Source organism: Vreelandella sedimenti (assembly GCF_013416325.1).
GTDB lineage: Bacteria > Pseudomonadota > Gammaproteobacteria > Pseudomonadales > Halomonadaceae > Vreelandella > Vreelandella sedimenti.
On record NZ_JACCGK010000024.1, the window covers coordinates 1 to 57,671 of the forward strand.

Consider the following 57,671-nt stretch of genomic DNA (forward strand, 5'->3'; position numbering starts at 1 on the left):
GACGCGTTTCACCGCGACGAGTACTTTCATATGGCGTGCTCCTGGCGATTAAAAATATTTAATCTTGCTTAAATTTTGCATAGCGGAATATTATTTCACTTTATAACAAGAACAATAAAAAAGCACAGCACAAAGGTCAAGCGCTTCCGCATTCTTGCCAGATCTAGTGCAGTTGGTCACTACCTTTACAAATATCCGATAACGCGTGAGAGGGTAGGTAGAAGCGAGGGTCTTTTGCCATGGATGGCAAAAGTAGCTCCCAAGGACGGGTTTACAGCGCCCTCGCGTAGACCTAGCCTCACTACTAAGGCGTGCGATATTTAAAAGGGTGACCATACAAACCACGCTGCCAATAGCGGAATCGAGGCGACCAGAAATCTGCCGTTCCAGCGGTAACCGATACGTGTGGCGGGTACACCAGTAAATCGGGATAAAATCAACATAGATGCGGTCATGGGTGACGACATTAGCGCCAGCGCCCAGCCCACCATCAGCGATGCACCTACCAGAGCCGGTGTTAGCCCCTCAATGGCTAACTGCGGTAGCAGCCCCACCAGCAGCGTTACCGTCACGATAGGATTAACGCCTACCTGGGCCAGCCCCACCACCATCAGCATCGCCAGTACGGCATTGAAGGCGCCCCACTGGTTCAACACCGTTAATAGCGGCGCCAGTTGCTGAGTGTCAACCAGCCCAACGCATAAGTGCCCCAAGTAGCCCGCCGCCCCTAGCACCACGATTTCATTAGCACTGGGCGAAAGCAGCCATGGCAACTGACGATGCACCGCGCTAACCGCGGCGGGCAGCCCACAGAAGCCAAGCCTGCGCCGCTGCCAGGCAAGCCAAATCAGCGCCCCTGTGGGTGCACCTAACAACGCGGCAATGGGTAAGCGCAGCTCTAATAGCCAGGCAAGGCTAAACACCAGCGCTACAATCCCAAGCAGCAACACACTGAACTGGGCCAACGGGCGTAACGAAGGAGCATTTACCTGGGCTTTATTGGCAGGGGGATGTGGCCCGGTGAGAAAATCCACTGCCCAACCCGCCAGAAAAATTAGCACTGCGGCACCCAAAATATACGGCGCAAGCGCCAGCCAGGTAACCTGAGGAAGGCTCGACAGCACCACCGCCACTCCAATACCCATAGGGGAGATCAGCGGCGCCAGGGAAAACCCGCGTAGCAACGCCAACATCATGCGCCGTTGACGAGCCTCTTGCACCCAGGCACGCCCTTGGGCCGCCCCTAGGGTGTTACTCTTCTCAATCATGGCGGCAAATAAGTTAAGCACGCCGATATTAAGAATAATGCCAAACAACGCTGAACCGAGCGATAAAATCGGGTAGCGGCGACTAGGCGGTTGAAGCAGCATGCTTTGCCCACAGCGGCGCACCAAGCGTGAACGGTAGGCAGGCAAACGCAGCATGCTCAACGCCACCACAAAGGTAGCAAAAAACGCAAAACGTCCACTGGCGTCAAACAGTAGCTGGCCTGGGTTCGACGAGTGCCAGAGCGCTAACAGCGACACTATTCCCGCGACTAGCAGTAACCCTTTGGCCATCCGCGTTAGCTTGCCAGCAAGCGTTAATAGATAGAGTAGCAGCGCGGCAATGCCGACAGCCTGCCAAAACAGGCTGCCGACCACCAGATGAAACAGCGTTGCCAAGGTGACCAGCAGCAACAGAGAAACCCGCAGGCGGGCTGGGCTCACTCAGCCTTCTCCCTGGGTATTTTTGTCTGGGAAGCCTTCGGACGATTCACTGCCACTGCGGCGCCGAAAGGAGCCTTCTCCTATGGCCACTAAATTGCCTTTCTCATCGACGATCTCACCGCTGCTCATATAGGTTTTCTGTCCGCCGCCGCGCACCGTGCCTATTGCCTTCAGCACACCTTCCCGTGCGGGGCCCACAAAGGTCGTGGTTAATGAGAGCGTCATTCCCCGGCGAATATTGCCCTGTACGTCGCAGTGCAAACCGGCAAGGCTTAAAGCGCTATCCAGCATCGAAGCCAATACACCACCGTGAACATTACCGCTGCGGTTTAGGTGTTTAGGCTCGATAGTGAGCTCAACCACGACACGGTCTTGCTGCCACTCAGCCACCTGCATACCTAACAATTCGTGATAGCCCATGAGCGCTTTTTGAGGCGTATCGGGTGTAGGTATTTTCGCAGAACTCATGAGGCACTCTCCTGCTGGGCTAAATCCCGCAGCCGCCCTTTTAGTATTTTCCCGCTGGCGGTGGAAGGTAGCGTATCCATTAAAACAATTTGAGTAGGGCGTTTGTAAGGTGCCAAGCGTTCGGCGATAAACGCCTTTAGCTCCGCCACATCAACGTCAACGCCCGGCTCACACTGCACAAACGCCACGATTTCTTCATTACCGGCGATTTGACGCCCAACGACGGCGGCTAGCGTTACCGCTGGGTGTTCATTAATCACCGCTTCCACATCCGGCGGGTAGATATTAAACCCCGAGCGAATAATTAGCTCTTTGCTACGCCCTACAATATAGAGTTGATCCTGGTGATCGAGTTTGGCGATATCGCCGGTATTTAGCCACCCCTCTTCGGTTAGCGTGGCGCGGGTAGCTTCCGGCTGGCGGAAGTAGCCGTTCATAACATTAGGCCCGCGCACCCATAGCTCCCCCACTTCGTCTCCAGGCTGCTCGGCAGTTCCGCTGTCGCTAAGCGGCTCCAGACGGTACTCAAGCAAAGGTAATACCCGGCCAACGGTGCTAGTTGCATGGCGGTCATCGATACGGGTCTGGCTGATGGTAGGGCTGGCCTCTGTTAAACCGTAGCCGTTATGCAGCGTCAGCCCAAAGGCTGCCTCTACACGCACTTTGGTGTCGCTATCTAACGGCGAACCACCCGCCGAAATATAAATTAGGTCAGGCGCTTCTAAAGGGCGCTGCTCGCGTTTTAAAAACTCTAACGCCCGGGCATACATCGCCGGCACGCCCTGGAGAACGGTAATTCGCTCCTGCTTTAGCGTCGCCAGCATATGGGCAGCATCGAAGCGCGGCACGGTATAGAGACAGGCGCCGTTATAGAGCGACCCCATGCATACTGACGAGAGGCCAAACACATGAGACATGGGTAGCACGCCGTACACCCGCTGGCCTTCGCTTAAATGGCGCATGCCGCCTGAAATCGAGGCGATATAGAGAATGCCACGATGGGTCAGCATGACGCCTTTAGGTGTGCCAGTGGTGCCTGAGGTGTAGATCATCGCCGCCACCTGCTCGGCGCCGCTCGCGCAGACAGGCTCGGGCTCACTGTCATACAGCGGCGAAATGGCCAGCCCACCCAACTGAGGGTGCTGGTAGCGGTCAGCCGCGTGGCGCTCAGCGTGCTGACACGCCTCTGGGGATGCTTCACAGGTATAAAAGACTCGCCGGGGCAGGCAGTTGCCCTGAACCAGATCAACTTCCTGTGCTGAGAGGCGTGAGTTCACAATCGCTACCCAGACATCCAATTCGCTGGCGGCCAGCAGCAGCACGACCAGAGCGCGACAGTTTTCACTCACCGTCATAATCCGGTCACCAGGGCGAATGCCCAAGGCACTTAACCAGTCACAAGCGGCATGTATTTCGTGGCCGAGCTCGGCATAACTCCAGCGCAGATTGCCATCCACGATAGCCGTGTGCTCGCCAAGCAGCTTGGCATTTTCAAGCACGCGGGTACTGAGGCGCTCGGGAAGCTCGGCCACCAGCTCGCTGGCAAGGCGGCCAAAAATAGGCTCGTCCGGCGCTTGGTAGGAAACCGATAAAGCCATTAGGACGCCTCCCGCACCATGTTGCGAGCAATGACGATTTGTTGAATCTGGGTAGTCCCTTCGTAGATACGAAATAGCCGCACATCACGGTAGAAACGCTCAACTGCGTATTCCGACATGTAGCCTGCCCCACCGTGAACCTGCACTGCGCGGTCTGCGACACGGCCAACCATTTCGGCGCAGAACAATTTGCAGCAGGAAGCCAGTGTCGAAACGTTTTCACCATCGTCTTTGCGCCGTGCGGCATCCATCACCATGGTTTTGCCTGCATAGGCTTCGGTTTTACTATCCGCCAGCATGGCTTGGATCAGTTGGTGCTCGGCAAGCGCCGCGCCAAACTGCTTACGCTCCATGGTGTAGTGCAGCGACTCTTCCACTAAGCGCTCGGCCACGCCTACACAGACCGCCGAAATATGCAGTCGCCCGCGGTCTAGCACCTTCATGGCCGTTTTAAAGCCTTGCCCCTCTTTTCCGCCAATAATATTTTCAGCGGGCACCCGGCAGTTGTCGAAAATAATATCGCAGGTGTGGGCGCCCTTCTGGCCCATCTTGTTATCCGCAGGCCCGCGTACTAACCCTGGCGTGTTGCCTTCGACGATAAAGGCTGAAATACCGCCTGCGCCCTTATTCTCCGGATTGGTGCGCGCCATTACGGTGAACAGATCGGCTTCTGGGCCGTTGGTGATATAGCGTTTGGTGCCGTTCAAGATATAGTGATCGCCATCCCGCACCGCCGTAGTGCGCAGGCTGGCGGCGTCGGAGCCGGAATCGGGTTCGGTGAGGCAGAACGAGCTAAGAATCTCGCCCGTGGCCAAGCGTGGCACATACTTGGCTTTCTGCTCATCGGTGCCATCAATCAAAATACCCTGGGCGCCAATGCCATTATTGGTGCCAAACACCGAGCGAAAGGCAGGCGATGTTTTACCAATTTCCATCGCCACCAGCGCTTCCTCCTCCATCGTCAGGCCTAGACCGCCGTACTCTTCAGGGATCGATAGCCCGAAAAGCCCCATATCTTTCATTTCCGCAAGAATTTCCGGGGGAACTGCATCTTCCTCGGCTAGGCGTGCCTCATTAGGAATTAAGCGCTCACGGACAAAGCGGGCGATGGTATCGACAAGCTGGTTAATCAATTCGGGATCGCGAATCATGACGGCTCCTGGTGGCAACGGGTTTTATAGTTAGCGTTATCATTCGAAGTAGCGCTGGCGTGGACAGCGTATGCGTTTTGCATAGCAAAACTATTGTCCACTATTCTTGTCAGGCACTTTTGCATAGCCTAGGATGGCAGTCAATAATTGAAACACTATTTTGCAATGCAGAATCATAATACTAAAAAGCCTCTGATTAACGTAATGAGCGAAGGCCAGACAAGGCAAAAATCGACGAAAAAGCGGAGTTTACGGGTTATAAATGAGCATTTTGATCGGACTCGCGCACGAGGCGATTTTTAACGCCGTATGGTCAAGCGCAATAGTTAATCAGAGGTTTCTTANGGTCAAGCGCAATAGTTAATCAGAGGTTTCTTAAATAAGTACCCATTTGCAGAGAGGATTTAGCGTATGGCTAGCGAATCAACACCTCCCCCCTTTACCACGCTTGGCATCGTCGGCACCGGCGCCATGGGGCGTGGCATCGCACAGTTGGCTGCCCAGGCCGGTCTAGACGTCATGCTCTACGACGTTAAAGAGGGTGCCGTACACGAAGCTAAAGCTTTTATTAATGGTTTATGGCAGAGAAGTGTCGAAAAGCAGCGCATTACCGCAGAGCAGGCGCAGCACTATAGTAAACGGTTGATTGAAGCCCGCGAGCTTGCCGCGCTCGATCCCTGCGATATTGTGGTAGAAGCCATTGTCGAGAAGCTGGAGGCCAAGCAGGGGCTGTTTAGCGATTTAGAAGCAATCCTCAGCCAGCAGGCTGTGTTGGCGACCAATACCTCTTCACTCTCCGTCACGGCCATTGCCGCCGCCTGCCAGCACCCTGAACGGGTTATTGGCTTTCACTTCTTTAATCCCGTGCCGCTGATGAAGATTGCCGAGGTCATCCCTGGCCTGCGAACCACCGATGAGGTGACTCAGCGGGTCAATGCTCTAGGTCAAGCCATGGGCCACTTTACGGCCCAGGCCACCGATACACCTGGATTTCTGGTTAACCATGCCGGGCGTGCCTTCGGTACTGAAGCGCTGCGACTGTTAGGTGAAAGCGTGGCAGACCCGGCGACCATTGATCGTATTATGGTTGATCAGGGCGGATTCCGGATGGGGCCCTTTACCCTGCTTGACCTTACCGGGCTAGATGTTTCCCACGCTGTGATGGAGTCGGTATATCACCAGTACTATGAAGAAGCACGTTTTCGCCCTTCCCCGTTAACCCGACAACGCTTGGCCGCGGGCTTGCTGGGGCGTAAAACCGGAGAAGGTTTTTACCGCTATGTGGAAGGCAAACAGCAGATGCCGGATGAGCCTGCCATCGCTACTGTTTCTCCATGCCCGGTATGGATTAGCCAGGATGACCCCGAAAGCGCTAAAGCGCTCACGGCGCTGGTGACTGCGGCTGGCTGGTCGTTAGAAACCGGCACGCAGCCCACTGAACAGGCGCTCTGTCTGCTTACCCCTTTCGGTGAAGATGCCACCAGCTGTTCGCTGCGCCAGGGTCTAGACGCCAAGCAGTGCGTGGCGGTGGATATGCTCGCAGGGCTTGATAAACGCCGTAGCCTGATGGCCACGCCCATTACCCGCTCCGCTTTCATTCAAGCAGCGCAAAGCCTGCTCAATCAAGACGGTACGCCGGTAAGCACGCTTCAAGACAGCAACGGCTTTGTTCTTCAGCGCATTATTGCCTGCATCGTCAACGTCGGTGCCGATATTGCCCAGCAAGGCGTGGCAGAACCCACGACTATCGACCGAGCGGTTGAGCTGGGTTTGGGCTACCCATTCGGCCCATTGCGCATGGGTGACCATTACGGCGCCACGCGCATCATGACGATATTGACCAACCTGCTTGAGGCCACCGGCGACCCACGCTATCGGCCAAGCCCCTGGCTGCGCCGCCGCGCCGCGCTGCAAATGTCGTTAACCGCCGCTTAACGGCCCTACCAACAACAAGGAGCACCACCATGCAAGACGCCTATATTTACGACGGTTTACGCACCCCTTTTGGTCGCCACGGTGGCAGCTTAGCGGCTATTCGCCCAGATGAGCTGCTGGGGCTGACGCTTAAAACACTGGTTGCCCGCAATCCATTCGCGCCAGAAAGCTATGAAGAGGTGCTGGCAGGCTGCACCAACCAGGCGGGGGAAGACTCCCGAAACGTGGCCCGTCACGGCGCATTACTGGCAGGCCTGCCTATTGAAGTGGCGGGACAAACCGTCAACCGGCTTTGCGGCAGTGGCTTGGCAGCGATGATGGATGCCGCCCGGGCGGCACGGCTAGGCGAAGGCGAGCTGTTTTTAGCGGGCGGCGTTGAGTCCATGTCCCGTGCACCTTATGTTTTGGGTAAAGCGGACTCCCCCTATGCGCGCAACCAGCCGCTGTACGACACGGTGATTGGCTCACGCTTTCCCAACCCCTGGATTGCTAAAGAGTACGGCAGCCACAGCATGCCGGAAACTGCTGACAACATTGCCCACGACCTGAATATTGGCCGCGATGAAAGCGATGCCTTTGCCGCCCGCTCTCAGGCCCGCTACGCCCAAGCGCTGGCCTCAGGTTTCTACGACGGCGAGATGTTTGGCGTAGAGGTGCCCCAAGGACGTAAACAGCCGCCACTGTTGGTGGAGAAAGACGAACACCCCCGCCCTCAAAGCACCCAAGACAAACTGGCCCAACTGGGTGCGCTATTCGAGGGTGGCGTTGTCACCGCCGGAAATGCCTCGGGTCTGAATGACGGCGCCGCTGCCATGATTGTCGGCACCAAGGTCGCCGGTGAACGTGTGGGTCTAGCACCACGCGCGCGCATTGTCGCCAGCGCCATTGCCGGTGTGGCTCCGCGGGTTATGGGGTTAGGGCCAGTACCCGCTTCACAAAAGGCATTGGCGCGTGCAGGGTTTACCCTTGAGCAGATGGATGTGATTGAAATTAACGAAGCGTTTGCCGTTCAGGTGCTTGGCTGCGTGCAGCAGTTGGGGCTCTCCGTTGATGATCCGCGTTTGAACGCCAACGGAGGCGCTATCGCCATTGGTCATCCCCTGGGGGCTTCCGGAGCACGCTTGGCGCTTACGGCTCTCCGCCAGCTTGAAGTGACCGGTGGGCGCTATGCGTTGGTTACCATGTGCATCGGCGTCGGTCAGGGCATTGCTACGATTATCGAGCGTCTGGACGGCTGATTTAGTGTCAAACAGCCGCTTTTTCGTTGATGGGTATGAACGCTGCGTCTAAGTAGATATGCGATACTGGGCGCCATAAGCCACCTATTGTTGGGATATTGAATGCACCCCACCGACACTGATGCTGACGACTCGCAGCTGCCTGGAAAAGATCGTAACTTTGTGACCGCCCTCGCGCGCGGTTTAGAGTTGCTGCGCGCCTTTGGCGCAGGTGAAGAGTATTTAGGCAATGCTGAGCTCTCCAACCGTACGAGTATCCCTCGCCCGACGGTGTCACGTTTAACCTATACCCTGACGCAGTTGGGCTATCTCCAACACAATACCCACCTGGAAAAGTACCGCCTTGGGCCAGGTGTCTTAGCCTTGGGGTATCGCTTTCTCGCCAATATGGGCATTCGCGAAATTGCCCGTCCGCATCTGCAGAAATTTGCTGATGCCACCGACTGCAACGTTAGCCTGGGCGGAGCCGACCGCAGTGACATGGTCTATCTGGAAACCTGCCACGGCCATGGGCCGCTAATCATTCGCCTGGACACGGGCTCCCGCCTGCCCATAGCCACTTCCGCCATTGGTCGTGCCTGGCTATGCGGTTTAACAGACGAACGGCGCCAGCCGGTGCTCCAAGAGTTGGCCAGCGAGTATGGTAGCGACTGGCCGCGTTATGAAGCGGGCATACAACAGAGCTTTAAAGACTATGCGCAGTACGGTTTTTGCCTCTCTGAGCAGGATTGGCAGCGCGATATTAGTGCGGTGGCGATGCCGCTGATTTTGGAAGATGGCGCCGAGGTCATGGCGATTAACTGCGGTGGCTCCAGCCTGCGCTTGGATCACGACCGCTTGGTTAATAACTTAGGCCCACGTCTCAAAGAAGTCGCTAATCAGATTAAGCAGGAACTAGCGCCAAGAAACCGCTCGGCAAGGTAAATTCAAGCTTAGGGAGACTTTAACTAACGCTCGTTTGAATGCATCATAGACTTCTAAACAAGCGCATCGATACCAAGAGCGCCAAGGAGTGGAGATGCCAAGCGAGTGGATAGCGCGTCATGATCAAACAGTCGCCCTTAAAGGCGAGTGGACGCTTGCCAATTACCGCCATATCAAAGCGGCGCTTAATCACAATGAAACTCGAGCCGAGCTTGGCAAGCCAACGGATGCGACGGTTTCACTAGACGCAATAACTCGCCTTGATACCGCCGGCGCCATACTCATTGTGGAACTGATTGGCGTTGAGAAAGCGCAGGCGGTAGCGGATTGGGCAGGAGAACTGCCGAAAGAGCAGCAGGCGCTGCTGGTGCGTATTGCCGAAGCCATGGAAGCGCCGCTTGACGTTGACCCCCCTTCCTATTCACGTATTAGCCAAGCGCTTGCCAGCGTGGGCCAGCACATGGCGGGGCTTTGCTCTCAGCAGCGCCAGCTGCTGGCCTTTATTGGTCTCGTCATGGCCACCCTCTTCCATCTGGTATTGCAGCCACGCCACTGGCGCCCAACGGCGACCGTTGCCCATATTCAGCAGAGCGGTCTTAATGCCGTACCCATCGTCGCGCTACTCACCTTTATGGTGGGTGCCGTCGTGGCTTTCCTTGGCGCTACCGTTTTGCAGGATTTTGGCGCCACGATTTATACCATTGACCTTGTTGCGTTCTCATTCTTGCGAGAGTTCGGCGTTCTGCTGGCAGCAATTTTATTAGCGGGACGAACCGCCAGCGCCTTTACCGCCCAAATTGGCGCGATGAAATCCAATGAAGAGATTGATGCCCTGCAGGCCCAAGGGCTAGATCCTATCGAGCTTTTGGTGCTTCCACGGGTAATGGCGATGTTAATTAGCCTGCCCATGCTCGCCTTTGTGGGTATGCTCAGCGGCTTAGCGGGTGGCGCTATGGTCGCCCACCTGTCACTGGATATTTCACTCACCCAGTTTTTGACCACGCTGCAAAAAGACGTGTCGGTAATGCACTTTTTGGTAGGGCTCAGCAAAGCACCGGTGTTTGCCTTTGTGATCGCCGTTATCGGCTGCCTGGAAGGCTTTAAGGTCAGCGGCAGCGCGCAGTCGGTAGGAGAACACACCACGTCAAGTGTCGTTCAGTCGATTTTTATGGTGATTCTGATTGATGCCGTCGCCGCGCTATTCTTTATGGAGATGGGCTGGTGATCGCTTCAGATAAACCGACAGGGCAAAGTAACCAACCGGTCATTAAGGTTCGAGGCTTAGTGAATCGCTTTGGCGCTCATGTGGTTCACGAAAACTTAGACCTAACCCTTGAACGTGGAGAAATCCTCGGCGTTGTAGGCGGTTCTGGTACCGGTAAATCAGTGCTGTTACGCAGCATCGTCGGTTTAAAGCGCCCCAATGACGGCACGGTTGAAGTCCTAGGTACAACCCTTAACGAGCTTAACGAAACACAGCGCAGCCAAATAGAGCGGCGCTTTGGCGTACTGTTTCAGCGCGGCGCATTATTTAGCTCGTTGAACCTGCAAGAGAATATTGCCTTACCGCTAATTGAACACGCCAAGCTACCCCGTGAAGACGCCGAGCATCTTGCCAGGGTCAAGCTATCGTTGGTCGGGCTTCCGCCACAGGCCGCACTGCAGTTTCCTGAGTCGCTGTCTGGCGGCATGGTCAAGCGCGCCGCCCTTGCCCGTGCCTTAGCGCTTGACCCTGACATCCTGTTTCTTGATGAGCCCACGGCGGGGCTTGACCCTATCGGCGCTGCGGCCTTCGATCAGTTGCTGGTCACCCTTCGCGATGCGCTGGGTTTCAGTGTATTCCTGGTCACCCATGACTTGGATACGCTCTACGCCGCCTGCGACCGGGTAGCGGTGCTCTCACAAAAACGCGTATTAGTCGTAGATATCATTGATAAAGTGGCGGGCACTGACGACGAGTGGATTCAAGACTACTTTCACGGCCCGCGTGGTCGAGCCGCACAGCGTGCTCATACCGGCTCTTCAAATAACGCTAACGTCCAGGAGTGACTGCACATGGAAACACGGGCGCATCACGTTTTAATCGGTCTCTTCACGCTGGCCACTGCCGCTGGCGCGTTGCTGTTTGCACTATGGATGAGCTATGCAGCAGGCGAGCGTAGCTACCAACCTTACCGCATTCTATTTGAGCGCAGCGTTAGCGGCTTATCGGTCAGCAGCCGAGTGCAATATAACGGCATTGAGGTGGGGGATGTCACCGAGCTCAACCTTAATCCTGATGACCCTCGGCAAGTGATTGCCCATATCCGCGTCTACGATGACACACCAATTAAGACAGACACCCGGGCAAAACTTGCCTTTGCCAGCATCACCGGCAGCATGTCCGTGCAACTCCACGGCGGCACCCCCGAAGCCCCGCTGCTGATTGATCAAACCGATATCGACGCGCCGTTTATACGAGCAGACCCTTCGCCCATCGCTACACTGTTCGATGAAGGCGAAGATGTGATCGAGAACATCAACTCAATCCTGAAAAACGTTAACGAACTGTTTGACGATAATAACCGTGATCAGGCAGGCAATATTTTAACCAACATTGCTCAGATTACCGAAATGATTGCCGCCCAGCAGAATGCCCTAGATCAAAATATGGCGCTTTTCGGCGAAGCCACTCGCCAGGCAACTAACACGCTTAGCAGCATCGACGAACTTAGCCAGGAAGCGACACAGCTGCTGCGTCAAGATGGCCGGCTGGTAATGGAGAGCGCCGCCGATGCGAGTCACGATGTCGCCCGGGCAGCTCAACGCATAGAGCAATTAGTGGAGACTAACGCTGGCGCCATCGAAGGCAGCCTGCAGGGCGCGCAAGATATTGCTCCGGCACTCTCTTCGCTACGCTCCACACTCGATACACTGGATCGTATTACCCGCCAGCTAGAGGAGAGCCCAACAGACTTTTTCCTGGGCCGTGATCAGGTAGAGGAGTTCCGCCCATGACGTTACGCCCCACTGCTATCGTTTCAGTTTGCGCTGCGCTGCTACTCAGCAGTGGCTGCTCGATTCTGCCCGAAAGTAAGCCAGCGACGCTGTATCGTTTGCCCAGTGCCGATGTACAGCCCGTTACCCCCTCATCCAATTCGCTGACGACCAGACAACGCCTCGCGGTGGCTGCCCCACAAGCGGGCCATTTACTCAGCAGCAACCGCATTGTGGTCTACCCAGAGGGCAATACCGTTAATGTATATGAAGGCGCCCGCTGGCAGGAGAATGCTCCCGACTTACTCCAGACGCGTTTGATCACAGGGATACAGCAGAGTCGCCTCTTTGCCAGTGTGGGAAGCGACAGCCTGCCTTCCGAGCTTCTGCTACTCAGCGAACTACGCCACTTCCAGAGCGATTATGTGACCCAGCCGCCCACGGTGAAAGTACAGCTCGATGTACAGCTCGTCAGCGCTCAAAACCGCACGTCTATTGACACTCAGAGCTTCACCACCAGTGTTCAAGCGAGCAGCGTCGCTATTACCAACGTGGTGGATGCGTTTGGCAGCGCCAGCGACGAGCTCACTGAACAGCTGACAGCGTGGTTGGCGGATGCAATTAACAGCTCAGAGCAGAAATAGAGGGTGCTTTTACTGTTCTGTTAATTTTTTCGCATACTCTCTTGGGTCGCGGGGGTAATAGCGCTCTGGCTGGCTTTCCAGGTGGGCAAAGTAGCGAGTGTCCTTGTACGGCATTTTCATGTAGCCCGAGACGCCTAGGCCCTCGATTTGGTCTACCGAGGCGAGAATGCGCGCCAGCAGCGTGCGGAACTCGCCCTCTCGAGCCGGATCCAGTAGACGGTAATAGCTATGTATTTTGAGGTGCTGTGGCAGCGCTTCAAAAATGATCATGCCAGTATGGTGAATGTCATTGAGCTGCTGCAGCGCATGCATAATCGCCTCGGGCAGCACCAATAGCTCTTCTGGGTCGGGGCCATCTTCGAAGTAGCTGTGCTGACGGGTACGATCCTCGAGCTCCGGTACTGCGCTCAACTCGTAGCCTATCGCCATGCTGGGTTCGCTAACGAAAGTTTCATCCACGGAAGTACGTTCTAAGTGCAGTGTTTGGCGGGCATTAAACAAGCAGCTTTTAAACACGCCCTGACGATGAATCGCCCGCGCCAAATGCACCATATTATTGACCGCTTCAATAAAGGCAGGCTTCAGCGTAGGGTCGTGTAAATTTAACGACGAATCGATATACACACCCTCACGCTCCCAGCGCACCGCCAATCCCCCTACCACCGGATACTTGCCCAGGCGGCTCACCGACGCCAAAAAGGCCTTTTCGGTTTCACCCATACCCTGCATAAACTGCTTGTAGTAGCGATCTAACTGCACATCATTGACATCATTCAGGGTTTCTTGAGCATGCTCTTCCTGTGAAAAGACTTCGCGTAGAAAGGCTTTGCGCGAGCTGTACACCACGGTATCGATCTCCTGATGCGCAGGGCGCGCCCATACCGGTACCAGCGGTACATTGAGCGATGTGGGCAGATCGATCATTACTACCCTGGCCATTCGCGGCATGTTGTTTAAAAAGTAGTCGCCCGCTTTGCGCCGCACCTGAGGGTCAGGGTCGAGCATGCCATCCAGGGTACGTGCAAACTCCATCGGCAAACCCAGCGAACTGGCGGGAATCGCCCGATGGCCAAATCGACACGACTGCGCTGACGCCAGCGCATATAGGGTTCCCGCCGCTCCCTGCTCATCGAACCGCGGCGATGACAGTGCGCCGTTTAACTGCTCTTCGCCAATAAAGTAAACATCGCCCAGGCGGGCATTGGTTTGCTGCAGATTGTCCGACATCAGCTCCATGACGTTGGCGCCTACAAACTGCAGCTGTGCGTCTAGTTGGGCAAATACCGATGAGCCCCAGTCGATTAGCGCAATAGACTCCTGCTCGGCGTCATACACCAAGTTAGAGGGCTTAATATCGCCATGCACCACCGACCGTGCCTGGGGCCCTGACTCCCGCCGCAGGGCAAGCAGGATGTCGGCCAACTGCGCCGCAATGCGCACAATCAAGCGTGGAGAGAGGCGCCCCTGCTTAAGCGATACCTGCTCTAAATTCCAGCCGGGTGCGCGCTCCATTACCAAAATGGACTGCCCCCGGGAGCGCTGGTAAGCAATAAGACCTGGAATGCGTGGATGGGACACCTGTTCCAGCATAAACGCCTCTTCTTCGAGGCGCTCCTGCAAGCGCGCGGGTAGGGTAATGCGGGAGAATTTAAACACATAATGCGCTTTAGCGCCTTGGTGAACAGTGCTGCCAGCAAATACAAAACCGTAGGCGCCCTTGCCAATGAGCTCAATGCCCTGATAGCCCAACTGGGAGAGCTGCGCCTGGCACAGCGCCACCCAGTCTTTAAGCTTACGGGCATCGTGATGGCTCAGCAGATAGACCGACTGCTCTTCAGGTATATAAAACTGCTGAAGCGGTGCCTGGGACATAAGTCGCCTTGCTAGCCCAAGTGAAGCAGCATGGTTTCAGGGGCTTCGAGAAAGCCCTTCCAGGCATTACAGAAACGCGCAATGGTACCACCGTCAATAAAACGGTGATCGCCCGCCCAGGTGATGGTCATGATCGCCCGGCGCTGCACCGCACCCTGCTCATCAAAGCGCGGTAACCATTGGGTTTTACCAATTGCCACAATGGCGGCCTCTGGCGCGTTAATGATAGGTGCTGCGTAGGTGCCTCCCAACGCCCCAATATTGGAAATACTAATGGTACCGCCTTTTAGATCCGCCTGATCAACCCGCCCATCCCGCGCCGAGGTGGTTAGCCGCCCGACTTCCCGGGCAACTTCCAACAGAGTTAAGCGTTCAACGTTTTTAACATTGGGCACCATCAGGCCCGTCTTGCTATCCACCGCCATACCGATGTTGCACTGAGGGTAGTAATACAGCTCATCTCCAGCCGCATTTAACTGGGCATTAACGATGGGCTCTTCAGCGACGGCTAACGCCATGGCTTTCATAAAAAATGGCATTAGCGTCAGCCGTTCGCCCTGGGCCTCGGCCAGCGGCTTTAAGCGCTCCCGCAGCGCCAGCAGAGCAGTAACGTCGATCTCTTCACCGTAGTGAAAATGGGGAATCGTGCTGGCTGCCTCGACCATGCGCTTGGCCATGACCGCCCGCACGCCGCGGAGAGGTTCCACTCTGGGCGCCTGAGTTTCAGCTTGGTTCTTATAAGTTTGGTTGTTAACAACAGTTTGGCTAGATGAAGCTGAAGCTGGGGGGGCTTGATCCAGATGCGCCAACACGTCCTCTTTTAGCACCCGACCATCTTTGCCGCTGCCCGCGATCTCCGTGAGCTGTAGAGAGTGTTCACGCACTAGACGTCTAACGGCGGGGCTGGCTGGCACCTTGCCATATAAGCGGCCAGCAGCCGGAATACCTGTAGGGTTGGACGGTTCTGTCGTCTGTGCCATTGGCTTTTCACTGGCGGCCGATTGCGCACCGTCTAGCTCGGCCTCACTATTATTGTTACTAGCCCCATCCACTTGATAGGCATACAGCGGCGCATGCACTTTGGCAATTTGGCCCTGGGCCACATACAGTTTGGTCACGACACCGGCTTCGGGGGCGGTAATCTCCACCAGCGCCTTGTCGGTCATGACTTCAACGATAGGCTGGTCTTCTTCAATTTGATCGCCTTCAGCGACACGCCATTCGACGACTTCGCACTCGACGATACCTTCGCCAATATCAGGCAGTAAAAAATCGCTCATTGTTTTTCTCCCCATGCGTACTTAGGCATTAATAGCCACTAAAAGTTGACGCTTTCGCGAATCGCTTCAAAAATCTTCAGATGATCAGGCAGATACTCTTTTTCCAGCACCAGTGGAAAAGGCGTATCCAGACCTGTCACCCGGGCAATGGGCGATTCCAGGTAGAGAAAACAACGCTCTTGAATAGTGGCAGCGATTTCACCGGCAAAGCCGCCAGTTAAGGGGGCTTCATGGCTCACCACCAGTCGGCCGGTTTTTAACACCGACTCAGCCACCGTATCCGCATCCCAGGGCAGCAGTGAGCGCAGGTCGATCACTTCACAGGCAATGCCCTGCTCTTCGGCTAACTCAACCGCTTTGCCGATTACCTCCATCTGCGCGCCCCAGCCCACCACGGTAATATCCGTGCCCTCTTTGGTGATTTCGGCTTCGCCAATGGGAAGCTGGTAATCCTCTTCGGGCACTTCACCGACTGAAGCGCGATAAAGACGCTTAGGCTCCAGAAAAAGCACCGGATCCGGGTCGCGAATAGCGGCGAGCAGTAGCCCTTTGGCCTGATAGGGGTTGCGCGGCAGCACCACCTTCAATCCAGGTGTATGAGTGAAATAAGCTTCCGGTGATTGAGAGTGATAGAGGCCACCGGCGATGCCGCCGCCGTAAGGGGTGCGAATGGTCAAACCACCAACGTTAAACAGATCGCCTGAGCGATAACGGAACTTGGCAGTTTCGTTGACAATCTGGTCAAACGCCGGAAAGATATAATCGGCAAACTGTATTTCTGCCACAGGCACCGAGCCCTGGGCCGCCAAGCCATTGGCAAAGCCGATAATGCCCTGTTCGACAAGTGGCGTGTTGAAGCAGCGCGCTTTACCGTACTTCTCCTGAAGGTGACTGGTGGCCCGAAATACACCGCCAAAAATACCCACGTCTTCACCAAAGCAGATGACTTTTTCATCCTCTGCCATGGCGATATCCAGTGCATTATTAATTGCCTGGAGCATGTTCATGGTAGCCATGTTACGCCTCTCCCTGAGTATCAGTCTCGGTGCCCACGTCTAAATCCAACGACTGCGCCCCGCGGGGATAAGTCTCTGGGTAGCGACGAATATGGCGTTTTAACTGATCGAATTGGCGCTGCAGCGATGGGGTTATATCGGCATACACATCGCTGATCAGGCTCTCTAGCGGCGGTGATGAGCGCTTCTCAGCCCGTTTCATGGTTTCCAGCACTTCACGGCGCAGGGTTTCCTGCTGGGAAGTCTCCTCCTCTTCGCTCCACCAATGCTTCTTCAAGAGCCATTTTTGCAGCCGCAGCAGTGGGTCTTTGGCGCGCCACACCTCCTCCTCATCTTTCGAGCGATAGCCAGAGGGGTCGTCGGAAGAGGAGTGCGCGGCAAGTCGATAGCTCATGGCCTCGATCAATACCGGCTGATTTTTCTCAACGGCGATCTTGCGTGCCTGCCGCGTCGCTTCATAGACCGCCAGCACATCGTTACCATCTACCCGGATTACATGCATATGGTAGCCAAAGGCACGCGGGGCGATACCGTCGGCAGCAAACTGCTCGACGGCAGGAGTGGAAATGGCATAGCCATTGTTACGGCAGAAGAATATCACCGGCACCTGATGCACTGAGGCCATATTCAGCGCGGCGTGGAAGTCTCCCTCGGAGGCGGCGCCTTCACCAAAAAACGTTAACGTGCAGTGACCGTTACCAGCCAGTTTTTGGCCGTAAGCGTAGCCCGTGGCCTGAGGAATCTGAGTCGCTAAGGGAGATGAGATGGTCATGTAGTGTAGCTTGCGCGACCCATAGTGAATCGGCATTTGGCGGCCTTTGCCGTAGTCCAGCTCGTTGCCGAACAGCTGATTCATGAATTCTTCGATCGAGAAGCCGCGATACATTAAAGCGCCCTGCTCGCGGTACTGCGCCATAATCATATCGGCGTCATTTAGCGCAGCAGTGGCACCCACTACGGCGGCCTCTTCCCCGGTACACTGCATATAAAAGCTCAACCGCCCCTGGCGCTGAGCCGCCATCATGCGTTCATCGAGAATACGCGTGGCTAGCATTGCCTGATAGATACGCCGGGCGTGATCACGTTCAAGTGCGGGCTCATCAGCGTCGCTATGCAGCTCACCTTCTGGGTTAAGCAGGCTGAAAGTAGGAATTGAAAATTCGTCGCCGGTCATGAAGTCCGGCTGGTGTACGTACTGTGTCATCATTTTTGTCCTTGTTTTACCCCTTTTGAGGGCAGTGTTGTTGGTATTAACCGTTTATGCCAGTGGATTTATCTGTCATAGGTTAACGCAACATCTAGCTACCACAACGTTTAGGACAATAACGCAGCGCAAGGACTTTAGGGATGCTACTTAAGACGCAGAGAGGTTAAAACGCAGACAAATTAGGCACTAGAGATACGCGCACGTAGTTGACGCTGAAGCACTTCGAACAAGCTATCAATCGTCAGGGCTAACAATGCAATGGTCAGCGCCCCTTGAACCACATAGGCCATATTGCCGTTCACGATGCCGGAGATAATCGGGTCGCCAAGGTTACTGGCTCCCACGGTAGCCCCTAACGCGGCAGTGGCAATATTGATGGTCACCGAGGTTCGGATGCCCGCCAGAATGACCGGGGCTGCCAGAGGCAGCTCAACTTGACACAAGATTTGCGTTGGCTTCATGCCCATAGCGTGAGCAGCCGTTTTAATATCGCCTTCGACGCCCTGCAAACCAGCAAGGGTATTGCGCACGATAGGCAATAGCCCGTAGAGCATTAAAGCGACAATAATGGGCAAGGTACCAAACCCCAGAACGGGTACCGCTAGCGCCAGAACCGCCACTGGAGGAAACGTTTGCCCTAGCGATGCCAATTGGGCCACCAGCGGTAGAAAATCACACCCCCACCTGCGGGTAACGGCGATGCCCGCCGCGACTCCCACGATAATGGTCACCACCGCTGCAATGCCGACTACAAAGAGGTGGCGGCCTAGCAAAGTGACAAAACCAGCGCGATCGTAGATGACTTGCCGGGCATCGGGCTCAATCCAGCGAAATAAAGACTCGGCAGCCGACATGGCAAAGACGCTCATCATCAGCAGCGCCCCCCAAAGCAGTGGCCATAGCCATTGCGGGGCTTTTTTGTGGGTCTGGGCGGCGCTTAGCGAGTTACTCACGCGGGTTTCCATTGTCCAGTTGGGCCTCCTTGATAATTCTCCGCAACGATAGCTCACCGACAGGCACATCATGTTGGTCAACAACGGTCAACCGGTCGCTATGATCGCGCAGCATCATGGAAAGCGCCTGACGTAGCGAGAAAGTCCCTGGGATGCGCGACTGAGCGGGCAAGGTAGGCCCCATAGAGGTCATGTGATCTTTCACACGGGTTAACGCGGCTTGTTTAAGGCCTCTTTCCAGCCCACCTAAAAGCGACTCGACAAAAGGGTCGGCAGGGCTTTGTAATAGCGCCAGCGGTGAACCTTGCTGCACGATTCGACCTTCGCGCATTACCACTAAGTGATCCGCCAGTTTAAGCGCTTCATCCATATCATGGGTCACAAACACCACGGTTTTATGCAGCCGCGCTTGGAGCTTGGCCAGCTCATCCTGTAGCTTTTCACGAGTAATAGGATCAAGCGCGCCGAAGGGTTCATCCATCAACAAAATATCTGGGTCTGCCGCCAGGGCACGTGCAACACCCACTCGCTGCGCCTGCCCCCCTGAAAGCTGATGGGGATATTTATGCCCAAACTCATCGACCGGCAAACCGAGCAAATGCATTAGCTCGGCCACCCGTGACTGGACGTCCGTTGCTGACCACTTCAATAAACGTGGCACCAGGCCGATGTTGCGCGCAACGTTCCAGTGGGGAAACAGCCCGGTGTGCTGTATCACATAGCCAATCCGGCGACGTAGTTTTACAGGGTCATACGCGTCTATCGCCTGTCCATCGAGGATGATGTCGCCTTCGCTGTGCTCAATTAAGCGATTGATCATGCGCAAGGTGGTCGATTTACCACAGCCCGAGGTACCCACTAACGCACAGAATTTACCCTTCGGCACCCGTAGAGAAATATCGTCCACCGCGGTTTCATCCCCAAACCGCTTGGATACGTGGGATAGCTCGATCATCTTGTTCCTCCGGGGCGCAGCGCTTCTGCCAAGGCACCTAAGCCCGCATCCACCACCAGAGCCAGCATTAAAATAGGCAGCGCGCCAAGCAGCACCATATCCATGGCGGCCTGACCTAAGCCTTGAAAAATAAAAGTACCTAACCCGCCCGCACCAATCAGAGCGGCAACGGCGGTAAGCCCAATGGCCTGAACAGTGGTAATCCTCACCCCTTCCAGCAGCACCGGCAGCGCCAGCGGTAACCGCACCTGCCAAAAACGCTGCCCGGCACGCATGCCCATGCCTTTGGCGGCTTCTAATGTATCGAAACTGACTTGTTCAAGCGCGGTATAGGTGTTGCGCACAATAGGCAGCAGGCTGTAGCCAATCAGTGCAATTAAGGCGGGCGTAGTGCCAATACCGCTAACGCCAAGCTGGGCTAAAAAAGGCACGTTGGCGGCAAGCCAGGCTAGCGGCGCCAGCAGTAGACCGAATAGTGCCAAACTGGGAATGGTTTGAAGAAAGTTGAGTACAGCAAACGCGCCCTTCTGCAGCCGGGCATAGCGTCGCATCAGCATGGCGAGCGCTAGCCCAAGTATAATGCTGACACTGACGGCGATACCAACCAGCTTAATGTGCTGCGCGACGGCGCTGAGAAACTGTTGATCACGGGCTTTAAATTCTTGAACAAGGGCAAGCGTTTCCAGCCCAAAAGCTGCACAGAGCCACCACACCAGCGCGACACCACATAGCCATAGCGTGGGCCATATCCGGGTGAGATTTAAACGCAAGCGTAGTTCTACTAAACACAGCAGCAGTACAAACAGAACAACCCAATACGCCGCTCCCATGCCTAAACGCGCTTGAGGCATCTCAGGGTCAATCAGTAAATAGCTGCTCGCCATCAACCCCACTGGCATTAGCGCCATGATCACTATCACCGCCGCAAACAGCGCTCGGTAGTGGCGATGGGTTGGCTGGCACGCGAGAATACCGATAAAGGAGAGCAATAGCGTTGCTAATAGCGCACCTGGCCAGCCAAAAGCCTCCAGTGCGCCATGCCCCGTCCCTAACACAATCCGGTTGGGGGCCATGCTCACCACATCAAGTAACCAGAATGCAGCCAGCATAATAAGGCTCAGGCTAACGAGCACAACGTTAGGGTGCCACCCTTCCCAACGAAGCCGTGGGGTGGGCAGTGCATCCATCAACGACATTAATTAGTTATCCCGAGCATTAGCATTAAATTATAAGATTACCAGGCATTAATTATTAAGCGTATCGAGATAGTCGCTAGCCACTTGGGATGGAGACAGCCCGTTAACGGCGACATCGGCATTGAGCGTTTGCAGAGTGACCAGATCAAGGCTAGTGAAAACCTCATTGAGCAGCGCTTCTATTTCTGGATAGGCTTCAAGTACACTTTCACGCACCACGGGGGCAGGCTGATAGACCGGTTGCACACCCTTGGTATCTTCCAGCACGACCAGCCCCAGCGCACTTAAGCCACCGTCCGTGCCATAGGTCATCGCGCCATTAACACCGCTGGTCTGTTGGGCGGCCGCACGCATGGTAGCGGCGGTATTACCACCAGAGAGCACCAACAGTTGATCGTCACTTAACTCAAAACCGTAGGCTTCCTGAAATGCGGGCAGTGCTTGTGAAGACTCGACAAACTCAGCGCTTGCAGCAAATTTGAACTCGCCACCGTCAGCCAAATAGGCGGCTAGATCTTCTAGACTCACCAGCTCATTTTCCTCGGCGACATCCTCGCGGACGCTCATTGCCCAAGTGTTATTAGCGCTGGCAGGCTGCAGCCATATTAGGCCTTGCTGCGCATCACGCTCACGCACTGTTTCATAAGCCTGATCTGCATTATTCCATACTGAACTGTCGGTCATATCGAAAAAGAATGCGCCATTACCCGTGTATTCCGGATAAAGGTCAATCTCGCCCGCTTCAAGCGCAGTGCGGACAACGCTAGTGCCGCCCAGCTGCAAACGGTTTTCAGTGGCAATATCGTGGCGTTCCAGCGTTTGAATAATCAGTTCGCCCAGAACCGAGCCTTCTGTATCGATTTTGGACGATACCACCACGGGCTCGTTAGCGCTGACTTGAGAGAATGCCGCGAGGGATACGGTGCAAGCAGCGATTAAGGGCATAGCAATGAAAGGATTTGCTGAAAAGCGCATCTTTGAATTCCTTTTGAAGTGGGCATTTAAACGACTGAGGCTCTTATAGTCATTATAAGAGCCATCAGCGTTTAAGTTAGCGCATAAGCCACCAACGAGAGATAAAGGTTTTGGGTTAAGGTGCTTCTAATACCCAAGACGTGCCTTCTCGGGAGTCCTTAAGAATAATCCCTAAAGCGGCAAGCTCATCGCGGATCGCATCCGCTTGGGCGAAGTCTTTATTCGCCTTAGCCTCAATGCGCTGAGCAATTTTCGCTTCGATCTCGCTCTCGCTGAGCGGCATACCCTGCTGCTGCGTGCCTTTTAAGAACATTTGTGGTACTTGCTGAAGAAGCCCCAAAATAGACCCAAGCTGCTTTAACTCGCCCCCCAGTTTGGCAGCTTTATTAGGCTGCTCCTGCTTGGCGCGATTGACCTCGCGAGCCAGCTCAAACATCACCGCCAGGGCTTCGGGGGTATTGAAGTCATCGTCCATTACCTGAGTGAAGCGCTCACGATGAGCTGAAGCGTCATCGCTTGCATCACTATTTGCCTCGCCTGGCTCCAGACCTTCCAGCGCGGTGTACAAGCGCGTTAGCGATTTACGCGCCTCAGTCAGTGAATCAACCGAGTAGTTGATCGGGCTACGATAGTGACTCGCCACCAGCAGAAAACGCACCACTTCTGGGTCGTGCTCGGCCAGCACGTCGCGAATGGTAAAGAAGTTGCCCAGGGATTTGGACATCTTTTCCTGGTTCACCCGCACAGCCCCGGCGTGCATCCAGGTATTGACGTAGGTTTTGCCAGTGGCCGCCTCGGATTGAGCGATCTCATTTTCATGGTGCGGAAAGGTTAAATCCGGCCCGCCGCCATGAATGTCGAAAGTGTCACCCAGGCAGCAGGTCGACATCGCCGAGCACTCGATGTGCCAGCCAGGCCGGCCGTTACCCCAGGGCGACGCCCAGTGCGCCTCCCCTGGTTTGGCTGCCTTCCAGAGCACGAAATCGAGCGGGTCTTCTTTATGGATATCCACATCAACCCGGCTGCCTGCACGCATATCGTCTAACTGGCGGTTATTGAGTTTGCCGTAATCAGCAAATTTTCGCACCCGATAGTAGACATCACCGTTATCGGCCGCGTAGGCAAAGCCTTTTTCAATCAGCGTTTCAATCATTGCCACAATATCGGCGATATGGCCGGTGGCACGGGGTTCATGGCTGGGCGGCAATACAAATAGACGCGCCTCGTCTTCGTGCATGGCATCAATCATGCGCTCTGTCAGCGCAGTGATGCTTTCGCCATTTTCGTCGGCGCGCTTGAGGATCTTGTCGTCAATGTCGGTAATATTGCGCACGTAGTTAACGTCATAGCCGCGCTCTCGAAGATAACGGGTGATGACATCAAAGGCGACCATGACGCGAGCGTGCCCTAGGTGGCAGTAGTCATACACCGTCATGCCGCAGACATACATGCTCACTTTACCCGCTTCCAGCGGGGTGAAAGGTTCTTTGCGACGCGTCAGCGTATTGTAAATATGCATATGGCTATCCATGTTTGTTTTAGCCCTTCTGCTTGATTTTAGCCCAGCTATCTTTCAACCCCACGGTACGGTTAAACACCAAATGCTCTGGCGTAGAGTCATGGCGGTCAGCGCAGAAATAGCCGACGCGCTCGAACTGGAAGCGTGACTCGGGCGTTGCGAAGGCTAAGCTTGGCTCTCCGATGGCTTGGCAAACGACCAGCGACTCCGGATTAAGATGCTCTAGAAAATCGACATCCTTATCGCGATCCGGCTGTTCAACGGTGAACAGGTTGTCGTAAAGACGGACTTCCATTGGCACGCCATGGGCAGCGCTGACCCAGTGAATAACGCCTTTGACCTTACGCCCTTCGGGATTTTTACCCAGCGTATCGAAGTCGACCGAGCAGTGCAGTTCGCTGATCTCACCGGAGGCGTCTTTGATCACTTCGTCACAGCGAATCACATAGCTATTGCGCAGGCGTACTTCTTTACCTGGTGCCAAGCGGAAGAACTTTTTAGGCGCATCTTCCATAAAGTCGTCTTGGTCGATATACAGTTCGCGGCTAAACGGCACCTTACGCGCCGTCATATCTTCACGGGCGGGGTGACCAGGGACTTCGTACACCTCCTGGTGATCTTCCGGCACGTTGGTGAGCACGACTTTCAGCGGCTTTAACACACACATGGCGCGCGGGGCATTGTCTTCAAGATCCGAGCGAATGGCGTGGGTCAACATGGCGATATCCACCAGGCCACCGTCGGAACGAGTAACGCCAATCATCTCGCAGAATTTACGAATTGACGCTGGCGTATAGCCACGGCGACGCATGCCGGAGATCGTCGGCATACGCGGATCGTCCCAGCCATCGACAATTTTTTCGTCAACCAGCAGTTTCAGTTTGCGCTTGGAGGTCAGGGTGTAGTCGAGATTCAGCCGTGCAAACTCAATCTGGCGCGGTTTCGCGGGAACCGGCAGATTATTTAAAAACCACTCGTACAGCGGGCGGTGATCTTCGAATTCCAGGGTGCAGATCGAGTGGGTAATACCTTCAATAGCATCCGACTGACCATGGGTGAAGTCGTAAGAGGGATAGATTTTCCACTTGTCGCCAGTCTGGTGATGGCTGGCATGACGAATACGGTAAATAATCGGGTCACGTAGATTGATATTGGGTGAGGCCATATCAATCTTGGCGCGCACGACCTTTTCACTTTCGCCAAACTCACCTTCACGCATGCGCGCGAGCAAATCCAGGTTCTCCTCGACGCTGCGTTCGCGATAAGGGCTGGGCTTACCCGGCGTTGTTAAAGTACCGCGATACTCGCGGATTTCATCCGGCGACAGGTCGTCAACGTAGGCTTTGCCTTCACGCATTAAGTGCTGCGCCCAGGCATAGAGCTGATCGAAATAGTCAGACGCAAAACGCACCGGGCCTGCCCATTCAAAGCCTAGCCAACTGACGTCCTCTTTGATCGCATCGATGTAGGCCTGCTCTTCCTTGGCAGGGTTGGTGTCGTCAAAACGTAGATGACACTCGCCACCCAGTTGCTCCGCCAACCCGAAATTTAGACAGATCGACTTCGCATGGCCGATATGCAGGAAGCCATTGGGCTCCGGGGGGAAGCGCGTCACGATTTTAGTGACCTGGCCGCCCTCGATTTCGTCGCGTACTTGGTTGCGAATGAAGTTCGGCGCTGGGGTGGTCTCGTTGGTCATGATGGTGTTGATAACCTCGTGGTGAATGGCGTGCTGAGCCGTGAGGACATAGGATACTCCTATGGCCCTTCGCGGTGCAGGGCAAAACCGCTATTATAACGTGACGCCGATGCACAGCGCCAAGGCGAACGCCTTTATTGAACAGGAATTTATCTATGATCGTATTACAAACGAACCACGGTGACATCACCATCGCTCTTAACCACGAAAAAGCGCCAATTAGTGCGGCGAATTTTGAACAGTATGTGCACGACGGGTTTTATGATGGCACCCTGTTCCATCGCGTCATTGACGGCTTCATGGTGCAAGGGGGTGGTTTCGATAAGGAGTTCAACCAAAAGCCGACCCGCGACCCTATCGACAACGAAGCAGACAACGGCTTGAAAAATACCGTTGGCACCCTGGCCATGGCACGCACCCAGGATCCCCACTCTGCCACTGCGCAGTTTTTTATCAATGTGGGCGATAACAGTTTTCTTGATCACAGCGGTAAAAGCCTTCAAGGCTGGGGCTATGCGGTATTTGGTGAAGTCGTTGACGGGATGGATGTGGTCAATGAGATTAAAAACGTAGCCACGTCTCGCCGCGGCATGCACGCCGACGTCCCCTCTGAAGATGTCATTATTGAGCGCGCGTACGTCAAAGACGCGGAATAACGCCGGGAGCCTTATGCGCACACTGCTTGTTGCCGACCTTCATCTAAGTAGCGATACCCCCGAGATCAATCAGGGGTTTTACCGCTACTTAGAGCACACTGCTCCTGGAGCCGACGCGCTTTATATTCTTGGGGATCTTTTCGATGCCTGGATTGGCGATGATCTACTTGACGCCAATACACATCCGCTTAGCGTTGTTGCACATGAAGTAATTCGCCATTTGCGCAGACTTAGCAGCGACGGTACTGCGGTGTACCTAATGCACGGCAATCGAGACTTTCTGCTGGGCGAACGCTTTATAAATGCGTGCCAGGCATTTCTGCTACCGGATATTGAGGAAGTGGAAATCCAAGGCATTCCCGTTTTACTGCTACACGGCGATAGTTTGTGTACTCAGGATGAAGCGTATATGGCTTTCCGCAAGCAGTCGCGCAATCCAGAGTGGCAGGCGCAGATGCTTGCGCTACCTTTGGAACAACGTGTAGCACTTGCTCAGAGCTTGCGTACTCAATCTGGCGAAGCCAATGCTAATAAAGCTGAAGCGATTATGGATGTGACGCCACAAGAAGTCATTGCGCTGATGGAGCACCACGGCTTGACTACCATGATCCACGGTCACACCCACCGCCCCAAAGTACATGACTTGACTGTTGAAGACGTGCCTGCCAAGCGCTATGTACTAGGTGACTGGGATGCCCAGCACGGCTGGGATATTATCATTGAGCGGGCCGACCATACGGTACCTCGACTACGTCAGTTCTCTTTAACGGAACTACCTGATTCCTGACCGCGGTTTACGGGTATAAAAAAAGCCGATCATGTGATCGGCTTTTTTGCTCTTGCTGCTTTTAACTTGACCTTAAGCGACTCTAGCGCTCTATATCGGCATCGCTGCGCAGGTCATCAATCAATCCCTGCAACACCGATTGGGCACGCAACTGCTCTGCCATTTGCGAAACAAATGTCTCCATCTGCTCATCGACCTCACCTACACTGACGCTATCAAGCGCTACCACAGCCACTCCTTGCGGCAGTTCAACCGTGCGATAGACGTTCTCACCCTCTTCAGGGCGTTCCATGCGGAAGACTTCCTGTACAATCAGTTGAGGCACAGTGCTATCGGCTTGGCGGCTTACGCTGTTGGCTTCGAGCCAATCAACATCTGCCGACTGACCGTCTCGCAAACTTGCAACCAACGCTTGCGCCTCTTCACTCAGCGCCTCTTGCTGCTGTTCTGCGGCCACTGACATTTCAACATCTTCGCGCACTTCATCAAGCGGCAGCAGAGTCGCATCACGCTGCTCAGCAACCCGCAGTACCAAGCGACGATCCTGATCCAGCTCAATCACTTCGCTGTTGTAGCCCTCTTCAAATACGTCGTTGCTAAAGGCCGCCGACATTACGCCAGGTTCAGATAGCACCCCGTCAGCCTCATCATCACGAGCAAGCCAATCACTCTCCTGCAGCGTTAGGTCGAGTTCATCGGCAACGCTCTGCAAGTCGTCGGCAGCGAAGCTTTCATCGATCAGTTGTTGAACCCGCTGGTTAAACTCATCATCTATGTCACGCAGCGCCACTTCCCGCGCTAGCTCATCGCGCTGCTCTTCAAAAGTAGGGCCCTGAATGTCCGTCACCTGGATAATGTGGAAAGCGTTATCCAACTCAACAGGTTGGGATACATCGCCCTCTTCGAGACCAAAGGCCGCTTCGTCAAAGGCGTCGCCAAAGAAGCCACGGCTGATCACACCAAGATCACCGCCCTCTTCTGCGCTAGCCGTGTCGTCAGAATAGCGCAAGGCGGTATCTGTAAACGAATCACCGCTGTCCAGCGCTTCCCGAGCGGTCTCGGCTAATTGCTGCGCTTCATCGCGAGTGCGCTCATTGCCAAAGGTGATCATGATATGAGACACACGGCGGTCAGCATCGCGATTTTGCTCGCGCCAGGCGTCACGCAAAGCCTCTTCATCCACGTCACGGCCTTCTGCCATGGCCTGGCGATCAATCAGCACATACTCAAGACGCACCTGCTCTGGGCGCTCATAACGCTCCTGGTGGGCATCGTAATATGCTTGGAGATCGTCATCGCTAACGCTGATATCGGCGTCCACATCGTCACCATCCAGCACTATATAGCGGAAACTACGCTGCTGGCGCTGTAATTTGGCTAGGCGATCTTGCTCGTTCGGCAGGCTAAAATCACTGAAGGCTAAGCCTTGCTGTAAATGCTGTCGCTGTATATCGACGCGTAACTCTTCACGAAAGGAGATCGGTGTATAGCCAGCACCGGCGAGACGATTTCGGAACACCTCTGCAGAAAAACGGCCATCCTGATCATGAAATTCCGGCAGGCTGACAATTAACTGATCCAATTGCTGTTCAGAAACGGCAAAACCACCCTCTTCTGCATACTGGGACAGCAGTTGCTGAGTGATAAGCTGATCAAGCATATCGTTGCGCAAGGCACGCTCTTGCTCAGGCGGCACTTGCCCTGAACGCAGCGCGCGCTGAACCTCTAGCTCAACTTGCTGACGCATAATCGGCTGTCCGTTGACGCTCGCCACTTCGTCCGGATCGCTGCCAAAAAGCCCAAACAGTGACTCAATCCCGAAAAGTGCCATGGCCGCGACCATGACACCGATAATAATTTTGGCACCCCAGCTCCTGGAGCCATCTCGAATACTTTGCAGCATGCTAGCCTCAGATAGTCACAGCCAAACAGATCGGCCCGCTAAACCCAAATAAAAAGTGGGCCAGAAAATAACATGGGCGCATCGCCAATGCGATGCGCCCATTAGGTTACAGCAAACGCGGTCAAATTAGTTGACGGCGTCTTTCAGCGCTTTACCTGCTTTGAAGCTGGGTACTTTGGCGGCACTGATCTGGATTGGCTGACCCGTTTGTGGGTTACGGCCAGTACGAGCAGCACGCTCTTTGATCGCGAAGGTACCAAAACCTACCAGAGATACGCTTTCGCCTTTCTTAAGGCTATCGGTGACAGACTCCACCATGGCATCCAATGCGCGGGTTGCCGCTGCTTTCGGAATATCTGCAGACGCGGCAATGGCTTCAATCAGCTCGGACTTATTCACTCTTCACCCCTTGACTGTTTCAAAAAATGGCTCTGAACGGCATGGTCACCGATGGATACGACGATCAAAGCATAGCTGCGTTTTATAGCAATGCCTTGAAACATCTGTCAAGCAACCATGCCGCGAGATACCCGCTACCCAAAGCAGCGGGCAAATATTAAGTAAAATTAAAGACCAGCGAGGACTTTAACAGCTTAATGGGTACTAGCAACAACGGTATTACTAAACGATGCTTCGGTACTTTTCAATGGTGCACCGTCTTCTACCTTATCAGCTAGCGCTACGGCTAAGACATCATCTATCCAGCGTACCGGACGAATATCCAATGCGCCTTTGATATTGTCAGGTACTTCCTTGAGATCACGGCGGTTTTCTTCAGGAATTAGCACTGTCTTTATACCACCGCGACGGGCTGCCAGCAATTTCTCCTTCAACCCGCCTATCGGTAATACCTCACCGCGCAGATTGACTTCACCGGTCATTGCCACGTCGCAGCGTACCGCACGCTGGGTGTATGCGGAAACAATCGCCGTCACCATGGCAATACCTGCGCTGGGTCCATCTTTAGGCGTTGCCCCTTCAGGAACGTGGATATGCAGATCCTCTTTTTCGAACCGCTCGGGATCAATGCCATACGCTTCTGCCCTGGCGCGCACCACCGTATGAGCGGCACTCACCGACTCTTTCATTACATCGCCAAGTGAACCGGTCTTGTTAATTCGCCCTTTACCCGGCGTCACAACAGACTCGATGTTAAGTAATTCGCCGCCCACCGATGTCCAGGCAAGCCCTGTCACTCGGCCGATCTGATCGTCTTGTTCCGCTAAGCCGTAGCTGTAGCGGCGAACGCCTGCATAGTGCTCAATTTGCTCAGCCGTTAAGCTCTGCCCTGTCTGGTCAACTTGCGGCTCACGCTCTTTTTCAAGCCGTTCTCGCAGCACTTTACGCGACACTTTGGCAATCTGCCTTTCTAGCTCACGCACACCCGCCTCTCGCGTGTAGTAACGAATAAGCTCTAAAAGTGCGCTATCTTCCAGCGTTAACTCATCGCTTTTCAAGCCGTTTGCGGCTAATTGCTTAGGTAATAAGTAACGTTTAGCGATCGCCAGCTTCTCATCTTCGGTGTAACCCGGCAGACGAATAATCTCCATGCGATCAAGCAATGCACTGGGAATATTCATCGAGTTAGCAGTGCAGATGAACAGCGTCTCAGAGAGATCGTAATCAAGCTCCAGGTAGTGATCGCTAAAGCTGTTGTTCTGTTCAGGATCGAGCACTTCGAGCAGCGCAGAGGCAGGGTCACCGCGGTGATCCATGCCCAGCTTGTCGACCTCATCCAAAAGAAATAACGGGTTTTTAACCCCTGCTCTGCTCATCCGCTGCATCAACTTGCCTGGCAATGAGCCAATATAGGTACGCCGATGGCCGCGAATTTCCGACTCATCGCGGACGCCCCCCAGGGCTAAGCGTACATATTTACGATTGGTGGCACGGGCAATGGACTGGCCAAGCGAGGTCTTACCCACCCCAGGCGGCCCGACGAGACATAGCACTGGGCCTTTCATCTTGCGCACGCGCTTCTGTACGGCAAGATATTCCAGGATGCGCGCCTTGACCTCCTCCAGGCCGTAATGATCTTCATCAAGCACCTGCTGCGCTTTGACGAGATCATGCTTTACCCGGGTACGCTTTTTCCATGGAACAGCGACTAACCAATCCAGGTAGGAACGCACTACGGTCGCTTCAGCGGAGTTTGAGGCCATCATTTTAAGCTTATTAAGCTCTTGAGTGGCTTTCTCAGACGCCTCTTTCGGCATACCGGACTCTTTAATCGCCAGCTCGTACTTCTCAGTCTCGTTGGGCACATTATCCAGCTCACCCATCTCTTTCTGGATAGCTTTCATCTGCTCATTGAGGTAGTACTCGCGCTGGGTCTTTTCCATCTGCTCTTTGACACGCGAGCGGATGCGCTTCTCTACTTGCAGTAGGTCGATTTCAGACTCGATCAGCGCCATCAGATGCTCAATACGATCGCGCACCCGATCCATCTCAAGCAGCTCTTGCTTGTCGCCAATTTTAAGCGACAGGTGGGCACAAATGGTGTCCACCAAGCGGCTTGGATCTTCAATCCCCGACAGCGAATTAAGCACTTCGTTGGGGACTTTTTTGGAGAGTTTGACGTACTGCTCGAACTGATTGAGCAACACTCGTACCAGCGCTTCCTGTTCACGACTGGTCAGCGGTTCACTCTCTCGGGGCGTTAAATGCGCCTGGGTGTAGCCTGCGGCATTCTCTTCGACATTGAGAACATCCGCTCGGAAATTCCCCTCAATGAGTACCTTGACCGTGCCATCGGGCAACTTAAGCAGTTGCATGATATCGGCCACGGTGCCCATAGCGTAAAGATCCGCATTGTCAGGCTCATCTTGAGACGCTTCACGCTGAGCCACCAGTAGCACACGTTTATCAGCCTCCATCGCCGCTTCGAGCGCCTGGATAGACTTTTCACGACCTACAAAAAGGGGTATGACCATTTGCGGATAAACAACCACATCGCGCAATGGCAAAAGGGGTAGACATTGTGTCTGTTCGGCGTTCTGCTGCATCGCAGACGTTCCTCGACAAATCGGATGAGTACTTAAAAGAGTACTTAGAAAAGTACTGCACACTTTTCAAAATGCTGGCGTCTAGACGTTAGCATTGAATAGGCTAGGCAGTAACACTTCACGAATTAGGCTTTATAGCTCTCTAGCTAGAGAACCAGGCTTCACAACACGCTTTATAAGGGCTCTCTCTACAGCAGAGCTCTACAAGAACACCCTACAACAACAAGGGGTCGCCTTGGCGACCCCTTGATTTAGCGCAAGCGGTTGAAGCTGGGCCGCGATACTCGACTAGCCACTAACCATCAGTGCCGTCGACACGTGCATCTTCCTGCTGAGAGTAGATCAACAGAGGTTCGCTTTCTCCGGCTATCACAGATCCGTCGATGACGACCTTGCTAACACCTTCAAGCGAAGGAATTTCGTACATGGTATCCAACAGTACCGACTCTAGAATAGAGCGCAGTCCGCGAGCACCTGTCTTACGCTCCATGGCTTTTTCAGCCACTGCACGTAACGCTTCATCTCTGAATTCTAGCGTTACATCTTCCATTTCAAACAGTTTGGCGTACTGCTTAACCAGCGAATTCTTCGGTTCTGTAAGAATCTGCACCAGGGCGTCTTCCGTGAGCTCCATCAGTGTTGCGATGATGGGCAGACGCCCCACAAACTCTGGAATCAAGCCAAATTTAACCAGATCATCAGGCTCTACGTCGGCCAGCAGTTCACCCACCCCACGGGAGGACTCTTTGCTTTTCACCGCCGCATTGAAGCCGATGCCGCCTTTCTCAGCGCGGTCACGAATAACTTTATCCAGCCCTGCAAAAGCACCGCCTACGATAAACAGAATGTTGCCCGTATTGACTTGAACAAACTCCTGCTGGGGGTGTTTGCGTCCGCCTTGAGGCGGCACGGAAGCTGTCGTTCCTTCAATAAGCTTCAGCAGTGCTTGCTGAACGCCTTCACCCGAGACATCACGGGTAATAGAAGGGTTATCCGACTTACGTGAAATCTTGTCGATTTCATCGATATAAACAATGCCACGCTCGGCTTTCTCGACGTCGTAATCGCACTTCTGCAATAGCTTCTGGATGATGTTTTCGACATCTTCACCAACATAGCCGGCTTCCGTCAGCGTGGTTGCATCCGCAATGGTAAAAGGTACATTCAGTAACCGTGCCATGGTTTCCGCAAGCAGCGTTTTACCGCTACCGGTGGGGCCAATCAACAGAATGTTTGATTTACCCAGCTCTACGTCGCCGTCGCGTACATCTGTTTTCAAACGCTTATAGTGGTTATATACCGCTACGGAAAGCACCATTTTGGCGCGATCCTGTCCGATAACGTAGTCATCAAGCGTATGACGTATTTCGCGTGGCGTAGGTAAACGCTCCTCATCGCTCTCGGCATCGGCTTCGAGAACTTCTTCGCGAATGATGTCATTACACAAGTCGACACACTCATCGCAGATATAGACGGATGGGCCCGCAATCAGCTTACGTACTTCGTTTTGGTTTTTGCCACAAAACGAGCAGTAGAGCAGTTTGCCACCTTCGTCTTTGCCTTTGCCGTCGGCCATTCGCATACCTCTATCACTGCGGCGGCTTTCGCCGCCGGAAAAGCTCGTTAGATAAAGCAGAATCCTATCACGCTATCAGGATGTAGGCCGCTTATCCAGCACTGCATCAATCAGGCCATACTCTTTGGCTTGATTGGCGCTCATGAAATTATCCCGATCGGTATCACGTGAGACAGCGTCAATTTCCTGGCCCGTGTGGTGGGCAAGAATTTGGTTCAACTTCTCGCGAATACCCAGAATTTCACGGGTATGAATTTCAATGTCAGACGCTTGGCCTTGGTAACCACCCAGCGGCTGGTGAATCATGACGCGTGAGTTGGGCAGGCAGAAACGCTTGCCAGCAGCACCCGCTGTCAATAACAGTGCACCCATGCTGGCCGCCTGACCAATACACACCGTAGAGACATCCGGCTTCACAAACTGCATAGTGTCATAAATCGACATACCCGCGGTGACCGAACCACCTGGTGAGTTAATATACAGGTGAATATCTTTATCGGGGTTTTCCGATTCCAGGAACAGCAGTTGGGCAACAACCAGATTAGCCATGTAGTCTTCTACAGGGCCTACCAAAAAGATCACACGCTCTTTTAACAGGCGTGAGTAAATGTCGTAGGCTCTTTCCCCTTTGGCGCTCTGCTCAACCACCATGGGCACTAAACCGCCGGCGTTTTGAATATCAAACTCACTCATTCAGGTGATTCCTTGCGTCCGGGAAGGGAAAGGCGCACCGACATATAGGTGCGCCACGTTCCAGGGTGTTAGGCGCTCGCTTGCTCGCCCTCTTCAGCACCCTCATCTTGCTCTGCCTGCTGCTGCGCAGCGGCAAGGGCTTGCTGATAAGACATTTCAACGTCTTTAATGTTCGTTTGCTCAAGCAGCTTAGCCACCGCTTTCTCTTCGAGAATGGCAGATTTCACTTGGGTTTTCATCTGCTCGTTACCCATGTAGTAGCTAACCACTTCATCAGGATCTTGGTACTGCTCAGCAAGCTCGGTTACTTTTGCTTTGATAGCGTCATCATCGGCATCGAGTTCGTTAGCTTTGATCACTTCAGCCAGCAACAAGCCAACCTGAACGCGGCCTTTGGCCTGCTCTTCAAATAGTTCGTTGGGCAACTGGCTGACATCAAAATCTTCGCCTAAACCAAACTGCTGCGCCGCTTGGCGCTTCATGCCGTCAGTCTCTTGCTGAACGAGTGCGCTAGGCACAGGAATTTCGTTAACCTTTTTCAGCGCATCGAGCACTTGCTGCTTAACCCGGTTATCAACGGCTTGCGACGCTTCACGGGTCATGTTCTTCTTGATTTCAGCGCGGAATTTTTCCTGATCGCCGCCCTCAACGCCAAAACGCTCAATAAACTCAGCGTCTACTTCGGGCAATTTCTGGCTGCTGACTTTATGTACGGTTACCTTGAAGGTGGCTTCTTTACCGGCTAAATGCTCGGCCTGGTAATCCTCAGGGAAGGTGACGTTAAGGGTCTTCTCTTCGCCCGCTTTAGCGCCAATTAACTGCTCTTCAAAGCCAGGAATAAAGCTATTGGAACCAATGACTAGCGTGTGGCCTTCGGCGCTACCGCCTTCAAACGGCTCATCACCAATATAACCCTGGAAGTCGATAGTGACTTGATCGCCGTCAGCTGCAGCGGCGTCCACTTCTTCCCAGGCTGCATTTTGCTTACGCAGCGTATCGATCATCTCATCGACATCCGCATCACTAACCGAAACCACCGGACGCTCAATCTCTGTACCTTCGATAGAGTTAAGCTCAACCTGCGGGTAGATCTCCATAACCGCAACGAACTCTAGATCTTTACCTGACTCATTGACCGATGGCTCAATTTGCGGGAAGCCAGCAGGGTTCAGCCCCTCTTCGGTAATAGCACGCACATAACGCTCGCGCATTACTTCGCTGACAACCTCGTTACGTACGTCTTGGCCGTAGCGCTGCTGAACTACTGCCATTGGCACCCGGCCCTGGCGAAAACCATTCAAGCGAACGTTCTTCGCAGTGTCTTTCAAGCGAGCGCTAACGGCCCCGTCAATTTCGGCCGCCGGCACTTGAATGGTAATGCGGCGTTCGATCTGGGAGGTCGTCTCGACAGAAACTTGCATGAATTGTCCTCTAACGGCTGGGCGTTGTGTTGATTGCATATAATAAGTTCAAGGGGGCAATTTTAAGAACCCCAACGCATAGTGGCAAGCGCCATGCTCGCAACATGGGGGCAGTGATTTTAAAAACAAGGGAATAAGCGAGCAATTAACCACTTTAAGGCGTGTTTAGCTTCATTATTCGCCCCACGCTGCGTAATTTCTACCATTCTACTGCTTTGTGCGTCTTGCAGCGACTTTTTCAATCACTACCGCAAAAAAGCTAACTTGCATGACGCTCACCCGACCACCATAAGCTTAGCGCATGGAGAAGCACCCCAAGCGTAGCACCATGAGAAATGAACACCTGCCAACTGATCCAGTCCGTAAACAGCGCATGCCAGCCACCCATCACCACCATTCCCAGCAGCAGCATAACGACTAACCGTTTACATAGTTGTGGCAGACGGCGACGCGCTTCCACGGCCAGTAAGCGCCACTGAACAATCGCCGCAAAAGCCACCAGTGCTAAGGCGAAGATAATCAGCGTCTGGCGGGTTTCATGCCCTCCCGCCATGTAGCGAGGCAGAGTTGCCAGCATAACGACACATAAGCCCAGCGCAACGCTGATGCGCTCAGGCGAGGTGGGCGCTCGCTGCATCGCTCAAGCTACCTCTAATTGCTGGGCAACGATCCACTCTTCCACCCAGGGCACAGCAGCATCGTCGGCCATAAATGTCTCCATGGCGTCGATCTCTAGGCGCTCCCCTAAACGCGTCGCGCCATGATCCGCCAGCAATTCATCAAGCGCGCGGCCAGCACCACAAAATGTATCACCATACGAGCTATCACCGAGTGCAATGAGTCCATAGCGAAGTGTAGTAAGTGCGGGACTTTGGTCACGCAACTGTCGGACAAAGGGCACAAAACTGCCGGGAAAATCACCACTACCAGTGGTCGATACACAAAAAAGCGCCAAATCGGCGTCACCGTTGGCAATATCATCGACAGATGGCTGTTCAACAATCTCCACAGCGTAACCTGCCTGTTCAAATAGGGGCTTCACCTGCTCTGCCACATCAAGGGCACCGCCATACATGGTACCCACCAAAATATTTAGCTTCGGCATCGTCACTCCCCTGTCAAAGTGTCACAGTGCCAACCGTCAAGTCGACAAATACCTGATGAATTTGCTCAAATATTAACATGGCTGGCTAGAATGAGACACATCGCCCAAACGGGTGACTTACACGCAGCGCACAGGAGTGGCTATGCAGCAAACCTTCGAGGCTTGGATCACCCCGCTAATGATTAGCGGCCTGATCATATTTATGTGTTTTATTATCTGGGATTTGGCCAAAAAATCGAACGCAGGCAAATTTGGCACCATCATGCTGTTTGTGGTGCTCGGCGCAGGCATGCTGGGTTACGTCATTAAGGTGGTGATTACCTGGCTAATCGAAGGTGGCGGCATGCAGGGGTAACAAAAGCCATCATTCCACAGGCGCGCTTATCACTACACTCATCACAACAACGCCCATCATAAAAGAGAAAAGGAGCGCCCGAAGGCACTCCTTTTTTATGAAGGGGAGTCTTGCATGAAACGAGAGCAGCTACTGACCTGTGAGTAACAGCATTTCTCAAACCAAAAGACTATTCACCGCCTTCATAGTGCTCGACCTGCTGCTTAAGCTTCTGCCCTGGGCGAAACGTCACGACTCTTCGAGCAGAAATGGGAATTTCTTCACCGGTTTTGGGGTTACGCCCTGGCCGCTCGCGTTTATCTCGCAGATCAAAGTTACCAAAACCCGATAGCTTTACCTGTTCGTTCTCACGAAGGCAGGCTCTAATCTCTTCAAAAAAAGCTTCGACCATAGCCTTCGCTTCTCGTTTGGACAGGGCTAGCTCTGCATGCAAATGTTCGGCTAGCTCTGCTTTGGTCAACGCACCCATAAGGCTTCTCCTTATCCTTGAAGCAAACACAGCAACAAACGCTCTGTACCAAACGTACAGTAGCAAACGCATTGCCAAGAACGTGATAAGCATCGTGGCGTAGCCCAGGCACTCACATAGCTACTTAATTAGCCGCGCAGCTCAGCATCTAACTTGACACGCACTTGTGTCACAATTGAATCAACCAACTGATTGATTTCCTCGTCGTTTAGCGTGCGCGATGGATGCTGCCAGGTCAAGCCCAAAGCAATACTCTTGTGCTCTTCGGCCACGCCTTTACCTGAATAGACGTCAAATAGCTTGATATCTTGCAGATACTCACCTGCTTGTTGCTTGGCGCAATCCAACAGCGCCTGCACAGGAGTCGCCTCTTTGAGTATAAACGCCAAATCACGGCGCACCTCAGGAAAGCGTGATAACGGCTCAAAGGCAGGAATACGGCCTTGGCTAAGCGCATCCAGGCGCACTTCAAACAGCACGGCATCCATCTTTAACCCTAGCGTTGCGCGAACCTGTGGGTGCAGGGTGCCAATCCAGCCTGCTGGCTCTCCTCGGTGCTGCAGTTGCGCGCACTGCCCAGGATGAAGAGCTGGGTGCTCTGCAGGTTCAAAGCGCCATGCGTCAGCGTCACCGCCCAAGGCCAGAACACTCTCCAAATCGCCTTTTAGATCGTAGAAATCCACCCGCCCTTTCGCATCACTCCAGCCCTCGGCTTCCCGCGCCCCACAGACCAAGGCACCAAGCATCGGGACTTGTGACAACGCATCCAGTTCGCCGTTGAAGACTAGCCCGGTTTCAAACAGCCGTACGCGGGTTTGCTGCCGGTTAAGATTATACTCCATGGCGCGCACCAAGCCGGGAAACAAACTAGCACGCATCACCGACAAATCAGCCGAGATAGGGTTAGCTAGCGCGGGGCTTACGGCGTCGGGCAGCATGGTCGCTTGCAGCTCGGGAGCCACAAAGCTGTAGGTAATCGCCTCTTGAAAACCGCGGGCAACCATCTGGCAGCGCAGTCTTGCCAGGGTAAGCGTTGCCTCGTCTGCTGAACGGAGCGCCAAGCGTGCCGCCGGCCGGCGCACCGGCAAATTATTGTAGCCATGGATACGCGCTACTTCTTCGATGAGATCCTCTTCGATGGCCAGATCAAAACGCCAACTTGGCGCAGTGACTGCCCATCCGGCATCCTGCACGCTGACTTCAAGCCCTAGGCGTTGCAAGATATCGGTCACATCATCACTATCGAGAGCCTTGGAAAGCGCTTTTTCTAACCGCTCACTGCGCAAGAAAATAGCGCGCTCAGCAGGCATATGCTCAGCACTTTGCGCTTCAACAAGAGGCCCTGCTTGGCCGCCGCAGATATCAATCAAAAGCTGTGTGGCACGCTCAACGGCAACTGGCGTCAATTGTGGATCGACGCCGCGCTCAAAACGGTGCGATGCATCAGTGTGCAGCCCGTAGGAGCGCGCCTGGCCCGCAATGGCAAGCGGGGTAAAGAACGCTGATTCCAGGAAAATAGTCTGGGTATTTTCATTAACGCCGGAGTTTTCCCCACCCATCACACCTGCCATGGCTAGCGGGCCTGAGCTGTCGGCAATGATCAATGTCTCGGGGCGCAGCGCCATATCGCTACCATCAAGCAGTGTTAGCCATTCGCCCGGCTTGGCCATGCGAACCACTATGCCCTCTTGCAGGTTGTGGCGGTCAAAGGCGTGCATCGGCTGGCCCAATTCCAGCATGACGTAGTTGGTAATATCCACCACTGGGTCAATCGAGCGCACGCCACTGCGGCGAAGACGCTCTACCATCCACAGAGGTGTTTCAGCCTTAACATTAACGCCCTTGATTACGCGGCCAATATAGCGCGGGCACTGCTCTGGTGCCTCTATGCTCACCGCGAAGCTATCCTCAACTTCCGCGACCACCGGTGCGATTACGGGCCCGTTAACCGGCAAACGGTTAAGCACGCCGACTTCTCGTGCTATCCCCTTAATACTCAGACAGTCTCCCCGGTTGGGCGTCAGATCGACCTCAAACGTCATGTCATTAAGATGCATGAACTCTCTGAAATCGACCCCCACCGTCGCAGATGACGACAGCACCAGGATGCCGGGTGAGGCCTCTTCTTCAAGCCCTAGCTCCGATGCAGAGCAAATCATCCCGCGCGACTCAACGCCGCGTAGCTTGGCTTTTTTGATTTTAAAATCACCTGGCAGCACGCCACCCACCTGGGCAAAGGGGATTTTCTGACCAACATCAACATTGGGCGCACCGCAGACAACCTGCACAGGCTCGCCACTACCGTCATCAACGGTGCACACATTGAGCTTATCCGCGTCAGGGTGCTTCTCTTTACTCAGCACCTCAGCCACCACCACACCACTGAATGCGGCAGCTACCGACTCAATAGTGTCAACTTCCAAGCCCGCCATGGTGATTTGGTCGGCTATTGCCTGCGTTTCAAGCTGCGGCGAGACCCACTCACGCAGCCACTGTTCTGAAAATTTCATCGTTGATCCTGTATTCGGCGGCGGTCTTAAGCGAATTGACGTAAAAAACGCAGATCGTTTTCAAAGAACAGGCGTAAATCATTCACGCCGTAGCGCAGCATTGCCAAACGCTCAGCCCCCATTCCGAAGGCAAAACCGGTATAGCGCTCGGTATCAATACCCGAGTGACGAAAGACTTCAGGATGCACCATGCCGCATCCCATCACTTCCAGCCAGCCGCTGTGGGAACAGACACGGCAGCCTGCCCCACTACACATCACACACTGAATATCCACCTCGGCGGAGGGTTCAGTAAATGGAAAGTAGGAAGGACGGAAACGCACCGAAAGATCGTCTCGCTCAAAAAATGCCTGCAGAAAGTCTTCGATCGTCCCTTTAAGGTCGGCAAAGCTAACGCCCTCATCGACCAGCAGACCCTCGACTTGATGGAACATGGGTGTGTGGGTCAGGTCTGAGTCGCTGCGATACACGCGCCCCGGGCAAACAATACGGATGGGAGGCTCACTGCCTTTCATCGTGCGCACTTGCACCGGCGAGGTGTGAGTACGTAGCAGGCGCGTGGCATCAAAATAGAAGGTGTCAGCCATACCGCGAGCGGGATGGTGGGCAGGAATATTGAGAGCTTCGAAATTGTGATAGTCATCCTCAATCTCAGGCCCTACCGCCACATCATAACCAATACGAGTGAACAGCCCCTCTATGCGCTCAAGCGTACGTGTCACAGGGTGCAGGCCGCCTTCGGCTTGGCCACGCCCAGGTAAAGTGACATCGATACTCTCTGCGGCCAAACGAGCATTCAGCGCAGCGCTTTCAAGCTGCTGGCGCTTGGCATCAATTTCGTCGGCTAGGGTTTGCTTGGCCTGATTAATACGCTCACCCGCTACCGGGCGCTCTTCGGCTGACAGTTTTCCCAGACCTTTCAGCAAGGCAGTTACCTCACCTTTCTTACCTAAGTAGCGTACTCGTAACTCGTCTAGTGCGGCGACACTCTGCGCAGCCTGAATGGCGTCGCGAGCCTCAGATACCAGAGTAGGAAGGTGATCCATCCGTTTCACTCCGAATTAAGCGGTGTCCATCCCTGAAGATGGCGTGGCACGTTGAAGGTGACAAAAAAACAGGGGAAGAGCGGCTGCTCTTCCCCTGGATGGGTCACTCTTAAATGACCTCAGGCACGTTGCACGGGCAAAAGCCCAGCACAAACTACCTTATTGGGCAGCCTTGGCTTTTTCCACGATGGCAGCAAATGCAGCCTTCTCGTGTACTGCCAAATCGGCCAATACTTTACGGTCGATTTCGATACCGGCTTTCTTAAGACCGCCAACAAAGCGGCTGTAAGACATACCGTTAACACGCGCACCAGCGTTAATACGCTGGATCCATAGCGCACGGAACTGGCGCTTACGGTTGCGACGGTCACGGTAAGCGTACTGACCAGCTTTGATAACGGCTTGCTTGGCAACGCGGAAAACGCGTGAACGGGCACCGTAGTAACCTTTAGCAAGCTTCAATACTTTTTTATGGCGACGACGCGCTACTACGCCACGTTTAACTCGAGTCATAACACACTCCTGACTTTAAGGCTGGGGCAAAAAATTGTGCACCCAGAAAAACGAAAACCCGACTTATAGATTCGGCAGCATACGCTGGATGAGCGCTTTGTCAGACGCGTGAATTTGCTTCATTCCACGCAGTTGACGCTTACGCTTGGTCGTCTTCTTGGTCAAGATGTGGCTACGGTGAGACTGCTTGTGCTTAAAGCCATTAGCAGTCTTCTTGAAGCGCTTAGCAGCGCCGCTGTTGCTTTTGATTTTCGGCATGAGGAAAACTCCGCTCGATATTTTTTAGAAAACCCAGGGCCAACCACCATATTAACGGTGGTCCGTTTAAAACGCCGTTGGATCACTTCTTTTTCGGGGCAATAATCATGATCATCTGGCGGCCTTCCATTTTCGGGAAAGCCTCTACCGCTCCGATCTCTTCCAGGTCTGCCGCGATCCTTTCCATCAGTTTACGTCCGATGTCCTGGTGCGCCATTTCACGACCACGAAAGCGCAGTGTGACTTTGCCCTTGTCACCACCTTCCAAAAAGCGCGTCAGGTTTTTAAGCTTGACCTGATAATCGCCTTCATCGGTGCCAGGACGGAACTTGACTTCCTTAACCTGGATTTGCTTCTGCTTCTTCTTTTGAGCCGCTTTCTGCTTTTTGGTCTCAAAAACGAATTTGCCGTAATCCATAATCTTACAGACGATGGGATCGGCATTCGAAATTTGCACGAGATCTAGGCTTTCAGATTCAGCACGCTCAAGCGCTTCGGTGGTGGGCACTACACCCAACTGCTCACCGTCGCTACCAATAAGGCGTACTTCTTCTTCGACAATTCGCTCGTTCATTGGTGGGCGTTTGTCTGCTGGACGCCCGCGCTGGTTGCTTCTCTTGATCGTTCCGTCTCCTTAGGCAATTGACGATGTCGCCAGGGCTGCTCTCTCGGCAGTATGGCGTTCAATAAATTCATCGACCGTCATTGTACCGAGGTTTTCGCCGCTGCGTGTTCGCACGGCCACTGAGTCAGCTTCGACTTCCTTATCTCCCACCACAAGGAGATAGGGAACTTTCTGTAATGTATGCTCACGGATTTTAAAGCCGATCTTCTCGTTCCTCAAGTCCGCTTTAACACGCAAGCCACTTTTTTGCAGACGTTTCTCCAATTCGAGCGCATATTCACGCTGAGAATCAGTAATTGTCATAACAACCGCCTGCTGAGGCGCAAGCCATAATGGCATAGCGCCCGCATAATGTTCAATCAAGATGCCAATGAAGCGCTCCATGGAGCCTACAATAGCACGATGCAGCATTACCGGCGACTTGCGCTGACCTTCTTCAGTCACATACTGAGCCCCAAGCCGCTCTGGCATCATAAAATCGACTTGCATAGTGCCGACCTGCCACTCACGCCCCAGACAGTCTTTCATATGATATTCAATCTTGGGGCCGTAGAACGCGCCTTCACCAGGAAGTTCCTGCCATTCAACGCCACAGGTTTTCAATGCGCTACGCAGCGCATCTTCTGCCCGATCCCAAACCTCATCACTTCCAATGCGTTTTTCCGGGCGAAGAGCAATTTTAATAGCTATATCTTCAAAGCCGAAATCACTATACACCTTTAGCGCTTGGCGATGGAAATCAGTCACTTCAGGCTCAACTTGAGCTTCAGTACAAAAAACATGGCCATCATCTTGCGTAAATGCCCGCACACGCATAATGCCGTGCAAAGCACCTGAAGGCTCGTTACGGTGGCATCCACCAAACTCACCAAAACGAACGGGCAATTCACGGTAGCTACGCAAACCAGAATTAAACACTTGAACATGTCCAGGGCAGTTCATCGGCTTAAGGGCATACTCACGCTTTTCGGATTCAGTAAAGAACATGCCGTCCGCGTAGTTATCCCAGTGCCCTGATTTCTTCCAAAGCGATACGTCCATAATCTGAGGACAGCGTATTTCTTGATAACCACCCTCTTTGTAGACGCCTCGCATATATTGTTCGATCTGCTGCCATAGCGCCCAACCGTTTGGGTGCCAAAATATCATCCCCGGCGCCTCTTCCTGCATGTGGAAGAGATCCAGCCGACGCGCCAACTTACGATGATCGCGCTTCTCCGCCTCTTCAAGACGTTTGACGTAAGCCTTAAGCTGTTTTTTATCACCCCATGCGGTGCCGTAGATACGCGTCAACATAGTATTTGCAGCGTCACCGCGCCAATAAGCACCGGCCAACTTGGTCAGCTTAAAGGCTTTTAAGTGGCGGGTATTCGGTACGTGGGGCCCGCGGCACATATCGGTGTATTCTTCGTGATGATAAAGCCGGATGGTCGCGTCATCGGGAATATCGCGAACAATTTCCTGCTTATAAGGTTCATCGCGGTGTAAAAAAGTCAGCATTGCCTGGTCACGATCAACATACTCGCGTACCACATCGTACTCACGCTCTATCAGTGCCTGCATACGCGCTTCGATGGCTTCCAGGTCTTCTGGAGTGACGGATTGACCAAACTCAATATCGTAGTAGAAACCATCTTCAATAACTGGCCCGATGGCCATTTTGGCCTCGGGGTACATCTGCTTAACCGCATGACCAATGAGGTGAGCGCAGGAGTGGCGAATAATTTCCAGCCCTTCAGCGTCACGAGCAGTAATTATTGCCACTGTTGCGTCTTGCTCAATCAGATCAGCGGCATCTACCAGCACACCATCGATCTTTCCAGCGATGCAGGCCTTAGCCAAACCAGGGCCAATGGATTCTGCCAGCTGCATAATGGTTAGCGGTGCTTCAAACGTCTTTTGACTGCCATCAGGCAGAGTAACAATAGGCATTCAGATTCCTTGAGCGCAGTGGTGATCCATACCAAGGATCACATATCGCTATCAATGGTCTTGGGAGAGGTGTAAATGTACCAATAAAAACAGCAGCAAGACTAGCAGACTTGCCGACGGCTTAAAATAAAAACGGGAGGCATAAAGCCTCCCGTTTCTTTACCTGTGGATTGCCGTTAGCACTTTATAGTCAAACCGCAAACCTCAGAAGATAAGTGAACTTAGTTCCACTCATCCAGTTCAACGCGACGGTTCTGGAAGCGACCTTCTTCAGTCTCGTTAGACGCGACCGGCTGCTCTTCACCGTAACCTACTGCACGCATACGGTTAGCTTCTACGCCACGGCTCGCCAAGTAGTTAGCAACAGATTGAGCACGCTCTTGTGACAAGTTTTTGTTGTACTCGTCAGAACCGCGTGAATCAGTGTGGCCTTCGATGCTTACGCGAACATCAGGGTTGCTGACCAAACGCTCAGCAACACCGTTAAGTACACTCTGAGCGTTTGAGGTTAGCTGAGCGGAATCAAACTCGAAGTTAACGTCTTGCAGAACTACGCTATCCGGGCAACCCAGGGCGTTCACTTCTACACCAGCAGGAGTGTTCGGGCACTGATCACGGTAATCGGGCACACCGTCGTTATCGGAGTCAAGCGGACAACCGTTGGCATTAACTTCAACGCCAGCGGGAGTGCCTGGGCACTGATCGCGGTAGTCCGGCACGCCGTCACCGTCAGAATCTAGCGGGCAACCCTCGGCGTCAACTGCGACACCAGCAGGCACTTCGCCGTAGCTCGGGCACTGAGGTGCAACCGGCTCAGGCGTACGATCAGCACATAGCAGACCGCCGATAGCAGCACCAGCTGCGGCACCAGTAGCAGCACCGCTCTCTTCATCAGAACTACTGCTGGTGGCGTAGCCAATGCTGCCACCGATAACACCGCCTGCCAGACCACATACCGCAGGGTGCTGGTACCAGCTGCGGTCGCTACTAGCGCTTGCTTGGCCAGAAGACTGTGAGGCCGAGCTGGCACAGCCAGATAGGCCAACTACCAGTGCAGAACCGATTAGCAAGCCAGTCGTTGATTTTTTCATGCAAGACTCCTTCTTGATCCAATGCTGAAATGGCCTTTAGTGACCAAATCTATCCAATGCTTCTTATTGCGAGAGCATCCATTTTTCGCCTGTCCTGTATCACCAGTTTTTCATCGAGCTCTCAGTACTAAATACTGACGTACTAAACGCTCAATGCCCAGTGGCTACAAAACGTTGTGCCTATCATTAACGCTTAAGCGTAAAAAGGCAACAATGCCAAGATATCAACTTCTTGCCAATACCGACATCCTTCAGCATAGCAAAATTGCCGCAATGGGCACTAAAAAATAGTTTGCTATGCTTTTGGGCGGTTTAAACCGCTCAAAACCTGTCATTAATGCAGCGCTTTGCTGCCTTGGGCACGCCATTTCAGCACTGCCCGAGCTGCTTCCAATACGGCATCGCGCATCTCATTTTCTACCATCAGCCGCTCTTTGTCTTCCTGCATACGCTCTCGGGGCGACAACTGTTGACGGGCGGTATGGGTATTCAGGTGTTGAGTGCGGCTGTAGTGCTCGGCAAATGCCTTAAATTCAGCTCGTTCCGTTAAGCTAGGATCAATGATCTCCAGTAACACCTTGCACCGCCATGCTCCTTCGGTAATATCGACCTGCTCCTGAACCAGCGCGCTTACTACATAATCGAGGTTTTCTAAGCTATTTTGTTGAGCACGAGCGTCTTCATCACGACGATAAGCTTCTCGACGACTTACCTCTTTGCGTAACGACCATGCGTAGAAACACAGCCCTACAATGACTGCAATCGCCACGGCGAGTATTACCAGCGCTACCGTTGAGCTCATGAAACTCCTCATTAAGCGGATAAATTGCTTGACGAAAATTGTACACCCTTATACCACTATTCTGCCAATAGCATCTAGGCTTGCTTCTCCTCTTGCTGCATAGCAGTCCAACTCGTCTTCGGATCACCAAGCAAGCGCAGCAGCGTAGTGATCAAGTAATAGCGCCCCAAAAACACCTAATAAATAGCGAATTGAGAACCAGAATGCGCCAATAGGAGCAACAGGATCCTGCCCACGCCACACTCGCCAATTCCACACCATGAAGCGTGCATTCAGGCACAGCACGACCACTAGGTAGAGCGCGCCGCTCATGCCTATCATCACCGGCAGTAAGGTAGCTAACACCGTTAACCACCCATACAGCCAAATTTGCAGACGCGTAAAAGGAATGCCGTGGGTAACGGGCAGCATGGGGATACCAGCCCGGGCATAATCATCGCACTTGTGAATGGCCAGCGCCCAAAAATGGGGCGGCGTCCAGGCAAAGATAATCAACATTAAAAGCAAAGGTTCGGGCGTAATTTGCCCAGTAATGGCGACCCACCCCAGCAGCGGCGGCGCAGCGCCAGCAACGCCGCCAATAACGATATTTTGTGGCGTAGCCCGCTTTAAAAAGGCGGTATAAATCAGCGCATAACCAATCAGAGAGGCAAAGGTTAGCAATGCGGTTAAATGGTTAACCTGCCACGCCAATAGCGCAACACCCGCGACAGAAAGCAAGCATGCCCATCCCAGCGCGATGGCTACGGGTAGACGTTTACTTGCCACAGGACGACGAGACGTTCGTGTCATTACCGCGTCCAAGTGGCGGTCGATGACATGGTTAAAAGCCGCCGCACCGCAAGAGGCCAAGCCGATACCGGCTAATCCAAGAATTACGTTCGTCAATGGTGGTAGGCCCGGAGTTGCTAATGCCATCCCTACGGCAGCACATACCAACATAACGGCAACAACTTTAATCTTGCACAGGCCAAGTAGCTCTTTCCAGCCCCACACCATAGAAGGCACTGCCGTGGGTAGCGTCATTGTTATATTTCGCATGGCATGCTTCCCTTTTATTGAGCAATAACGTTGCTATAAGGTGAATGAGTCGTCGTTGAGTAAACGCCAGCTTCATGGTAGCGCCAACGCCACCAGGCCCAAACGAGTCCGACGGCCAACGCAATCGCGCCCGCTGTGTGCAGTATCGCCAGCCAAAGCGGCAACCAAAGCACCACATTGGCCACCCCCAAAGCCGCCTGCAGCGCATACAAACCGACGACAATCGCTAGCGGCCTTACCACACTCTGCCACTGTCGATAACGCCACCAGAGCACTATTAGCCCGACACCAAGCAACAATGCCCCTAGGCGATGAACCACTTGAATCGCGGTACGTGCATCGGCATGCAAATGCCCATGTAGGTAATTGGGCCCCACGGTTTGGGTGAGATGAAAGCCTTCGCTGATATCCATTGCGGGCATCCACTGGCCATTACAAGTAGGAAAACCTTGGCAGGCAATACCGGCATAATTGCTGGACACCCACCCACCTAAAGCCAATTGCACTACCAGCAAACATGCCGCAATACCCCACCACGCATTCACTCGCCGAGGCTCACTTGTGGTCTTTGGCGCAACGACGAGGCGTAAGCGAAGATGTAGCCAAAAGAACAGCAGCAGTACACTCAACCCGCCCAGTAGGTGAAGGGTAACGACTTGAGGCCATAACTTGAGCGTAACGGTGAAGGCACCAAAAGCGCCCTGGAGCAAAATAACCACCAGCAGCAACAAGCTTAGGTGCCACGGGTAATCGCGGCGATGGCGCAACGACCAACCCAAGGCTACAACGCTAACGACTACCAATCCCAGCAGCGTCGCGATATAGCGATGCACCATTTCTACCCACGCTTTAAAGGGCTCCAACGGGACATCGGGATGGCGAAGCGTGGCGAGATCACTATCAGGAACTAATAGCTTGCCGTAGCAACCTGGCCAGTCAGGACAGCCTAAACCAGCATCGACTAAGCGCGTCCAGGCACCTACCAGCATCACTACGGCAGTAAACAGAGTACCTACCAGTGTTAATCGCACTAACCAGCGCAAGCGGCGCTCAAATGAATCGTGCATGGCGTTTCCTTAACAGCAGAGGCTAGCGCGCTTTATTGAGGATTCACTTTAAGTAGATGCTGGATATCCTCGAGCACATCCTCAGTGGCTACGTTGGCCTCAAAGGCCAGTGCTGGTCGCCCCATTGGATCAAGCAGCCAAACCGAGTTGGCTTGACGCCACGGGGGCAAGCGTTGCCATTCGCTGGTCATTTCTCCTGGAAGCGATTCGGGATCCCCACCAATCCGCAGGCGGATTAATCTCGGCGCTTCGCGCCCTAAAGCACGGTGTAAACGCCAAAACTCATCCTTACGCTGCTCACACTGCTGAGCGCAGTCAAAGGCCAACACCCACTCCTCTTGGCTATTGACCGCAGCTGTTGTTAAAGGCCACTCGTCAAGCATGGGCAATTCCAGCTCCACATTTCCGTGGGCAGTATGGCGATCTGGAATACCGATACGTAACTCGACCATTCCCCAAGCAGCAACCATGGGTGCCGCAAATACGACAAAAATAAGGATTAACTTGAGCCGCTGACGGCGAATATGTCTGGCGTCCTGCATACTCTTCACCTCTGTTTATTTTTATTAACTAACACTTTTTTATCAGCGCCATCGCGACGCAATTTATATCCGCCAATAAACATAACCATTAAGGCCGCCAGTGCCAGCCCCCACCACTGAAAGGCATAGCCCATATGCCGGCTGGGTGGCATCACATTGGCTTCCCACCATGGGATTAAAACCCCATCGCCTTCGCTGGCGTGCAACCAGCCTGGGTAGCTAAACACGCCTAGTGAAGCGTGCCAGGGCTCAAGGCTAAGCTGCTGCAGCCTTACCCCTTCTCTATTTTCTCCATATAGCGGCCCGCCGGACTGAACCTCCTGCCACTCGCCAATCACTTCGACCGTACCGCTGGGAGTGGTTGTCTGCGGCGTTTCACGACGCGGCCCAGTGGCTAAAAAGCCACGCTGTATCAGCCAAAGCTGCCCGAAACTATCGCGCAGCGGGGTTAGCACGGCCACCCCCACTCTTCCGTCTACAATGCGATTATCCAAATAGAGCGTTTGCTCCGCCAAATACTGCCCACGCAACGTTACCTGGGCGCCTTGAGCTGGCTGCTCGGTAGGTTGCACTAAGGTAGGGGCTGCATCGCGAACGGCGATGGCTAACCGCTTGTCATCTGCCCGCCCCCACTGCCATAGTCCTAAACTAATACCCAACGCCACCAGCAAACTCCAAAACAGACACCAACTATAAAAACGCCATTGCCGAGAGGGATTCATCATGTGGTTACAACTACTCATTGCCGCCGTGTTTATTGCGATGGTTATCAGCTTGGCCATGGGCGCCGTTTTCCTGATTCGAGATAACGTCTCTTCCCGCCGCCTATTACTCTCTCTCAAATGGAGAATTGGATTAGCCTGTCTGCTCATGGCCCTTATTATTTTCGGCTATTGGTCGGGCCAGTTAGGCTAATGTGGCTATAAGACGTAGACAAAAATAAACAGCCCAACCCACACCACATCAACAAAGTGCCAGTACCAGCAAGAGGCTTCAAAACCAAAATGGTTTTCGTCGCCAAAGTGGCCCTTGATAATGCGTACCAGCATGGCGGCTAAAATCAGCGTGCCGATAATCACGTGCACACCATGAAAGCCGGTTAAAATAAAGAATGTTGCCCCGAAAATTCCGGCTTCCAAGGTAATGCCATAATGAGCGTAGGCCTCGTAATATTCGACACCCTGGATCATGATAAAGCAGCAACCCAATAGCACAGTTCCCGTTAGCCAGTTGCGGCAAGTCTTCCGGTCACCCACTTTTAAAGCTTCGTGAGCAACGGTGAGCGTGATGCTGGAAGTTATCAAAATCAGCGTATTGACGAGAGGCAGTTGCCACGGGCTAAAGACTTGTTCAGGGCCCGCAATGGATGAATCCGGTGGATTCAACAACGGCCACGTGGCGACAAAGTCAGGCCATAGTAATGCGGAAACACCTTTTGCCCCCTCTCCTCCTAACCATGGAATAGCAAACATGCGTACGTAAAACAGCGCGCCAAAAAAGGCGGCAAAAAACATTACTTCCGAAAAAATAAACCAACCCATACCCCAACGAAACGAGCGATCCATCTGATCATCATAAAGCCCTCCACGAGACTCACTAATGACATCACGGAACCAGAGCCCCATCACCGCAAGAATGCCCGCCACACCGATTAACACCAGTGGTAACCCGGTGTCGTAAACGAGTTTAATGCCCGTGCCGACCATCATGGCGCCTAGGGCAACCGAGCCGAGAACAGGCCATCGGCTACTCGCCGGAACATAATAGCTACCACTGCTCATATCGCTTCTCCCGCCGCTTTATTGTTCTTGGAACTGTTCTTGGAATCGTTCTGAGAGTCTTTATTGGAACTGCTATTAAGCGCGTTATTTAAAGTGATGCTTTGAATTTCGCGTTCTACCGGATACAAGGTATACACCAGTGTAATGGTATTAATGTCATCAGGAAGATCTCTCGCCAACTGGAAAACGAGCGGGATCGTCAGTCGCTCATTGGCCTGCAACTGTTGCTCCTGAAAACAGAAGCAGCTGATTTTACGTAGATGAAGCGTGGCATTGGAGGGTGACACACTGGGTACTGCTCTTCCCCAACTCTCGCTATGACTATTATTGGTAAAAGTAAAATCGACTTCCGCCATTTGTCCGGGGTGCACACTCATTTGGCGCATTTCAACGCTCATTTGCCACGGCAGGCCCGGGCTACCACGCGTGATAAATTGCACATTTATATAGCGTGACTCATCGACTTCTTCGTGCACGACGCTCTTCGCAGTGGCGTCCACCTTGCCGTTAATACCAGTAATGCTACAAAAAACGTCATAAAGCGGCACTAGTGCAAAGGCAAAGCCAAACATGCCTATCAATGCGGCGATTGTTCTAATAACCGTGCGGCGCACACCTACCCTTGCCTGCTCTTGGCTATCCATAACACCTCTTAGGCCAGTGACCCATGTGCTTTATGTCATTGCTAGTGGGACGTACGATGAAACACTGGCGGCGTTTCAAACGTATGTAGTGGTGCCGGACTAGGCACCGTCCATTCTAAATCCTCGGCCCCTTCCCAGGCTTTTGCTGGCGCTTTTTTGCCACCGCGCACACACAGTATGACGCCCAATACAAATAGCAGTTGAGATGCGCCAAAGAAGAAGGCACCGATGCTTGAGAGTAAATTAAAGTCTGCAAACTGAAGGGCGTAGTCAGGAATCCGCCGCGGCATTCCCGCCAAGCCTGCGAAGTGCATGGGGAAGAAGGTTAGATTGACACCAATAATCGAGAACCAGAAGTGCCACTGGGCCAGCTTCTCATTGGGGTAATGCCCGGTCCATTTAGGCAGCCAGTAATAGACCCCTGCCATAATCGCAAAGATTGCCCCAGGGACTAGCACATAGTGAAAGTGAGCAACGACAAAGTAGGTGTCGTGATACTGAAAATCCGCCGGTGCGATCGCCAGCATAAGTCCTGAAAAACCACCAATGGTAAACAGCACCACGAAGGCTAAAGCAAACAGCATCGGCGATTCAAAACTAATCGAGCCGCGAAACAGTGTGGTTACCCAGTTAAATACCTTCACGCCGGTTGGCACGGCGATCAGCATGGTGGAATACATAAAGAACAACTCTGCCACCAAAGGTAGACCCACTATAAACATATGGTGAGCCCAGACTAAAAATGACAGCAGTGCAATGGCCGCAGTGGCGTACACCATGGAAGCGTAACCAAACAAAGGCTTACGCGCGAAGGTGGGGATGATCGCGGAGACAATACCAAAAGCGGGCAGAATCATGATGTATACTTCGGGATGCCCAAAGAACCAGAATAGATGCTGGAACAAAACCGGATCCCCACCGCCTGCCGCGTCAAAGAAGCTGGTGCCAAAGTTGATATCCATCAACATCATCGTGATGACACCCGCTAGCACCGGCATTACCGCAATTAATAGGAAAGCGGTAATCAGCCATGTCCATACGAATAGCGGCATATCCATTAAACGCATACCCGGCGCACGCATATTTAAAATGGTCGCGATGATGTTGATGGCACCGAGAATGGAACTAATACCGGCAATATGTAGCGCAAGAATAAAGAAAGTTGTCGAAGGTGGAGCAAAATTTGTCGACAGTGGTGCATAAAACGTCCAACCAAAATTAGGGCCGCCGCCGGGCATTAGTAGTGTTGAAAGTAGCAGTGTGAATGAAACAGGAAGAAGCCAAAAACTGAAGTTATTCAACCGGGGCAACGCCATATCTGGCGCGCCAATCTGCAACGGTATCATCCAGTTGGCTAACCCGGTGAAAGCAGGCATTACCGCAGCGAACACCATGATCAAGCCGTGCATGGTGGTCATCTGGTTGAAAAACTCAGGCTCGACCAACTGCAAGCCGGGTTGAAAAAGCTCGGCCCTGACCACGAGGGCGAATATCCCCCCGATGAAAAACATCGTCAGCGAAAAAATCAGATAAAGAGAGCCGATCTCTTTATGATTGGTGGTCAGTAGCCAGCGCAAGATGCCTTTCGGCGGCGCAGCATGACCATGGGACTGCCCATCGGCGACGGCCGTAGTGTTATGTTGCAGCGGTGGCTGAGGAGGTAGTTTGGGCGCCATGTGTCTCTCCGAAATATTGTTGTCTGATTGAGTGGCAAACCAACATCACTGGGCAATTAACTCAGCTACTGCAGAGGGCTGCACGACATCACCCGTATCATTACCCCAGGCGTTACGTGTATAGGTGACCACAGCCGCTATCTCAACAGGGTTTAAGGTGCTGCGGAAAGCAGGCATAGCGGCACCCGATACACCGTTGACCACCTTATCTAAATGCCAATCCACATCATTGATGAGCTGTTCGTTATTTGCCAACGCGGGAAAGGCGGGTGGAGAACCTTGGCCTTCGGCCTGATGACAAGAGGAGCAGATCGATTGATACACCGATTCGCCGCGCTCAACTAGCTCATCCATTGCCCATTCACGGTCAACCCCCATGGCTTCCTGCTCAGCAGCCTCTTTACGCTCAGCCAGCCAGCTATCAAACTCCTCCTCCTCCACAGCGCGCACCACCACAGGCATAAAGCCGTGGTCGATACCGCACAGCTCAGCGCACTGCCCGCGGTAAATACCCGGCTCGTTGATCTTCACCCAATTCTCATTGATAAAGCCGGGAATCGTATCCTGCTTAACCGCTAAATCCGGCACCCACCAAGAGTGAATAACGTCATCTGAGGTCATTAGAAAGCGCACTTTACGATTTATCGGCAGCACCAGCGGCTCATCAACCTCTAATAGGTAGTGCTCTCCGCGAGTTTCTTCTCCGCTGATTTGCGTTCTCGGCGTACTCATATTGGAGGTGAATGCCACATCTTCACCCAGGTATTCATAGCGCCAACGCCACTGCTGGCCGGTAATCATTACATCCAACTCGGCGTCGGATGAGTCATACATGTTTTTTAAAGTTGCGGTGGCGGGCACCGCCATACCTACCAGGATCAAGATAGGGATAGCTGTCCATAACACTTCCACACTAGTGTGCTCATGAAAGTGGGCGGCCTTTGCACCTTTGGAATGGCGATAGCGAAACAGGGAGTAGAACATTGCCCCAAACACCACCAATCCAATCACGACACATATCCAAAATATGGTCATGTGCAGGCCGTAAATATCGCTACTCACATCGGTAACGCCGACAGGCATGTTCCAACCGTTCGTTTGAGCCTGCGATCCACTTGCAGCAAGGGATACAGCCATTAGCCACCACCGTGAACGCATAGAGACCTCCAGTTTTATTGTTGTTATTTCTTATCGTTAGATTAGGGTAGGATGAAATTAGATATTAGCAGTATAGAAAATATGTGAGATTCGTCACGCTTTGCTTATTTAACGCTATCAACGCTTTTCAGCGGGCCGCAAACATGGCCAAAAAAATAAGCATCAAAACGAACAGTAGCGTAATCACCATCCCCGTAACGAGGTAGGCTGCGGGCCTGCCACTACTAAAGTCCTCTTCCCGCTTTTGATTACTTTGAACGCCTAGTAGGGCTGCTAACACTGACTTGACTACAGACCACATACCACCTCCGGTTTTTTGGCTCTCGTATCAATCTAAGGCTGAAGGGTTAGCCACTATTATGATAGGCCTATATAAGCATTTACAGCCACGTAAATGACCGCCTATAGTTTCTCAATGTGAGATACTCAGCCAATTCTCAGGATCAGCGCCACCCAATGGAGTGCCTTATGCTCAAGCGCCACCTCGCCTTACCCATCACACTGTTTTTGATTATTCCGCTGCTGCTGGCAGGCTGTACGACTTACACTTGGCCGGATGGGTCTCAGGAAACCGTCATCGGCGTAGTGCCTGAAGAAGAGAATCAACGCTATGAGGAAGAACGCGTTGATGGCGTGCGCTATCGCATTCCCGATGAAATCCCGGAAAAGCGCAGCGAGTAATTATCGAAGTCGAGGCAGCGAAAGCTGTCACGCCTTTCGCTTGGTATGCGCGGTGGCGAGTGCTGTCAGTGGGTCTTCAGGCCAGGGATGCTTTGGATAGCGGCCGCGCATCTCTTTGCGTACTTCTGGATAACCCTTCTGCCAAAAGCTAGCTAAGTCCTGGGTGACTTGCAACGGCCGACGCGCGGGAGAAAGTAGATGAATCATTACGGCAACGGCACCATCGACAACGGTGGGCGTTACTCGCCAGCCAAAGGCCTCTTGCAGTTTCAACGCTAACACAGGCGGTCGTTGGGAAAGGCACGGCAGGTAGTCTAAGCCAACCTGCTTGCCGCTAGGAACCTCAAGCGCTAAAGGAGTTAACTGCGCAAATTCACTTTGTGCTTCCCAGGTCAGTGAATTGAGCAAATAGCGCTCTAGCGGCAATTTCTCAATTTGACTCAATCGTTTAATACCGATTAGATAAGGGGCTAGCCAGCTCTCTAATGAGGCTAATAGCGCTGGCTCTGTCCAATCGGGCCACTCGTCCCTCTGGTAATCGCGAAGTAGCGCCATTCGCCCACGCAACTGCTGTAAATTATCGCTAAATAACTGCTCGGGCCGCTGACGTAGTGCATTCAATAGCGCCTCTTTCACCGCTTCCTCGGGTAAGTGTGCTAAAGGTCGTTTGGCAACGACGAGGCTGCCGTGTGCTTGCACTTCTTCACCGATTAAACGGCCCTGTTCTTGCGACCACGCCACTCGTGGCTGCCATTGGCGAATGCCAGGATATAGCAAAAGCAGCGACTCAAGTGATAACGGTTCGCCTGAGATGATCCGCGCCTGTTCGCCAGCCGCACTATTTAATGCGACAGCAACAACGTAGGCTTGATGCGCCAACGTATCGTTTAACGGCAGCGTAGCGGTTTTTCCATTGGCAAGCCGAAACTTACCCGGCTCAATTGACTGGCCAAGGCGCTCAGGGTACGCCAGCGCTAAGAGTGGCCCAAGCGGAACTAGCACGGCGTCCTTAAGAGCCACTCCTGCTCGTTTAGCCAGCCTAAGTGCTTCGCGCTGCCAACTGGGGAAGCGTTTAGGCTGACGCAGTCGCAGTGCTAACGCATCGTGCAGGGATCGCACGTTGCTGTCGCGCTCTTCAAGGAGCGCCGCTACCCCACAGGCTAGAGACATAGCATGGAAGTCTGAAGCCCGCTCTAGCATCACGGCAATTCTCGGTTCAACTGGCCACTTGGCACAGCGGCTACCTAGAGGGGTAAGCTTGTGCTCGTGATTTAACACGCCTAATTGCTCGAGCAGCGATTGGCCACTGCGCCAGGCACCCTCCGGCGGCGATGTTACCCAACTTAGTGCTTGGGGTGATGCGACGCCCCAGCACGCCAATTCGAGCACTAGCGATGAGAGATCCGCTTGCTGAATTTCAGGCTCACCATAAGGCGCCAACGGCTGCTCCTGGGCCCAGAGCCGATAACAACTACCTTCCCGCTGACGTCCTGCACGCCCCCGACGCTGATCGGCACTGGCGCGATTGATCCGCCGAGTCGTTAAACGGGTTAGCCCGGTACGCGGCTGAAAAAGTGGCACCCGCTCCAGGCCACCGTCAATCACCACGTTCACACCATCCACGGTAATGCTCGATTCGGTGATAGCGGAGGAGACGATAATTCGCTGTTTTGATGTATTCGCCGCCAAGGCTGCCTGCTGTTCAGCAATACTCATTCTGCCGTGCAGCGGCCGAATCGCTAGATGGGGCAGCGTTTTTTCCAGCGCCTGAACCAAGCGATTAATTTCGGCGACACCCGGCAAGATTACCAGTATGCCTTGAGTACCAGGCAGGCATAGCGCTTCCTCAACCACCCGAAGTGCATGGCGAAGGCTCTCCTCACCACTCAGGGAAGGACGATAAGCCGTCGCCACAGGATACTGGCGCCCATGGCACTCAATAACAGGTACCTGCTCGCCCAACACCCGCTTGAGCGCTTCGACATCCAATGTTGCCGACATCACCAGTAGGCGCAAATCATCGCGAATACTGGTCTGCACATCCAGCGTAAGCGCCAATCCCACATCGGCTTCTAAACTGCGTTCATGGAACTCATCAAAAATGATCCCGGCAACGCCTTCTAACAGCGGGTCATCTTGTAACATGCGAGTGAGTACGCCTTGGGTCACTACTTCCAGGCGGGTTTGCGCGCTCACACAGCTATCTCCGCGCATCCGATACCCCACCGTTTGGCCAACGTCTTCACCCAATTCCTGGGCCATAAAGCTAGCCGCCAAACGCGCCGCTACACGACGAGGCTCAAGTAACAGTAGTTTTTGCCCTTTGACCCACTCTTCTTCAAGTAAACAGAGCGGCACGCGGGTGGTTTTACCCGCCCCGGGCTGGGCAATCAACATCAGCCGATTATGGGTAGCAAGGATGCTTTTGAGCGGATCAAGATACTGCTCAATAGGCAAAGCGCTCATGTGAAGGTTACTTTTCCACACTGTGAGCGTCTGCACTGCTTTTAGGTGCAGAATTGGGCGCGGGTGCAGTAACGCCGCACCCTTTTAGAATAACGTGCTCAAGAAAGGTGGAGATGGATTCAAGATCATCCTCAGTTAACGCATCGCGGCCTAGAATACCGCTGACCTGGGCACTATATTCAGTGTAGTGCTGGGTGGAAGACCAAATCAGGAAAATCAGCCAGCGCGGATCGACAGCATCCATTTTTCCCTGAGCTGACCATTGGTGAATGATTGCGGCACGAGAAGCCACCCAATCGCGCAACTCCCCCCCCAGATAATCACCTAAGAAGGGAGCACCGGCTAAAATTTCCGCCGCAAAAAGTTTTGAGCCTTCGGGATAGCGCTGACCAAGCACCATTTTGGTGCGGATAAAGTCACTGAGTACCGTCGCGGGATCACTATCAGGAGTAATGTCTTCAAGCACTTCGTTCCAGCGGCGCATCATGCGGTTAAGCAGTCGCACATAAAGCGCTTGCTTACTGCCCATGTAGTACAGAATATTGGCTTTGGG

At 53.5% G+C, this 57,671-nt stretch carries 54 protein-coding genes (1 of these 54 running past the window's edge); 12 read left to right on the forward strand and 42 right to left on the reverse strand.

Features of this window, described 5'->3' with window-relative positions; genetic code table 11:
- Positions 1 to 320 precede the first annotated feature (320 nt).
- The 4 genes from HZU72_RS21135 to HZU72_RS21150 are packed head-to-tail and all read right to left on the reverse strand — an operon-like array spanning position 321 to position 4,926.
- Positions 321 to 1,709, reverse strand: coding sequence for a hypothetical protein (locus tag HZU72_RS21135; protein WP_180095658.1), 1,389 nt, complete (start codon positions 1,707 to 1,709; stop codon positions 321 to 323).
- Entirely contained in the window at positions 1,710 to 2,177 is a 468-nt protein-coding gene (locus tag HZU72_RS21140) for a PaaI family thioesterase (protein WP_180095660.1), read from the reverse strand.
- The gene (locus HZU72_RS21145; RefSeq protein ID WP_180095662.1) at positions 2,174 to 3,775 is read right to left on the reverse strand and encodes a class I adenylate-forming enzyme family protein; all 1,602 of its coding nucleotides are present in this window, start codon (positions 3,773 to 3,775) and stop codon (positions 2,174 to 2,176) included. Before HZU72_RS21145 ends, HZU72_RS21140 begins: the two co-directional genes overlap by 4 nt.
- Entirely contained in the window at positions 3,775 to 4,926 is a 1,152-nt protein-coding gene (locus tag HZU72_RS21150) for an acyl-CoA dehydrogenase family protein (protein ID WP_180095664.1), read from the reverse strand. Before HZU72_RS21150 ends, HZU72_RS21145 begins: the two co-directional genes overlap by 1 nt.
- A gap of 411 nt (positions 4,927 to 5,337) precedes the next feature.
- On the opposite strand from HZU72_RS21150, the gene HZU72_RS21155 reads away from it, so the two are divergent.
- The 7 genes from HZU72_RS21155 to HZU72_RS21185 all read left to right on the forward strand — a co-directional run bounded on the left by HZU72_RS21155 (position 5,338) and on the right by HZU72_RS21185 (position 12,643).
- Positions 5,338 to 6,861 carry a 3-hydroxyacyl-CoA dehydrogenase gene (locus tag HZU72_RS21155; RefSeq protein WP_180095666.1) on the forward strand — a complete coding sequence of 508 codons (1,524 nt, stop codon included), beginning with the start codon at positions 5,338 to 5,340 and terminating at the stop codon, positions 6,859 to 6,861.
- A 29-nt stretch (positions 6,862 to 6,890) separates the two neighbouring features.
- Complete coding sequence (locus HZU72_RS21160) at positions 6,891 to 8,099, forward strand: 3-oxoadipyl-CoA thiolase (RefSeq protein ID WP_180095668.1); 1,209 nt, start codon at positions 6,891 to 6,893, stop codon at positions 8,097 to 8,099.
- A gap of 102 nt (positions 8,100 to 8,201) precedes the next feature.
- Positions 8,202 to 9,023 (forward strand): IclR family transcriptional regulator, encoded by an 822-nt coding sequence (locus HZU72_RS21165; protein WP_180095670.1) that lies wholly within the window; start codon positions 8,202 to 8,204, stop codon positions 9,021 to 9,023.
- 94 nt (positions 9,024 to 9,117) lie between these two features.
- On the forward strand, positions 9,118 to 10,248 hold the full coding sequence (locus HZU72_RS21170; RefSeq protein ID WP_180095672.1) for an MlaE family ABC transporter permease: 1,131 nt from the start codon (positions 9,118 to 9,120) through the stop codon (positions 10,246 to 10,248).
- A complete protein-coding gene (locus HZU72_RS21175) occupies positions 10,248 to 11,072 on the forward strand; it encodes an ABC transporter ATP-binding protein (RefSeq protein ID WP_180095743.1) in 825 nt (274 codons plus the stop codon). Before HZU72_RS21170 ends, HZU72_RS21175 begins: the two co-directional genes overlap by 1 nt.
- Positions 11,073 to 11,078: 6 nt before the next feature.
- Positions 11,079 to 12,020: an MlaD family protein gene (locus HZU72_RS21180; RefSeq protein ID WP_180095674.1), complete on the forward strand. Its 942-nt coding sequence runs from the start codon at positions 11,079 to 11,081 to the stop codon at positions 12,018 to 12,020.
- The gene (locus HZU72_RS21185; RefSeq protein WP_180095676.1) at positions 12,017 to 12,643 is read left to right on the forward strand and encodes an ABC-type transport auxiliary lipoprotein family protein; all 627 of its coding nucleotides are present in this window, start codon (positions 12,017 to 12,019) and stop codon (positions 12,641 to 12,643) included. The genes HZU72_RS21180 and HZU72_RS21185 overlap by 4 nt, the downstream gene beginning before the upstream one ends.
- A gap of 9 nt (positions 12,644 to 12,652) precedes the next feature.
- Here the strand turns inward: HZU72_RS21185 and HZU72_RS21190 are convergent, their stop codons facing one another.
- The 10 genes from HZU72_RS21190 to HZU72_RS21235 form a co-directional block, all read right to left on the reverse strand.
- Entirely contained in the window at positions 12,653 to 14,515 is a 1,863-nt protein-coding gene (locus HZU72_RS21190) for a protein kinase domain-containing protein (protein WP_180095678.1), read from the reverse strand.
- A gap of 11 nt (positions 14,516 to 14,526) precedes the next feature.
- Entirely contained in the window at positions 14,527 to 15,795 is a 1,269-nt protein-coding gene (locus tag HZU72_RS21195; RefSeq protein WP_180095680.1) for a 2-oxo acid dehydrogenase subunit E2, read from the reverse strand.
- Between the two features lie 38 nt (positions 15,796 to 15,833).
- Entirely contained in the window at positions 15,834 to 16,811 is a 978-nt protein-coding gene (locus tag HZU72_RS21200; RefSeq protein ID WP_180095682.1) for an alpha-ketoacid dehydrogenase subunit beta, read from the reverse strand.
- Position 16,812: 1 nt separating this feature from the next.
- Positions 16,813 to 18,015, reverse strand: coding sequence for a thiamine pyrophosphate-dependent dehydrogenase E1 component subunit alpha (locus tag HZU72_RS21205; protein WP_180095684.1), 1,203 nt, complete (start codon positions 18,013 to 18,015; stop codon positions 16,813 to 16,815).
- A gap of 182 nt (positions 18,016 to 18,197) precedes the next feature.
- On the reverse strand, positions 18,198 to 18,983 hold the full coding sequence (locus HZU72_RS21210) for an ABC transporter permease (RefSeq protein ID WP_180095686.1): 786 nt from the start codon (positions 18,981 to 18,983) through the stop codon (positions 18,198 to 18,200).
- Positions 18,964 to 19,926, reverse strand: a complete 963-nt coding sequence (locus HZU72_RS21215; protein ID WP_180095688.1) for an ABC transporter ATP-binding protein — start codon at positions 19,924 to 19,926, stop codon at positions 18,964 to 18,966. Before HZU72_RS21215 ends, HZU72_RS21210 begins: the two co-directional genes overlap by 20 nt.
- Positions 19,923 to 21,122 (reverse strand): ABC transporter permease, encoded by a 1,200-nt coding sequence (locus tag HZU72_RS21220; protein WP_180095690.1) that lies wholly within the window; start codon positions 21,120 to 21,122, stop codon positions 19,923 to 19,925. Before HZU72_RS21220 ends, HZU72_RS21215 begins: the two co-directional genes overlap by 4 nt.
- A gap of 48 nt (positions 21,123 to 21,170) precedes the next feature.
- Positions 21,171 to 22,097, reverse strand: a complete 927-nt coding sequence (gene osmF, locus HZU72_RS21225; RefSeq protein ID WP_286902847.1) for a glycine betaine ABC transporter substrate-binding protein OsmF — start codon at positions 22,095 to 22,097, stop codon at positions 21,171 to 21,173.
- A gap of 115 nt (positions 22,098 to 22,212) precedes the next feature.
- Complete coding sequence (gene cysS, locus HZU72_RS21230; RefSeq protein WP_180095692.1) at positions 22,213 to 23,616, reverse strand: cysteine--tRNA ligase; 1,404 nt, start codon at positions 23,614 to 23,616, stop codon at positions 22,213 to 22,215.
- A gap of 19 nt (positions 23,617 to 23,635) precedes the next feature.
- The gene (locus HZU72_RS21235) at positions 23,636 to 25,315 is read right to left on the reverse strand and encodes a glutamine--tRNA ligase/YqeY domain fusion protein (RefSeq protein ID WP_180095694.1); all 1,680 of its coding nucleotides are present in this window, start codon (positions 25,313 to 25,315) and stop codon (positions 23,636 to 23,638) included.
- A gap of 155 nt (positions 25,316 to 25,470) precedes the next feature.
- Here HZU72_RS21235 and HZU72_RS21240 point away from each other — a divergent pair, with 155 nt between their 5' ends.
- Both HZU72_RS21240 and HZU72_RS21245 read left to right on the forward strand, forming a co-directional pair.
- Entirely contained in the window at positions 25,471 to 25,971 is a 501-nt protein-coding gene (locus tag HZU72_RS21240) for a peptidylprolyl isomerase (RefSeq protein WP_180095696.1), read from the forward strand.
- Between the two features lie 13 nt (positions 25,972 to 25,984).
- Positions 25,985 to 26,758 carry a UDP-2,3-diacylglucosamine diphosphatase gene (locus HZU72_RS21245; protein ID WP_180095698.1) on the forward strand — a complete coding sequence of 258 codons (774 nt, stop codon included), beginning with the start codon at positions 25,985 to 25,987 and terminating at the stop codon, positions 26,756 to 26,758.
- An 82-nt stretch (positions 26,759 to 26,840) separates the two neighbouring features.
- Here the strand turns inward: HZU72_RS21245 and HZU72_RS21250 are convergent, their stop codons facing one another.
- The 8 genes from HZU72_RS21250 to HZU72_RS21285 all read right to left on the reverse strand — a co-directional run bounded on the left by HZU72_RS21250 (position 26,841) and on the right by HZU72_RS21285 (position 36,461).
- A complete protein-coding gene (locus tag HZU72_RS21250) occupies positions 26,841 to 28,661 on the reverse strand; it encodes a SurA N-terminal domain-containing protein (protein WP_180095700.1) in 1,821 nt (606 codons plus the stop codon).
- 126 nt (positions 28,662 to 28,787) lie between these two features.
- Positions 28,788 to 29,060: a non-specific DNA-binding protein Hbs gene (hbs, locus tag HZU72_RS21255; protein ID WP_007114333.1), complete on the reverse strand. Its 273-nt coding sequence runs from the start codon at positions 29,058 to 29,060 to the stop codon at positions 28,788 to 28,790.
- A gap of 194 nt (positions 29,061 to 29,254) precedes the next feature.
- Positions 29,255 to 31,666 (reverse strand): endopeptidase La, encoded by a 2,412-nt coding sequence (gene lon, locus HZU72_RS21260; protein ID WP_180095702.1) that lies wholly within the window; start codon positions 31,664 to 31,666, stop codon positions 29,255 to 29,257.
- A gap of 295 nt (positions 31,667 to 31,961) precedes the next feature.
- A complete protein-coding gene (clpX, locus tag HZU72_RS21265) occupies positions 31,962 to 33,242 on the reverse strand; it encodes an ATP-dependent Clp protease ATP-binding subunit ClpX (protein WP_022523306.1) in 1,281 nt (426 codons plus the stop codon).
- A gap of 75 nt (positions 33,243 to 33,317) precedes the next feature.
- Positions 33,318 to 33,935 carry an ATP-dependent Clp endopeptidase proteolytic subunit ClpP gene (gene clpP / locus HZU72_RS21270; RefSeq protein ID WP_180095704.1) on the reverse strand — a complete coding sequence of 206 codons (618 nt, stop codon included), beginning with the start codon at positions 33,933 to 33,935 and terminating at the stop codon, positions 33,318 to 33,320.
- 68 nt (positions 33,936 to 34,003) lie between these two features.
- Positions 34,004 to 35,356 (reverse strand): trigger factor, encoded by a 1,353-nt coding sequence (gene tig, locus HZU72_RS21275; protein WP_022523305.1) that lies wholly within the window; start codon positions 35,354 to 35,356, stop codon positions 34,004 to 34,006.
- A 259-nt stretch (positions 35,357 to 35,615) separates the two neighbouring features.
- A complete protein-coding gene (locus tag HZU72_RS21280; protein WP_180095706.1) occupies positions 35,616 to 35,993 on the reverse strand; it encodes a hypothetical protein in 378 nt (125 codons plus the stop codon).
- A gap of 3 nt (positions 35,994 to 35,996) precedes the next feature.
- Positions 35,997 to 36,461 (reverse strand): flavodoxin, encoded by a 465-nt coding sequence (locus tag HZU72_RS21285; RefSeq protein WP_180095708.1) that lies wholly within the window; start codon positions 36,459 to 36,461, stop codon positions 35,997 to 35,999.
- A gap of 142 nt (positions 36,462 to 36,603) precedes the next feature.
- Here HZU72_RS21285 and HZU72_RS21290 point away from each other — a divergent pair, with 142 nt between their 5' ends.
- A complete protein-coding gene (locus HZU72_RS21290; protein ID WP_022523302.1) occupies positions 36,604 to 36,816 on the forward strand; it encodes a DUF2788 domain-containing protein in 213 nt (70 codons plus the stop codon).
- 169 nt (positions 36,817 to 36,985) lie between these two features.
- Here the strand turns inward: HZU72_RS21290 and HZU72_RS21295 are convergent, their stop codons facing one another.
- From HZU72_RS21295 to HZU72_RS21355, 13 genes are all read right to left on the reverse strand, one after another.
- Positions 36,986 to 37,285, reverse strand: a complete 300-nt coding sequence (locus tag HZU72_RS21295; RefSeq protein ID WP_022523301.1) for an integration host factor subunit alpha — start codon at positions 37,283 to 37,285, stop codon at positions 36,986 to 36,988.
- 128 nt (positions 37,286 to 37,413) lie between these two features.
- Positions 37,414 to 39,795: a phenylalanine--tRNA ligase subunit beta gene (gene pheT, locus HZU72_RS21300; RefSeq protein ID WP_180095710.1), complete on the reverse strand. Its 2,382-nt coding sequence runs from the start codon at positions 39,793 to 39,795 to the stop codon at positions 37,414 to 37,416.
- A 26-nt stretch (positions 39,796 to 39,821) separates the two neighbouring features.
- Positions 39,822 to 40,841 (reverse strand): phenylalanine--tRNA ligase subunit alpha, encoded by a 1,020-nt coding sequence (gene pheS / locus HZU72_RS21305; protein WP_180095711.1) that lies wholly within the window; start codon positions 40,839 to 40,841, stop codon positions 39,822 to 39,824.
- A 159-nt stretch (positions 40,842 to 41,000) separates the two neighbouring features.
- A complete protein-coding gene (gene rplT, locus HZU72_RS21310; RefSeq protein ID WP_007114344.1) occupies positions 41,001 to 41,354 on the reverse strand; it encodes a 50S ribosomal protein L20 in 354 nt (117 codons plus the stop codon).
- A 63-nt stretch (positions 41,355 to 41,417) separates the two neighbouring features.
- Positions 41,418 to 41,612 (reverse strand): 50S ribosomal protein L35, encoded by a 195-nt coding sequence (rpmI, locus tag HZU72_RS21315; protein WP_007114345.1) that lies wholly within the window; start codon positions 41,610 to 41,612, stop codon positions 41,418 to 41,420.
- An 82-nt stretch (positions 41,613 to 41,694) separates the two neighbouring features.
- A complete protein-coding gene (infC, locus tag HZU72_RS21320) occupies positions 41,695 to 42,186 on the reverse strand; it encodes a translation initiation factor IF-3 (RefSeq protein ID WP_007114346.1) in 492 nt (163 codons plus the stop codon).
- Positions 42,187 to 42,246: 60 nt separating this feature from the next.
- Positions 42,247 to 44,169, reverse strand: a complete 1,923-nt coding sequence (gene thrS / locus HZU72_RS21325) for a threonine--tRNA ligase (RefSeq protein WP_180095713.1) — start codon at positions 44,167 to 44,169, stop codon at positions 42,247 to 42,249.
- Positions 44,170 to 44,390: 221 nt separating this feature from the next.
- Positions 44,391 to 45,260 (reverse strand): OmpA family protein, encoded by an 870-nt coding sequence (locus HZU72_RS21330; protein ID WP_180095715.1) that lies wholly within the window; start codon positions 45,258 to 45,260, stop codon positions 44,391 to 44,393.
- 334 nt (positions 45,261 to 45,594) lie between these two features.
- Positions 45,595 to 46,062 (reverse strand): DUF2489 domain-containing protein, encoded by a 468-nt coding sequence (locus HZU72_RS21335; RefSeq protein WP_180095717.1) that lies wholly within the window; start codon positions 46,060 to 46,062, stop codon positions 45,595 to 45,597.
- Positions 46,063 to 46,185: 123 nt separating this feature from the next.
- Positions 46,186 to 47,103, reverse strand: coding sequence for a heme o synthase (gene cyoE / locus HZU72_RS21340; RefSeq protein WP_180095719.1), 918 nt, complete (start codon positions 47,101 to 47,103; stop codon positions 46,186 to 46,188).
- A 14-nt stretch (positions 47,104 to 47,117) separates the two neighbouring features.
- Positions 47,118 to 48,170 carry a COX15/CtaA family protein gene (locus HZU72_RS21345; RefSeq protein WP_180095721.1) on the reverse strand — a complete coding sequence of 351 codons (1,053 nt, stop codon included), beginning with the start codon at positions 48,168 to 48,170 and terminating at the stop codon, positions 47,118 to 47,120.
- 32 nt (positions 48,171 to 48,202) lie between these two features.
- The gene (locus tag HZU72_RS21350) at positions 48,203 to 48,712 is read right to left on the reverse strand and encodes a redox-active disulfide-containing membrane protein (protein WP_180095723.1); all 510 of its coding nucleotides are present in this window, start codon (positions 48,710 to 48,712) and stop codon (positions 48,203 to 48,205) included.
- 5 nt (positions 48,713 to 48,717) lie between these two features.
- The gene (locus HZU72_RS21355) at positions 48,718 to 49,437 is read right to left on the reverse strand and encodes an SURF1 family protein (protein WP_180095725.1); all 720 of its coding nucleotides are present in this window, start codon (positions 49,435 to 49,437) and stop codon (positions 48,718 to 48,720) included.
- Between HZU72_RS21355 and HZU72_RS21360 the strand changes: the two genes are divergently transcribed.
- The gene (locus HZU72_RS21360) at positions 49,436 to 49,627 is read left to right on the forward strand and encodes a DUF2909 family protein (protein WP_180095727.1); all 192 of its coding nucleotides are present in this window, start codon (positions 49,436 to 49,438) and stop codon (positions 49,625 to 49,627) included. The genes HZU72_RS21355 and HZU72_RS21360 overlap by 2 nt on opposite strands.
- A gap of 5 nt (positions 49,628 to 49,632) precedes the next feature.
- Here HZU72_RS21360 and HZU72_RS21365 read toward each other — a convergent pair whose 3' ends face one another.
- From HZU72_RS21365 to HZU72_RS21385, 5 genes are all read right to left on the reverse strand, one after another.
- Positions 49,633 to 50,493, reverse strand: a complete 861-nt coding sequence (locus tag HZU72_RS21365) for a cytochrome c oxidase subunit 3 (RefSeq protein WP_180095728.1) — start codon at positions 50,491 to 50,493, stop codon at positions 49,633 to 49,635.
- Positions 50,490 to 51,137, reverse strand: coding sequence for a cytochrome c oxidase assembly protein (locus tag HZU72_RS21370; protein WP_180095730.1), 648 nt, complete (start codon positions 51,135 to 51,137; stop codon positions 50,490 to 50,492). Before HZU72_RS21370 ends, HZU72_RS21365 begins: the two co-directional genes overlap by 4 nt.
- A 41-nt stretch (positions 51,138 to 51,178) precedes the next feature.
- Positions 51,179 to 52,813 (reverse strand): cytochrome c oxidase subunit I, encoded by a 1,635-nt coding sequence (gene ctaD, locus HZU72_RS21375; RefSeq protein ID WP_180095732.1) that lies wholly within the window; start codon positions 52,811 to 52,813, stop codon positions 51,179 to 51,181.
- Between the two features lie 45 nt (positions 52,814 to 52,858).
- A complete protein-coding gene (coxB, locus tag HZU72_RS21380; protein ID WP_180095734.1) occupies positions 52,859 to 53,971 on the reverse strand; it encodes a cytochrome c oxidase subunit II in 1,113 nt (370 codons plus the stop codon).
- A 127-nt stretch (positions 53,972 to 54,098) separates the two neighbouring features.
- Positions 54,099 to 54,272, reverse strand: a complete 174-nt coding sequence (locus tag HZU72_RS21385) for a DUF2970 domain-containing protein (RefSeq protein WP_180095736.1) — start codon at positions 54,270 to 54,272, stop codon at positions 54,099 to 54,101.
- A 167-nt stretch (positions 54,273 to 54,439) separates the two neighbouring features.
- Here HZU72_RS21385 and HZU72_RS21390 point away from each other — a divergent pair, with 167 nt between their 5' ends.
- A complete protein-coding gene (locus tag HZU72_RS21390) occupies positions 54,440 to 54,652 on the forward strand; it encodes a hypothetical protein (RefSeq protein WP_180095738.1) in 213 nt (70 codons plus the stop codon).
- A gap of 27 nt (positions 54,653 to 54,679) precedes the next feature.
- Here HZU72_RS21390 and hrpB read toward each other — a convergent pair whose 3' ends face one another.
- Together hrpB and HZU72_RS21400 are read right to left on the reverse strand one after the other, a co-directional pair.
- On the reverse strand, positions 54,680 to 57,118 hold the full coding sequence (gene hrpB / locus HZU72_RS21395) for an ATP-dependent helicase HrpB (RefSeq protein ID WP_180095740.1): 2,439 nt from the start codon (positions 57,116 to 57,118) through the stop codon (positions 54,680 to 54,682).
- A 7-nt stretch (positions 57,119 to 57,125) separates the two neighbouring features.
- Positions 57,126 to 57,671: the 3' portion of a TetR family transcriptional regulator C-terminal domain-containing protein gene (locus HZU72_RS21400; protein WP_180095741.1), read on the reverse strand. Its footprint extends 141 nt past the window's final position; the window shows 546 of its 687 coding nt (coding positions 142-687); the start codon falls outside the window, past its right edge; the stop codon is at positions 57,126 to 57,128.

Coding starts and splice junctions, on each gene's coding strand:
- HZU72_RS21285 (WP_180095708.1), bottom strand. CDS start 36,461: ATGCCGAAGCTAAATATTTTGGTGGGTACCATGTATGGCGGTGCCCTT.
- HZU72_RS21140 (WP_180095660.1), bottom strand. CDS start 2,177: ATGAGTTCTGCGAAAATACCTACACCCGATACGCCTCAAAAAGCGCTC.
- HZU72_RS21365 (WP_180095728.1), bottom strand. CDS start 50,493: ATGAGCAGTGGTAGCTATTATGTTCCGGCGAGTAGCCGATGGCCTGTT.
- HZU72_RS21370 (WP_180095730.1), bottom strand. CDS start 51,137: ATGGATAGCCAAGAGCAGGCAAGGGTAGGTGTGCGCCGCACGGTTATT.
- HZU72_RS21360 (WP_180095727.1), top strand. CDS start 49,436: ATGTGGTTACAACTACTCATTGCCGCCGTGTTTATTGCGATGGTTATC.
- tig (WP_022523305.1), bottom strand. CDS start 35,356: ATGCAAGTTTCTGTCGAGACGACCTCCCAGATCGAACGCCGCATTACC.
- HZU72_RS21345 (WP_180095721.1), bottom strand. CDS start 48,170: ATGCACGATTCATTTGAGCGCCGCTTGCGCTGGTTAGTGCGATTAACA.
- HZU72_RS21205 (WP_180095684.1), bottom strand. CDS start 18,015: ATGACACAGTACGTACACCAGCCGGACTTCATGACCGGCGACGAATTT.
- HZU72_RS21155 (WP_180095666.1), top strand. CDS start 5,338: ATGGCTAGCGAATCAACACCTCCCCCCTTTACCACGCTTGGCATCGTC.
- HZU72_RS21195 (WP_180095680.1), bottom strand. CDS start 15,795: ATGAGCGATTTTTTACTGCCTGATATTGGCGAAGGTATCGTCGAGTGC.
- HZU72_RS21220 (WP_180095690.1), bottom strand. CDS start 21,122: ATGTCGTTGATGGATGCACTGCCCACCCCACGGCTTCGTTGGGAAGGG.
- HZU72_RS21355 (WP_180095725.1), bottom strand. CDS start 49,437: ATGATGAATCCCTCTCGGCAATGGCGTTTTTATAGTTGGTGTCTGTTT.
- osmF (WP_286902847.1), bottom strand. CDS start 22,097: ATGCGCTTTTCAGCAAATCCTTTCATTGCTATGCCCTTAATCGCTGCT.
- HZU72_RS21170 (WP_180095672.1), top strand. CDS start 9,118: ATGCCAAGCGAGTGGATAGCGCGTCATGATCAAACAGTCGCCCTTAAA.
- pheS (WP_180095711.1), bottom strand. CDS start 40,841: ATGGATCACCTTCCTACTCTGGTATCTGAGGCTCGCGACGCCATTCAG.
- HZU72_RS21160 (WP_180095668.1), top strand. CDS start 6,891: ATGCAAGACGCCTATATTTACGACGGTTTACGCACCCCTTTTGGTCGC.
- HZU72_RS21215 (WP_180095688.1), bottom strand. CDS start 19,926: ATGATCGAGCTATCCCACGTATCCAAGCGGTTTGGGGATGAAACCGCG.
- pheT (WP_180095710.1), bottom strand. CDS start 39,795: ATGAAATTTTCAGAACAGTGGCTGCGTGAGTGGGTCTCGCCGCAGCTT.
- HZU72_RS21145 (WP_180095662.1), bottom strand. CDS start 3,775: ATGGCTTTATCGGTTTCCTACCAAGCGCCGGACGAGCCTATTTTTGGC.
- cyoE (WP_180095719.1), bottom strand. CDS start 47,103: ATGCGAAATATAACAATGACGCTACCCACGGCAGTGCCTTCTATGGTG.
- rpmI (WP_007114345.1), bottom strand. CDS start 41,612: ATGCCGAAAATCAAAAGCAACAGCGGCGCTGCTAAGCGCTTCAAGAAG.
- HZU72_RS21245 (WP_180095698.1), top strand. CDS start 25,985: ATGCGCACACTGCTTGTTGCCGACCTTCATCTAAGTAGCGATACCCCC.
- HZU72_RS21185 (WP_180095676.1), top strand. CDS start 12,017: ATGACGTTACGCCCCACTGCTATCGTTTCAGTTTGCGCTGCGCTGCTA.
- HZU72_RS21330 (WP_180095715.1), bottom strand. CDS start 45,260: ATGAAAAAATCAACGACTGGCTTGCTAATCGGTTCTGCACTGGTAGTT.
- HZU72_RS21350 (WP_180095723.1), bottom strand. CDS start 48,712: ATGCAGGACGCCAGACATATTCGCCGTCAGCGGCTCAAGTTAATCCTT.
- lon (WP_180095702.1), bottom strand. CDS start 31,666: ATGCAGCAGAACGCCGAACAGACACAATGTCTACCCCTTTTGCCATTG.
- thrS (WP_180095713.1), bottom strand. CDS start 44,169: ATGCCTATTGTTACTCTGCCTGATGGCAGTCAAAAGACGTTTGAAGCA.
- HZU72_RS21250 (WP_180095700.1), bottom strand. CDS start 28,661: ATGCTGCAAAGTATTCGAGATGGCTCCAGGAGCTGGGGTGCCAAAATT.
- HZU72_RS21235 (WP_180095694.1), bottom strand. CDS start 25,315: ATGACCAACGAGACCACCCCAGCGCCGAACTTCATTCGCAACCAAGTA.
- HZU72_RS21390 (WP_180095738.1), top strand. CDS start 54,440: ATGCTCAAGCGCCACCTCGCCTTACCCATCACACTGTTTTTGATTATT.
- HZU72_RS21190 (WP_180095678.1), bottom strand. CDS start 14,515: ATGTCCCAGGCACCGCTTCAGCAGTTTTATATACCTGAAGAGCAGTCG.
- infC (WP_007114346.1), bottom strand. CDS start 42,186: ATGAACGAGCGAATTGTCGAAGAAGAAGTACGCCTTATTGGTAGCGAC.
- clpP (WP_180095704.1), bottom strand. CDS start 33,935: ATGAGTGAGTTTGATATTCAAAACGCCGGCGGTTTAGTGCCCATGGTG.
- HZU72_RS21385 (WP_180095736.1), bottom strand. CDS start 54,272: ATGTGGTCTGTAGTCAAGTCAGTGTTAGCAGCCCTACTAGGCGTTCAA.
- ctaD (WP_180095732.1), bottom strand. CDS start 52,813: ATGGCGCCCAAACTACCTCCTCAGCCACCGCTGCAACATAACACTACG.
- HZU72_RS21210 (WP_180095686.1), bottom strand. CDS start 18,983: ATGGAAACCCGCGTGAGTAACTCGCTAAGCGCCGCCCAGACCCACAAA.
- clpX (WP_022523306.1), bottom strand. CDS start 33,242: ATGGCCGACGGCAAAGGCAAAGACGAAGGTGGCAAACTGCTCTACTGC.
- HZU72_RS21180 (WP_180095674.1), top strand. CDS start 11,079: ATGGAAACACGGGCGCATCACGTTTTAATCGGTCTCTTCACGCTGGCC.
- HZU72_RS21335 (WP_180095717.1), bottom strand. CDS start 46,062: ATGAGCTCAACGGTAGCGCTGGTAATACTCGCCGTGGCGATTGCAGTC.
- HZU72_RS21290 (WP_022523302.1), top strand. CDS start 36,604: ATGCAGCAAACCTTCGAGGCTTGGATCACCCCGCTAATGATTAGCGGC.
- HZU72_RS21150 (WP_180095664.1), bottom strand. CDS start 4,926: ATGATTCGCGATCCCGAATTGATTAACCAGCTTGTCGATACCATCGCC.
- cysS (WP_180095692.1), bottom strand. CDS start 23,616: ATGCATATTTACAATACGCTGACGCGTCGCAAAGAACCTTTCACCCCG.
- HZU72_RS21280 (WP_180095706.1), bottom strand. CDS start 35,993: ATGCAGCGAGCGCCCACCTCGCCTGAGCGCATCAGCGTTGCGCTGGGC.
- hrpB (WP_180095740.1), bottom strand. CDS start 57,118: ATGAGCGCTTTGCCTATTGAGCAGTATCTTGATCCGCTCAAAAGCATC.
- coxB (WP_180095734.1), bottom strand. CDS start 53,971: ATGCGTTCACGGTGGTGGCTAATGGCTGTATCCCTTGCTGCAAGTGGA.
- HZU72_RS21165 (WP_180095670.1), top strand. CDS start 8,202: ATGCACCCCACCGACACTGATGCTGACGACTCGCAGCTGCCTGGAAAA.
- HZU72_RS21200 (WP_180095682.1), bottom strand. CDS start 16,811: ATGGCTACCATGAACATGCTCCAGGCAATTAATAATGCACTGGATATC.
- HZU72_RS21295 (WP_022523301.1), bottom strand. CDS start 37,285: ATGGGTGCGTTGACCAAAGCAGAGCTAGCCGAACATTTGCATGCAGAG.
- rplT (WP_007114344.1), bottom strand. CDS start 41,354: ATGACTCGAGTTAAACGTGGCGTAGTAGCGCGTCGTCGCCATAAAAAA.
- HZU72_RS21240 (WP_180095696.1), top strand. CDS start 25,471: ATGATCGTATTACAAACGAACCACGGTGACATCACCATCGCTCTTAAC.